The 45,824-nt window shown below is 70.8% G+C and carries 43 protein-coding genes, 1 tRNA gene and 1 riboswitch; of the genes, 19 read left to right on the top strand and 25 right to left on the bottom strand.

The window, feature by feature from the left end; all coding sequences use genetic code 11:
• The 3 genes from VLF38_RS00815 to VLF38_RS00805 form a co-directional block, all read left to right on the top strand.
• The coding region (locus VLF38_RS00815; RefSeq protein ID WP_325269393.1) for a helicase-associated domain-containing protein at positions 1-1,000 on the top strand (1,000 nt) is incomplete at its 5' end.
• A gap of 141 nt (positions 1,001-1,141) precedes the next feature.
• Positions 1,142-2,812 carry a DNA repair helicase XPB gene (locus tag VLF38_RS00810; RefSeq protein ID WP_325269392.1) on the top strand — a complete coding sequence of 557 codons (1,671 nt, stop codon included), beginning with the start codon at positions 1,142-1,144 and terminating at the stop codon, positions 2,810-2,812.
• A 46-nt stretch (positions 2,813-2,858) separates the two neighbouring features.
• Positions 2,859-4,268 carry a hypothetical protein gene (locus VLF38_RS00805; RefSeq protein WP_325269391.1) on the top strand — a complete coding sequence of 470 codons (1,410 nt, stop codon included), beginning with the start codon at positions 2,859-2,861 and terminating at the stop codon, positions 4,266-4,268.
• A gap of 44 nt (positions 4,269-4,312) precedes the next feature.
• Here the strand turns inward: VLF38_RS00805 and VLF38_RS00800 are convergent, their stop codons facing one another.
• Entirely contained in the window at positions 4,313-5,014 is a 702-nt protein-coding gene (locus tag VLF38_RS00800) for a GntR family transcriptional regulator (protein ID WP_325269390.1), read from the bottom strand.
• A gap of 145 nt (positions 5,015-5,159) precedes the next feature.
• Here VLF38_RS00800 and VLF38_RS00795 point away from each other — a divergent pair, with 145 nt between their 5' ends.
• Entirely contained in the window at positions 5,160-5,786 is a 627-nt protein-coding gene (locus tag VLF38_RS00795) for an alpha-ketoglutarate-dependent dioxygenase AlkB (protein WP_325269389.1), read from the top strand.
• On the opposite strand, the gene VLF38_RS00790 is transcribed toward VLF38_RS00795, so the two are convergent.
• The 3 genes from VLF38_RS00790 to groL all read right to left on the bottom strand — a co-directional run bounded on the left by VLF38_RS00790 (position 5,783) and on the right by groL (position 8,876).
• Complete coding sequence (locus tag VLF38_RS00790; RefSeq protein ID WP_325269388.1) at positions 5,783-6,355, bottom strand: hypothetical protein; 573 nt, start codon at positions 6,353-6,355, stop codon at positions 5,783-5,785. The two genes, VLF38_RS00795 and VLF38_RS00790, sit on opposite strands and share 4 nt — an antisense overlap.
• On the bottom strand, positions 6,355-6,897 hold the full coding sequence (locus tag VLF38_RS00785) for a sigma-70 family RNA polymerase sigma factor (RefSeq protein ID WP_325269387.1): 543 nt from the start codon (positions 6,895-6,897) through the stop codon (positions 6,355-6,357). The genes VLF38_RS00790 and VLF38_RS00785 overlap by 1 nt, the downstream gene beginning before the upstream one ends.
• Before the next feature lie 347 nt (positions 6,898-7,244).
• Positions 7,245-8,876, bottom strand: a complete 1,632-nt coding sequence (groL, locus tag VLF38_RS00780) for a chaperonin GroEL (protein ID WP_325269386.1) — start codon at positions 8,874-8,876, stop codon at positions 7,245-7,247.
• A 289-nt stretch (positions 8,877-9,165) separates the two neighbouring features.
• On the opposite strand from groL, the gene VLF38_RS00775 reads away from it, so the two are divergent.
• Positions 9,166-11,391, top strand: coding sequence for a calcium-binding protein (locus tag VLF38_RS00775; protein WP_325269385.1), 2,226 nt, complete (start codon positions 9,166-9,168; stop codon positions 11,389-11,391).
• Here VLF38_RS00775 and VLF38_RS00770 read toward each other — a convergent pair.
• From VLF38_RS00770 to VLF38_RS00755, 4 genes are all read right to left on the bottom strand, one after another.
• Complete coding sequence (locus tag VLF38_RS00770) at positions 11,388-12,218, bottom strand: SGNH/GDSL hydrolase family protein (RefSeq protein WP_325269384.1); 831 nt, start codon at positions 12,216-12,218, stop codon at positions 11,388-11,390. The genes VLF38_RS00775 and VLF38_RS00770 overlap by 4 nt on opposite strands.
• 64 nt (positions 12,219-12,282) lie before the next feature.
• Positions 12,283-12,597 (bottom strand): hypothetical protein, encoded by a 315-nt coding sequence (locus VLF38_RS00765; RefSeq protein ID WP_325269383.1) that lies wholly within the window; start codon positions 12,595-12,597, stop codon positions 12,283-12,285.
• 73 nt (positions 12,598-12,670) lie between these two features.
• Complete coding sequence (locus VLF38_RS00760; protein WP_325269382.1) at positions 12,671-13,672, bottom strand: cytochrome d ubiquinol oxidase subunit II; 1,002 nt, start codon at positions 13,670-13,672, stop codon at positions 12,671-12,673.
• The gene (locus VLF38_RS00755; RefSeq protein ID WP_325269381.1) at positions 13,672-15,090 is read right to left on the bottom strand and encodes a cytochrome ubiquinol oxidase subunit I; all 1,419 of its coding nucleotides are present in this window, start codon (positions 15,088-15,090) and stop codon (positions 13,672-13,674) included. The genes VLF38_RS00760 and VLF38_RS00755 overlap by 1 nt, the downstream gene beginning before the upstream one ends.
• 106 nt (positions 15,091-15,196) lie before the next feature.
• On the opposite strand from VLF38_RS00755, the gene VLF38_RS00750 reads away from it, so the two are divergent.
• Together VLF38_RS00750 and VLF38_RS00745 are read left to right on the top strand one after the other, a co-directional pair.
• The gene (locus VLF38_RS00750; protein ID WP_325269380.1) at positions 15,197-16,405 is read left to right on the top strand and encodes a DUF2157 domain-containing protein; all 1,209 of its coding nucleotides are present in this window, start codon (positions 15,197-15,199) and stop codon (positions 16,403-16,405) included.
• Entirely contained in the window at positions 16,402-16,956 is a 555-nt protein-coding gene (locus VLF38_RS00745; protein WP_325269379.1) for a GDYXXLXY domain-containing protein, read from the top strand. Before VLF38_RS00750 ends, VLF38_RS00745 begins: the two co-directional genes overlap by 4 nt.
• 135 nt (positions 16,957-17,091) lie before the next feature.
• Here the strand turns inward: VLF38_RS00745 and VLF38_RS00740 are convergent, their stop codons facing one another.
• From VLF38_RS00740 to VLF38_RS00720, 5 genes are all read right to left on the bottom strand, one after another.
• Complete coding sequence (locus VLF38_RS00740; protein ID WP_107698723.1) at positions 17,092-17,370, bottom strand: MoaD/ThiS family protein; 279 nt, start codon at positions 17,368-17,370, stop codon at positions 17,092-17,094.
• Positions 17,371-17,423: 53 nt separating this feature from the next.
• A complete protein-coding gene (thrC, locus tag VLF38_RS00735) occupies positions 17,424-18,689 on the bottom strand; it encodes a threonine synthase (protein ID WP_325269378.1) in 1,266 nt (421 codons plus the stop codon).
• An 11-nt stretch (positions 18,690-18,700) separates the two neighbouring features.
• Positions 18,701-18,841: riboswitch (SAM riboswitch) on the bottom strand.
• 43 nt (positions 18,842-18,884) lie between these two features.
• Positions 18,885-19,724, bottom strand: coding sequence for a trehalose-phosphatase (locus VLF38_RS00730; RefSeq protein ID WP_325269377.1), 840 nt, complete (start codon positions 19,722-19,724; stop codon positions 18,885-18,887).
• A gap of 44 nt (positions 19,725-19,768) precedes the next feature.
• On the bottom strand, positions 19,769-20,281 hold the full coding sequence (locus tag VLF38_RS00725) for a LytR C-terminal domain-containing protein (RefSeq protein WP_325269376.1): 513 nt from the start codon (positions 20,279-20,281) through the stop codon (positions 19,769-19,771).
• A gap of 2 nt (positions 20,282-20,283) precedes the next feature.
• A complete protein-coding gene (locus tag VLF38_RS00720) occupies positions 20,284-20,580 on the bottom strand; it encodes a DUF3263 domain-containing protein (protein WP_325269375.1) in 297 nt (98 codons plus the stop codon).
• A gap of 229 nt (positions 20,581-20,809) precedes the next feature.
• Here VLF38_RS00720 and VLF38_RS00715 point away from each other — a divergent pair, with 229 nt between their 5' ends.
• Genes VLF38_RS00715 through VLF38_RS00705 form a run of 3 tightly spaced genes read left to right on the top strand, consistent with a single transcriptional unit; the run spans position 20,810 to position 23,713 of the window.
• Positions 20,810-21,214 (top strand): cyclic nucleotide-binding domain-containing protein, encoded by a 405-nt coding sequence (locus VLF38_RS00715; RefSeq protein ID WP_325269374.1) that lies wholly within the window; start codon positions 20,810-20,812, stop codon positions 21,212-21,214.
• Between the two features lie 3 nt (positions 21,215-21,217).
• Entirely contained in the window at positions 21,218-22,213 is a 996-nt protein-coding gene (locus VLF38_RS00710) for an adenylate/guanylate cyclase domain-containing protein (RefSeq protein ID WP_325269373.1), read from the top strand.
• Between the two features lie 51 nt (positions 22,214-22,264).
• Positions 22,265-23,713, top strand: coding sequence for a trehalose-6-phosphate synthase (locus VLF38_RS00705; RefSeq protein WP_325269372.1), 1,449 nt, complete (start codon positions 22,265-22,267; stop codon positions 23,711-23,713).
• 15 nt (positions 23,714-23,728) lie between these two features.
• Here the strand turns inward: VLF38_RS00705 and VLF38_RS00700 are convergent, their stop codons facing one another.
• Positions 23,729-25,282, bottom strand: coding sequence for an FMN-binding glutamate synthase family protein (locus VLF38_RS00700; RefSeq protein WP_325269371.1), 1,554 nt, complete (start codon positions 25,280-25,282; stop codon positions 23,729-23,731).
• Positions 25,283-25,330: 48 nt separating this feature from the next.
• On the opposite strand from VLF38_RS00700, the gene VLF38_RS00695 reads away from it, so the two are divergent.
• The 6 genes from VLF38_RS00695 to VLF38_RS00670 all read left to right on the top strand — a co-directional run bounded on the left by VLF38_RS00695 (position 25,331) and on the right by VLF38_RS00670 (position 29,900).
• A complete protein-coding gene (locus tag VLF38_RS00695) occupies positions 25,331-26,479 on the top strand; it encodes an alpha/beta fold hydrolase (protein WP_325269370.1) in 1,149 nt (382 codons plus the stop codon).
• Complete coding sequence (locus tag VLF38_RS00690; protein ID WP_325269369.1) at positions 26,476-27,039, top strand: hypothetical protein; 564 nt, start codon at positions 26,476-26,478, stop codon at positions 27,037-27,039. Before VLF38_RS00695 ends, VLF38_RS00690 begins: the two co-directional genes overlap by 4 nt.
• A gap of 17 nt (positions 27,040-27,056) precedes the next feature.
• On the top strand, positions 27,057-27,728 hold the full coding sequence (locus VLF38_RS00685; protein WP_325269394.1) for a uracil-DNA glycosylase: 672 nt from the start codon (positions 27,057-27,059) through the stop codon (positions 27,726-27,728).
• 98 nt (positions 27,729-27,826) lie between these two features.
• Complete coding sequence (locus VLF38_RS00680) at positions 27,827-28,213, top strand: hypothetical protein (RefSeq protein ID WP_325269368.1); 387 nt, start codon at positions 27,827-27,829, stop codon at positions 28,211-28,213.
• 139 nt (positions 28,214-28,352) lie between these two features.
• Complete coding sequence (locus VLF38_RS00675) at positions 28,353-29,129, top strand: class III extradiol ring-cleavage dioxygenase (RefSeq protein WP_325269367.1); 777 nt, start codon at positions 28,353-28,355, stop codon at positions 29,127-29,129.
• A gap of 102 nt (positions 29,130-29,231) precedes the next feature.
• On the top strand, positions 29,232-29,900 hold the full coding sequence (locus VLF38_RS00670) for a thermonuclease family protein (RefSeq protein WP_325269366.1): 669 nt from the start codon (positions 29,232-29,234) through the stop codon (positions 29,898-29,900).
• A 4-nt stretch (positions 29,901-29,904) separates the two neighbouring features.
• On the opposite strand, the gene VLF38_RS00665 is transcribed toward VLF38_RS00670, so the two are convergent.
• The 5 genes from VLF38_RS00665 to VLF38_RS00645 form a co-directional block, all read right to left on the bottom strand.
• A complete protein-coding gene (locus tag VLF38_RS00665; RefSeq protein WP_325269365.1) occupies positions 29,905-30,309 on the bottom strand; it encodes an HNH endonuclease in 405 nt (134 codons plus the stop codon).
• Positions 30,310-30,339: 30 nt separating this feature from the next.
• Positions 30,340-30,416: transfer RNA gene (locus tag VLF38_RS00660), tRNA-Thr, on the bottom strand.
• Positions 30,417-30,470: 54 nt separating this feature from the next.
• Positions 30,471-32,144 carry an AMP-dependent synthetase/ligase gene (locus VLF38_RS00655; RefSeq protein WP_325269364.1) on the bottom strand — a complete coding sequence of 558 codons (1,674 nt, stop codon included), beginning with the start codon at positions 32,142-32,144 and terminating at the stop codon, positions 30,471-30,473.
• 58 nt (positions 32,145-32,202) lie between these two features.
• On the bottom strand, positions 32,203-33,684 hold the full coding sequence (locus VLF38_RS00650; protein ID WP_325269363.1) for a metallophosphoesterase: 1,482 nt from the start codon (positions 33,682-33,684) through the stop codon (positions 32,203-32,205).
• Between the two features lie 16 nt (positions 33,685-33,700).
• Entirely contained in the window at positions 33,701-34,732 is a 1,032-nt protein-coding gene (locus VLF38_RS00645) for a hypothetical protein (protein WP_325269362.1), read from the bottom strand.
• Positions 34,733-34,831: 99 nt separating this feature from the next.
• Here VLF38_RS00645 and cysS point away from each other — a divergent pair, with 99 nt between their 5' ends.
• Complete coding sequence (cysS, locus tag VLF38_RS00640; RefSeq protein WP_325269361.1) at positions 34,832-36,235, top strand: cysteine--tRNA ligase; 1,404 nt, start codon at positions 34,832-34,834, stop codon at positions 36,233-36,235.
• On the top strand, positions 36,235-37,185 hold the full coding sequence (gene rlmB, locus VLF38_RS00635; RefSeq protein ID WP_325269360.1) for a 23S rRNA (guanosine(2251)-2'-O)-methyltransferase RlmB: 951 nt from the start codon (positions 36,235-36,237) through the stop codon (positions 37,183-37,185). Before cysS ends, rlmB begins: the two co-directional genes overlap by 1 nt.
• Before the next feature lie 181 nt (positions 37,186-37,366).
• Here the strand turns inward: rlmB and VLF38_RS00630 are convergent, their stop codons facing one another.
• Both VLF38_RS00630 and VLF38_RS00625 read right to left on the bottom strand, forming a co-directional pair.
• Entirely contained in the window at positions 37,367-38,731 is a 1,365-nt protein-coding gene (locus VLF38_RS00630; RefSeq protein WP_325269359.1) for a C39 family peptidase, read from the bottom strand.
• Between the two features lie 26 nt (positions 38,732-38,757).
• The gene (locus VLF38_RS00625) at positions 38,758-40,329 is read right to left on the bottom strand and encodes a molybdopterin-dependent oxidoreductase (protein WP_325269358.1); all 1,572 of its coding nucleotides are present in this window, start codon (positions 40,327-40,329) and stop codon (positions 38,758-38,760) included.
• A gap of 41 nt (positions 40,330-40,370) precedes the next feature.
• On the opposite strand from VLF38_RS00625, the gene ispF reads away from it, so the two are divergent.
• Complete coding sequence (gene ispF / locus VLF38_RS00620) at positions 40,371-40,835, top strand: 2-C-methyl-D-erythritol 2,4-cyclodiphosphate synthase (protein WP_414689343.1); 465 nt, start codon at positions 40,371-40,373, stop codon at positions 40,833-40,835.
• Positions 40,836-40,851: 16 nt separating this feature from the next.
• On the opposite strand, the gene VLF38_RS00615 is transcribed toward ispF, so the two are convergent.
• The 4 genes from VLF38_RS00615 to nirB are packed head-to-tail and all read right to left on the bottom strand — an operon-like array spanning position 40,852 to position 45,624.
• Positions 40,852-41,544: a sirohydrochlorin chelatase gene (locus VLF38_RS00615; protein ID WP_325269356.1), complete on the bottom strand. Its 693-nt coding sequence runs from the start codon at positions 41,542-41,544 to the stop codon at positions 40,852-40,854.
• Positions 41,541-42,677 (bottom strand): uroporphyrinogen-III synthase, encoded by a 1,137-nt coding sequence (locus tag VLF38_RS00610; protein ID WP_325269355.1) that lies wholly within the window; start codon positions 42,675-42,677, stop codon positions 41,541-41,543. The genes VLF38_RS00615 and VLF38_RS00610 overlap by 4 nt, the downstream gene beginning before the upstream one ends.
• 5 nt (positions 42,678-42,682) lie before the next feature.
• Complete coding sequence (gene nirD / locus VLF38_RS00605; protein WP_325269354.1) at positions 42,683-43,051, bottom strand: nitrite reductase small subunit NirD; 369 nt, start codon at positions 43,049-43,051, stop codon at positions 42,683-42,685.
• A complete protein-coding gene (nirB, locus tag VLF38_RS00600) occupies positions 43,048-45,624 on the bottom strand; it encodes a nitrite reductase large subunit NirB (RefSeq protein WP_325269353.1) in 2,577 nt (858 codons plus the stop codon). The genes nirD and nirB overlap by 4 nt, the downstream gene beginning before the upstream one ends.
• Between the last annotated feature and the right edge of the window lie 200 nt (positions 45,625-45,824).

Raw genomic sequence — 45,824 nt, 5'->3', positions numbered from 1 at the left:
CCCCGCCGACCAGCCGTCGCTGGTCGCGTCCACCGTCGAGGAGGCCACCACTCTCGGCGTCGTGTCGATGGGTGTGCTCGCCCCCTCCGGCCGGGCACTGCTCGCCGACGAGGACGCAGCGTCGGTGCTGGCCCCCCTCCTGCCCGAGCCGCTCGACCACGTGCTGATCCAGGGCGACCTCACCGCGATCGCACCCGGGCCCCTGCTGCCCTCGCTCGCGGCCCAGCTGCAGCAGGTCGCCGACGTCGAGTCACGCGGCGGCGCCACCGTCTACCGGTTCAACGCCGGCTCGATCCGTCGCGGGCTCGATGCCGGCTGGTCGGCGGCGGAGATCCACAGCTTCCTCGCATCGACCTCGCGGACTCCGGTTCCCCAGCCGCTGAGCTACCTCGTCGACGACACCGCGCGCACCTACGGCACCGTCCGTGTCGGCTACGCGGAGGCGTTCCTCCGCTCCGATGACGAGGCAGCGCTCGCCCACCTGGTCGCCGACCCGAAGGCGGCCTCGCTCGGCCTCCGGCTGCTGGCGCCGACCGTGGTGATCAGCACCGCCCCCATCGACGTCCTCCTCGCCCGCCTGCGCGAGCTCGGCCTGGCGCCAGTTGTCGAGGCGTCCGACGGCACGGTCCACGTCGCGCGCCCCGACACCCTGCGCTCACGCACCCCGAAGTCGGCTCCGGCCGGCCGCGACTCCGCCCGTGAGGCCGTCCAGGTCAACGCCGCCGTCTCCGCGATCCGCACCGGCGACCGCGTCGCGACCTCCCGCGGCCGCGACGTCATCGCCAACACCCCCGCCGGCGCCCTGGCCGCGCTGCGGGCCGCCATCGAGGGCGGCACCAGCGTCGTCATCGAGTACCTCGACAACCACGGCACCCGCTCCGAGCGAATCGTCGACCCGCAGCGGGTCGAGGGCGGACAGCTCACGGCGTACGACCACCGCAGCGAGGACCAGCGCGCCTTCGCCGTCCACCGCATCGGCTCGGTCCGCCCCACGGATTGAGGCGCAGCGCGGGGCTGGCGGCCGCGCGCACGCCGGCGTCGCCCGGCACGTGAGGGTGCCAGCGAGCGCGCCCGAAGCCGGGTGGGGCCGGCGCGGAGTGCAGCCGGCAGGCCGCCCCCAGACCGCAAGTAGACTCGCGCGGTGAACGACGGCCCCCTCATCGTCCAGTCGGACAAGACCCTCCTCCTCGAGGTCGACCACCCGAAGGCGGCCGAGGCCCGGCGGGCGATCGCCCCCTTCGCGGAGCTCGAACGGTCACCGGAGCACATCCACACCTACCGGCTGACCAACCTCGGCCTCTGGAACGCCCGCGCCGCCGGCCACGACGCCGAGCAGGTGGTCGACGCGCTCCTCGCGCACAGCCGGTACGCCGTTCCCCACGCGCTGCTCGTCGACGTCGCCGAGACGATGGCGCGCTACGGCCGCCTCACGCTCGAGAAGGACCCGGTCCACGGCCTCGTCCTGCGCAGCAACGACCGGCCGGTCCTGGAGGAGGTCCTCCGGGCGAAGAAGGTCGCCGGCATGATCGGCGAGCGCGTGGACGACGACACGGTCATCGTCCACGGCTCCGAGCGCGGCAACCTCAAGCAGGCGCTCCTCAAGCTCGGCTGGCCGGCGGAGGACTTCGCCGGGTACGTGGACGGCGAGGCGCACCCGATCGAGCTCGACCAGTCCGGGTGGGAGCTGCGGCAGTACCAGTCCGAGGCCGCGGACTCCTTCTGGCACGGCGGCTCCGGCGTCGTGGTGCTCCCCTGCGGTGCCGGCAAGACGCTGGTGGGCGCGGCCGCGATGGCGCACGCCAAGGCCACCACCCTGATCCTCGTCACCAACACCGTCAGCGCGCGCCAGTGGAAGGACGAGCTGGTCAAGCGGACGAGCCTCACCGAGGACGAGATCGGCGAGTACTCCGGCTCGGTCAAGGAGATCCGGCCGGTGACCATCGCGACGTACCAGGTGCTGACGCTCCGCCGGAAGGGCGCCTATCCCCACCTCGAGCTGCTCGACGCCCGCGACTGGGGCCTGATCGTGTACGACGAGGTGCACCTGCTGCCTGCGCCGATCTTCCGGATGACCGCCGACCTGCAGGCGCGCCGCCGCATCGGCCTGACCGCGACGCTGGTGCGCGAGGACGGCCGCGAGGGCGACGTCTTCTCGCTGATCGGCCCGAAGCGGTACGACGCACCGTGGAAGGACATCGAGGCGCAGGGCTACATCGCGCCCGCCGACTGCGTCGAGGTCCGCGTGACGCTGCCGCAGGGCGAGCGGATCGCGTACGCGACCGCGGAGCCCGAGGAGCGCTACCGGCTCGCGGCCTGCACCCACCACAAGATCGATGTCGTACGCCGCCTCGTCGCGCAGCACGCGGGCCAGCCGACCCTGGTGATCGCGCAGTATCTCGACCAGATCGAGGAGATCGCCGCCGCGCTCGGCACAGCCAACGAGCCGGCGCCGACGATCACGGGCGAGACGACGGTGAAGGAGCGGCAGCGGCTCTTCGACGCGTTCCGCTCCGGCGAGATCGGCATGCTGGTCGTCAGCAAGGTCGCGAACTTCTCGATCGACCTGCCGTCCGCGGAGGTGGCGATCCAGGTCTCCGGCTCCTACGGCTCTCGTCAGGAGGAGGCCCAGCGCCTCGGCCGCCTGCTGCGCCCGGGCGACCCCGGCCCCGATGGCGAGCGCAAGGTCGCGCACTTCTACACGATCGTGTCGCGCGACACCGTCGACGCGGACTTCGCGCAGAACCGCCAGCGCTTCCTGGCCGAGCAGGGCTACGCCTATCGGATCGTCGATGCGGACGACATCGGAGCGTGAGCAGGTTCGCGGGACGCGCCACCCCTGCGCCGTCTAGCCTCCGGCTGTGAAGAACGTCCTCCGACCCGGCATCGCCGGACTGGCCTGCGCCGCCTTGCTGCTCCCGACCGGCTGCCTGCCGTTCGGGGAAGACGAGCCGAAGGGCCCGACGTACCCGAAGGCGTGGGATGACCGCGTCGTGCCGTACGTGAAGCTCGCCGAGAAGCTGCGCGACCTCGAGTTCGAGCATCCCGTGCGGGTCGAGTTCCAGGAGCCGAAGGCGTTCGAGAAGGGGCTCGCGGCCGACGAGAGCGACCTCGACGACGAGGAGCGCGAGGAGATCGAGCAGTTCACCGGCATGCTGCGCGCACTGGGCCTGGTGCACGGCGAGGTGGACCTCTTCAAGGAGCAGGACAAGCTGAGGCAGGGCGGGACGCTCGCCTACTACTCCTTCGACGACGAGCTGGTCCGGGTCCGCGGCACGCGGATCACGCCTGCGGTGAAGTCGACGCTGGTCCACGAGCTCGTCCACGTCCTCCAGGACCAGAACTTCGACGCCGGCAAGCGGAGCCGCAAGCTCGCCGACGCCGACGACAGCTCCGGCATGGCCTACGACGCACTCGTCGAGGGCGACGCCCGCCGCATCGAGGCTGCGTACGCCGAGCAGCTCGGGCCGAAGGCCCGTCGGGCGCTGCGTCGTGACGAGGCACGCCAGGCCGGCGACGCAGAGGCCTCCACGAAGGGCGTGCCCGAGGTCTTGCAGACGATGATGGGCGTGCCGTACGCCCTGGGTGAGGCACTGCTCGCCGTCGCGGTCCTCGACGGCGACGACGAGGTCGACAAGCTCTTCCGGGAGCCACCGACGACCGAGGAGAACCTTCTCGATCCCTTCACCGTCACCTGGGACGACGAGCGCGCCCGGAAGGTCCGCAAGCCGGAGCTGGAGAAGGGCCAGAAGGAGGTCGACAGCAACACCTTCGAGTCGACGGGGTGGCTCTTCACCCTTGCTGCACGGCTGCCGCTGCCCGAGGCGCTGCGGGCCACCGACGGCTGGGGTGGCGACCGGTACGTCGCCTACACGGAGGAGGAGCGGACCTGCGTGAAGGTGAGGTACGTCGGCGACAGCGAGCGCGACGCGGACGAGCTCCATGCCGCTCTGCTTCGGTGGATCGACCGCGGCCCAGCCGGGACGGCGAGCGTCGAGCGCGAGGGCGATGACGGCCTCCTCTTCCGCTCCTGCGACCCGGGCACGCGCGTCAAGGGGTCGGGCGAGCACTCGCAGGAGGCACTCGAGCTGGCCCTCAGCCGCACGTACATCACCCGCGGCCTCCTCGAGGACGGCTGGCCCCACAAGGAGGGCCGCTGCTTCGCCACCGAGCTGGTGAGTGGGTTCACCCCCGAGGAGATCGGCGCCGAGACGGCCTCGCCCGAGCTGACCGCGCGCTTCCGGCGCGCCGCACAACGCTGCGCGGACTGAGCGCCAGGGCGTCCTCAAGCACCCTCCGGCGCGCTCAGGTGCCCTCAGGTGTCGGTGTACTGCACGTGCGCCGAGTGGAGGGCGGCGACGTACACGCACCGTGAGACCGCGATCGGGCGGTTTCGGTGGAGCGCACGACGACTGATCTGCAGCACCGGGTCACCAGGCTCGATGCCGAGCAGAGCGGCCTCATCGGATGTCGCGACGGCCGCGGTGAACACGTCCTCGGCCCACGTCGGTCGCAGCGCGCGCCGGTCGAGGACGGCGTACAGGCTGGCCGGCATCGCGGGCTGGAGGAAGCCGGGGAGCATCACCTCGTTGAGGAACGTGTCCTCGATGCAGATCGCCACGCCGTCGCCGCGCCGGATCCGCCGCCAGCGGATGACCGGATCGCCGGGCGTCAGGCCGAGGGCCCGTGCGATGCCGGCGCCCGCCTTCTCGACGCGCGCGAGCAGGGTGGTCGAGTCGGTCTCGATGCCGCGCCTTCGCATGTCTTCGGTAAAGCCCTGGATGCCGGTGGCGGGCAGCTGCGGCTCGGCGACGAAGGTGCCGCGTCCGGGACTGCGCTCGAGCAGGCCCTCAGCCACGAGCGCGTCGACCGCTTGCCGCACGGTCATGCGTGCCACGCCGAACTGCTGCACCAGCTCACGCTCGGACGGGAGCACGGTGCCCGGGTCGGCGTCTGCGAGGAGTGACCTCAGGTGGTCACGGACCAGGACGTACTTCAACTTGGGCGTACTCGTCATCCGCACCCCCGACCTGGTCGCCACCCGCCGATTCTGGGTGACTGGCAAGTGATTGTGCCTGCCTGAGCGCCCAAATGACTCGATTGGACTATCAACACACCGGGGGTCATCGAATGTCTGTTCGACCAACTGCTAGCCTCCTGCCATGCGCGTCGAGTTCCAGGGCGATCTCTTCGACCTCGCCCCCGAGGCGTCGCTCGGCCGCCTCCGCGGATCGGTGCACCGCACCGTGCTCGGCGACGGCGCATGGGTCGACGTCCGCCGGTCCTGGGTCCGCGGGGCCTCGGAGGTGTTCCGTGCCCTGGTGCGCGAGGTTCCCTGGCGCGCTGAGCAGCGCGAGATGTACGACCGCGTCGTCGACGTTCCCCGTCTGGTGCACACCTACGCCGCCGACGACCGGCTCCCCCACCGACTCCTCACCAGTGCGCGCCAGGCGCTCACCAACCACTACCTGCCCGAGCTGGGCGAGGCGTTCGAGACGGCAGGCTGCTGCTACTACCGCGACGGGCGCGACTCGGTCGCCTGGCACGGCGATCGCATCGGCCGCGGTTCCAGTGAGGACACGATGGTCGCGATCCTCTCCTTCGGGGATCCGCGGCGCCTCCTGCTGCGCCCGGAGGCCGGCGGCGCCTCGGTCGCCTTCACGATGGGCCACGGAGACCTGCTGGTCATGGGCGGCTCCTGCCAGCGCACCTGGCAGCACGCTGTTCCGAAGGTGGCCGCCGCCGGCCCGCGGATCAGCGTCCAGTTCCGCCCCGCCGGCGTTGCCTAGTAGGCCTCGTCGAACGCGTGGGCCATCGCGGAGGTCCACTGTCCGCTGAAGCCGCAGCCGTTGACGGTCCCGTCCGTCGCGGTCACCAGGTAGCGCTCGCCCTCGGCGAAGGTGATGCCACCCTCGAGCAGCACCGCCTCGCTGCTGGCGTGCAGCCGCACGCGGTCAGCCTGGTCTGCGCCGCGGTACCAACGGTCCACGTCGAGCAGGACCTCGTCGCCGATCACGTCGACGGCCGTGGCTGCGAACGCGGTCTCCATCGGACGGAGTCCGTCGACCGAGAACTCCATGCACATCATCATCGGGTCCGGAGCCGGCAGGTCCAGGGCGAGCTCACGCAGCGGCTGCACGCGTGGCGCGTCGTCCAGCAGGAGCACCGATGCGGCTGCTCCGATCATCACGGCGGCCACGGCCGCCACTCCTGCCAGCACCCAGGTCCGGCGGCGGGGCACCCGCTCCTGCACGTCGTTCATCGTCGCCTCCACGAGGTCCTCGATCCACGAGTCAGCCGGCACGTCATCGCGTGCGGGATCAGCAGCCTTCAGCCTGCGGCGCAGCTCGTCGTCCATCACGGCCTCCTCCCTTCACCTTGTTGCTGTCCGGCGACCCCCGGTTCCTTTCCCAGCACGGCGGCGAGCTTCGCCTTCGCCCGGTGCAGCCGGATGCTGACGGCATTGGCGGTCAACCCCGTCACCACGGCGATCTCGCGCGGCGGCAGTCCCTCCCAGGCCCAGAGCATGACCACCTCCCGGTCCAGCTCGCCCAAGGCCAGCAGCGCGTGACGCACCTCCGCCCCAGCCTCCGGATCCACCTGGCCGGGCACCGGCTGCGCCCCGAGCCGTTCCAGCAACCGCAGCCGTCGCACGCGCGCACGCGCGGCATTGGCCAGGCAGCCCCGCGCGACGGCGTACGTCCAGGGCAATGGATCGTCCTCGGGCAGGTCGCGACGCCGGCGCCAGAGCACCAGGAAGACCTCCGCGAGCAGGTCGTCGACGGCATCCCCCGGTGCCCGGCGGACCAGGTAGCGCCGCACGGGCGGCCCGACCAGACGGGCCAGGTCGGCGAACTGCGCCTGCTCGTCGGCGGCAGGCAGCGGGGGCACGGTCGCCACACTGCCACCTGTCCGGCAGACGCCGGATCCTTTCGCCGGACGACCAGCGAAAAGGCGAAGGGCCCGGGAAGACACCCGGGCCCTTCTTCCCGCTTGCAGGGTGGAAGCCCCGTTCAGCGGAATACGCCAAGCATCCCACGCCGTGGCCGGAGACCCAAAAGCCCACCGCAACCACAGCAGGCCACGCGCTGGCTGTGCGCCCCTGGAGCCGGTGCGTCGGCTGGCGGAGACGCGAAGAGGCCCCCTTCCCTGCGTGCTCCCACGGAGTGGGGCTGGGGTGCGCGCAGGGACGGGGGCCTCGAAGCGTCGCCGTCAGGCGACGCCACAGTGCGTCAGGAAGACACGGATCAGAAGTCCATGCCGCCCATGCCGCCGTCGCCACCCGGCATGGCAGCGCCAGCCTTCTCCGGCTTGTCGGCGACGACAGCCTCGGTGGTGAGGAAGAGCGCAGCGATCGACGCGGCGTTCTGCAGCGCGGAGCGCGTGACCTTGGCCGGGTCGATGATGCCGGCGGCCAGCAGGTCGACGTACTCGCCGGTGGCTGCGTTGAGCCCGAAGCCCGGCTCCAGGTTGGCGACCTTCTCCGCAACGACGCCGCCCTCGAGGCCGGCGTTGATCGCGATCTGCTTCAGCGGAGCCGAGATGCCGACCTTGACGATGTTGGCACCGGTGGCCTCGTCGCCCTCGAGCTCGAGCTTCTCGAACGCCGACGCGCCGGCCTGGACGAGCGCGACACCACCACCGGGGAGGATGCCCTCCTCGACAGCAGCCTTGGCGTTGCGGACGGCGTCCTCGATGCGGTGCTTGCGCTCCTTGAGCTCGACCTCGGTGGCCGCGCCGACCTTGATGACGGCGACGCCGCCGGCCAGCTTGGCGAGGCGCTCCTGGAGCTTCTCGCGGTCGTAGTCGGAGTCCGACTTCTCGATCTCGGCACGGATCTGGTTGACGCGACCCTCGATCTGGGCGGCGTCGCCGGCGCCCTCGACGATCGTGGTCTCGTCCTTCGTGATGACGACCTTGCGGGCCTGGCCGAGCAGCTCCAGGCCGGTCGACTCGAGCTTGAGGCCGACCTCCTCGGAGATGACCTGGCCACCGGTCAGGATCGCGATGTCCTGAAGCATGGCCTTGCGGCGGTCACCGAAGCCCGGGGCCTTGACGGCGACGGACTTGAAGGTGCCACGGATCTTGTTGACGACCAGGGTCGACAGCGCCTCGCCGTCCACGTCCTCGGCGAGGATGAGGAGCGGCTTGCCCGACTGCATGACCTTCTCGAGGATCGGCAGCAGGTCCTTGACGTTGGAGACCTTCTGGTTGGCGATGAGGACGTAGGGGTCCTCGAGGACCGTCTCCATGCGCTCCGGGTCGGTCACGAAGTACGCCGAGATGTAGCCCTTGTCGAACCGCATGCCCTCGGTGAGCTCCAGGTCGATCCCGAACGTGTTCGACTCCTCGACCGTGATGACGCCCTCCTTGCCGACCTTGTCCATCGCCTCGGCGATGGCGTCACCGACGGTGGTGTCACCACCGGCGGAGATGGTCGCGGTGGCCGCGATCTGCTCGCGGGTCTCGACGTCCTTGGCCTGCGCGAGCAGCTGCTCGGAGATGGCGGACACGGCCGCCTCGATGCCCCGCTTGAGGCCCATCGGGTTGGCACCCGCAGCCACGTTGCGGAGACCCTCGCGGACGAGCGCCTGCGCGAGGACGGTGGCCGTCGTCGTGCCGTCACCGGCGACGTCGTCGGTCTTCTTCGCGACCTCCTTGACGAGCTCGGCACCGATCTTCTCGTAGGGGTCCTCGAGCTCGATCTCCTTGGCGATCGAGACACCGTCGTTGGTGATCGTGGGGGCGCCCCACTTCTTCTCCAGAACGACGTTGCGGCCCTTGGGACCGAGGGTGACCTTGACCGCGTCGGCGAGGGTGTTCATACCCCGCTCGAGGCCGCGGCGGGCCTCCTCGTTGAATGCAATCAGCTTCGCCATGACTCTGCGATTCCTTCGCCATGAGTTGGTGTGTGGGGACCGTGGCGGGCTGCCCGCGACGGACGATCCTCGCTGCCGACAGACCCTTCCCGCCGACCACGAAGACCTCAGCTGGCGCCGGGTCCGGTTGTCACTCTCCAGATGAGAGTGCCAGCCTCATGTTTAGCACTCGACCCCAACGAGTGCAAAGCGTCTGCACAGCGCTGACACGCACACGCGGAGGCGCCTAGGCTGCTGTTGGTCGACTCGGCGACTGGAAGTCACCCGTCCAGCACCGCCGGAGGCACCCATGACCACCCGACGCCCTCTCCGCCTCATCGGCGTGCTGACCACCGGAGCCCTCGGGCTCGTGCCGGTGTTGCTCGCGGCTCCCGCCCACGCCGCGCCCGTCAGCTGCAGCGCGAGCGGCACCACGTTGACGGTGGAGGCCGATGACTACTTCTACGACCAGCGCTGGTCGATCGAGAGTGGCCTACTGACCATGCACGACGGAGCCGCCGCCTCCGGCGGGGTCCAATGCAGCGTGCCGCTCAGCGGCATAGACGTCATCAACGTCAACGCTGGCTCCGCGTTCGCCGATGACTGGGTCGTGGACCTCAGCTCCGACTGGAGCGGGCTGCTGCTCAACCTGCCGGCCGGACAGTACGACACGGTCAGGCTCGACGGATCCTCCTCCACGGTGCCGGTGGCCGTCGACTTCGTGGGCGACGGCACGCCGTACGAGTTCTCCACCGACGGCGACCTCGGCGCCAACGTCGCCTTCGACGGCCAGTGGGGCGGCTTCCGCTCGGCCAGGGGCGGCAGCAGCACCGACACCATCGACCTCTCCGGCCTCCCCTCCCAGACCGCCGCGATCTCGATCCTGGGAAACGACGGCAACGACGCGCTCACCGGCTCCAACAGCCACGACACCATCAGCGGCGGCAACGGCGACGACGTGATTCACGGCGGCGGCCAGACGGACGTCATCGACGGCAACACGGGCGACGACGAGCTGTACGGCGGGGACGGCAGCGACGTCGTCCACGACGCCGAGGGCTCGGACACGCTCGACGGTGACTCCCCGGATGCGGAGGACGGCTACGGCGATGTCCTCAACGTCTTCTACGACTACGTCCCCGACCTGATCGGCGACGCGACGGCCAGCTTCGACAAGATCGTCTTCTACAGCGACGGCCAGACGGTCGAGGCGAGCCTCGACGGTGCCCAGAACGACGGCGTCCTCGGCGAGGACAACCTGCTGGGCGCCCATGCCATCCAGACCTTCCAGGGCGACGACCAGGTCACGGCGGACGGCTTCACCACGGTCGACACCGGCGCCGGTGACGACCGGCTGATCCTCGGCCAGCACTACCGCGACCCGATCGGCTGGGGTGCCGGTGCCGGCACGGACACGATCGATGCCTCCGGCTTCAGCGGCTTCCTCGCCGGCCAGTTCGGTCCCGGCGGTGCCCAGCTCTTCACCCAGGGCACCGACGGTTTCGGCGGCAACATCGACGGCACCGGCTGGGAGGTCGTCCTCGGCGGCCTCGGCAACGACGACCTCGTCGCCGATTGTGCGTGCACGATGAAGCCCGGGCCCGGCAACGACACGATCACCTTCGGCGGCGCCGGCACCTTCCTCGCCAGCGCCGCGAGCGACGGCGCCGACACGGTGCTCGTGCAGGAGGGCGTGACCGGCGTGACCGCGAGTTACGCCGCGCGCTCCGCAGCCGTCTCGCTCACGATCGACGGCGACGCCAACGACGGCCAGCCCGGCGAGGGCGACCTCCTCGACTTCGGCATCACCACGCTGACCGGCGGCACCGGCAACGACACCCTGGCGGGCTCGACCGCGGCCGACACGCTCGACGGCTTCGCCGGCGACGACCGGCTCCTCGGCCGGGGCGGCTCCGACCGCCTCGTCGGGGACGTGGGCGCGGACGTGCTCGACGGCGGCTCCGGTGCCGACATCCTGCTCGGCCAGGTGGGAGCGGACAAGCTCTATGGCCGCGACGGGGACGACGTGCTCCGTGGTGACGAGCGCACCGGCCCCGCCGGCAACGACACGCTCGACGGCGGGGCTGGCGACGACGACCTCTTCGGCTACGCCGGCAACGACACCTTCACCGAGGGTTCGTCGGCCAACGGCTCGGACCTGATCGCGGGCGGCAGCGGCACCGACACCGCGTCGTACTCCTCGCGGAGCTCGGCGGTGAGGCTCTCGATCAACGGCTCGTACGACGACGGCGCCTCGGGCGAAGGCGACCGCATCGGCACGGACGTCGAGAACCTGACCGGAGGCCGGGGCGCGGACGTGCTCACCGGCAACAGCGCGGTCAACCTCCTCACCGGCGGCGCCGGGAACGACCTGCTGACGGGAGGGTCGGGCAAGGACAAGCTCAACGGGCTCGACGGCAACGACACGTTCCAGACCGTCGACAGCCTCGCCGACGCCCTCAGCGGCGGCAGCGGCACCGACAGGGCCCACCGCGACTCCATCGACACGACCACCTCGGTGGAGCAGCGCTTCTAGCGGATGAGCGGCACGTGATGCCCGTGCGGCACGTCGACCTCTCCCCCGAGCGCCGCGACGACGGAGGCAAGCATCGCCTTCGCCGTACGCCGGTAGCCGAGCGACGACGGATGGAAACGGTCGATGCTGAACATCTCGTCGGGGTTGGTCACGAAGAACGGTCCCGCCACCTGGCGCAGGTCCACCACGCGGGCACCGAGGGCCAGGGCGGCCTCCCGTTGCGCGGTCGCGAGCTGACGGGAGGCGAGCGAGCCCAGAGTGCGCAGGGGCTGCGGGACAGCGCGGAGCATCCCCAGGTCCGGGCAGGTGCCGACCACGACCGCGGCTCCCCGCGCCTGGAGCGTGCGGATCGCGTCCTGGAGGTGCGCGACGCTCGACGGCACGGGGTGACGGTGCGTGACGTCGTTGCCGCCGACGATGATCACCGCGACGTCGGGCCGGTACCCCCGCGGCAAGCTCTCGATCTGTCCGGCGAGATCGCTCGCGTGATCGCCCACACGGGCAGCCGTGGTGAGCCGGATCGACCGGTGGATCCGCTTGGCGGCCCCCTTGGCCAGGCGCGCGCCGAGCGTCTCCGACGGCAGGTCGGCACCCAGCCCCGCCGCGAGCGAGTCGCCCAGCATGAGCAGGTCGAGCCGGTCGCCGAGTCGCTTCTTGTAGACCTTGTCAGCCTGGGGCGCCTGCTCTCCCAGCGGCTTGCCGATGACGCCACGCGCCACCGCTGCCTGACGGTGGAGCAACTCACGCCCGCCGTACGTCAGTCCACCGACAGCAGCACCCACTGCGCCGACGACCACACCAGCCCCGATCCAGCCCTCGCGCCTCATGCGTGCAGTTGAACCACAGCCGCGTGAACCGGCGTCCAACACGTCGTGGACGCAGGCAGAAGCCTCAGGCGAGGCGCTCGAGCACCTGGTCCAGCTTGACCTCGATCGCGTCGACCTTGGCGTCGAGCCCGTCGAACCGGGCATCGGCCGCATCGAACCGGGCGTCGAGCGCGTCGAACCGGGCGTCATGGGCGTCGAACCTGGCATCGTGGGCGTCGAGCTTCGCCTCCACGCCCTCGAGACGGGTGTCGATCCGGTCCAGCCGGTTGCCGTGGCGCTTCAGCGTGCCCTGCACGTCGGCGAGCATGCTGTAGATCGCGTCCACGTCGTTGTCCAACTGCCGCACCTTGCGTGTGATCTCCGCGGGGCTCATCGTCATGGCCCCACCTTGCGTTCGTGCCACCGTACGCCGCCAGCGGCGCCCCCGCACCCTGTGGACAGAGCAGACGAGGTCAGTGCTTCGTCCAGCGCTCCGTCTGGGTCAGGTAGAGCAGGTAGCCCAGGGCGGGGAGCACGATGACGCCCGCGATCGCGACGGCGACCGTCAGGGCCGTCAGCGTCGCCGGTGCCCCCGCGGCGTCGGCGAACGTCAACTCGTCGACGAGGATCCAGGGGTACTGCGCCACGCCCCAACCGAGCACCACGGTCGCCACCGCCGTCACGGCCGTGAACCGGGCAACGCCGTAGCGTCGGCGGGCGATCAGTACCAGCGTGGCGACGCCGGCGATGGCGGAGAGGATCACCAACGGCAGTGCCCGGCCGATGAGGCCCTTGAAGAGGGTCGGCGCGTCGTGCATGAGCGGGACGAGGCCTGCGAAGACGACCAGTCCGGTCACCACGCCGACACCGAGCGTGCGGATCCGCAGCACGTCGGCCAGGTCGTGCTGGCCGGACCGGGCCGCGTCAGCCACGAGGAACGAGCCGGCGAGGAAGGCACAGGTGCCGCCCGCGACCAGACCACCGACGACTCCCGTCGGGTTGAGCCACGAGGTGACCAGGTCCCCGCCGCCCTCGGCGGGCACGCGCCCCGAGGCGATCGCACCCGCGGCCGCGCCCAGGAAGAACGGGGCCACCAGCGACGAGACGCCGAAGACCACGCCGAAGAGGCGCGCCTGCCCCAGCGTCGCGGCGTACTTGCGGAAGGCGAAGCTCGCTCCGCGCAGCACGATGCCCAGCAGGCCGAGCATGAGTGGCAGCCACAGGGTCGTCATGGCCGCCGCGAACGCCGTCGGGAACGCCGTCCACCACGTGACGAGGACGAAGATCAGCCAGACGTGGTTGGCCTCCCACACGGGTCCGATGCTGTGGTCGACCAGCGTGCGCAGCCGGGCACCGCCCTTGGCGCTGCCGGCGGTGAGGTCGAAGAACCCGGAGCCGAAGTCGGCGCCGCCGAAGACGGCATACGCGAGGACACCGACGAAGAGCGCAGCAGCGACGACCGTCTCGATGCCCATCAGTGCACCTCGGCCGCGTCGTCGAGATGCGCAGGACCGTACGGCGAGGGGAGGTCCTTCTCTCCTTCGCGCCAGCGGCGGGTCATGCCGCGGATGACCACGACCGCGCCGACGGTCAGCAAGGCGTAGAGGAGGGTGACACCCCCCAGCGACCACCACAGCCACGGGTTGTCGGTGGCAGCCTCTTCGGTGCGCATGATCCCGTAGACGATCCAGGGCTGGCGGCCGACCTCGGTGGCGATCCACCCGGTCTCCATGGCGATGACCGCGAGGGGACCGGCGGCGGCGGCGAAGCGGAGGAACCAGCGGTTGCCGAGCAGGTCACGGCGACGCCACCGCATCAGCCAGAAGAAGGCGACGGCTGCGGCCAGCAGCGAGCCGATGCCGACCATGATCTGGAAGGACCAGCGTGTGAGGTTGACCGGCGGTCGCTCGTCCTCCGGCACGGAGTCGAGACCAGGCACGTCCTTGTCGAAGGAGTTGCGCGCGATCAGCGAGCCCAGCTTGGGAATCTCGATCGCGCCGTGCACCTCTCCGTCAGAGCCGAGCCAGCCGCCGATCTTGAGAGGCGCGGGCGCCTCCTCGGTCTCGGTCGCCAACTCGAACGCGGCGAGCTTCGCCGGCTGCGCCTCCGCCAGCCTCAGCCCCAACACGTGACCGACCATCGGCTGCGCCAGGGCGAAGACGGTCGCAAAGACGAACGGCACGATGAAGCCGAGGCGGTGGTGCTCGTCGCGGCGGCCGCGCAGCATGCCCACGGCGTACACACCGGCGACGCTGAAGCCGACGACGACGAACGCGGCGACCCACATGTGGGCGAACATCAGGAAGACGCCGTCGTTGAACATGGCCTTCCACGGCTCGATGTCGACGACTTCACCAGCCGCGTTGATGCGGAAGCCGGTCGGGTTGTTCATCCAGGCGTTGACCGCCAGGACGCAGAACGTGCCGACCACACCCGCGACGGCCATCGGCACCAGGGTGAAGAGGTGCACGCGGGCAGGTAGTCGGCCCCAGCCGTAGAGGTAGATGCCCATGAAGATCGCCTCGACGAAGAAGGCCAGGCCCTCGAAGGCGAAGGGCAGGCCGAGGACGTCGCCGAAGCGGCCCATCAGGCCGGGCCAGAGCAGCCCCATCTCGAAGCTGAGCACGGTGCCCGAGACGGCGCCGATCGCGAAGAGCACGGCGGAGACCTTGGACCACCGCTTCGCCAGCTCGAGGGCGGTCGCGTTGCCACGCAGCCCCAGCCAGTGCATCACGAAGATGATCGAGGGGAAAGCGACCCCGAAGCAGGCGATGGCGATGTGCCAGCCCAGCGAGATCGCCATCTGGTTGCGGGCGGGGAGCAACCCCGACGGGACGGCGTCGGCACCGGCCAGCGCTGCGGGGAGGAGGTCTGCCAGGAGGTGTGTGGCCACGATGCTGAGGCTACGGGGCGCGCCCGCCGGGGACACTGTGACAACAGCCACGGCGTGAGTACCCGAACGCATGCGGACAAGGGCTGCGCGGGTGGACAGTGGCGGCATGGACACCTCCGCTCCGGCCGCGGCGACACCCCGCCCGGCCTCCCCCGGCCAGCTCGCCTGGCTCACCCGCGAGGCCGGCCGCTGGGCCTCCACTGGCGTGGTGACGGACGAGCAGGCCGCCGCGATCGTCTCGGGCTACCGCGCCGAACGCCGCTGGTCCCTCGCCGCCCTCGGCCTCTGGCTCGGCGCCGGCTTCGTCGGCGTCGGCGTCATCTGGCTGGTGGCAGCCAACCTCGACCGGTTCCCGCCGCTGGGACGGTTCATCACCGTGACGCTGCTCTGGCTGACTGCCGTCGCCGCAGCCGAGCTGCTCGCCCGTCAGGTCCGGACCCGCCGCTCACCGATCGTCGGCGGCGTACGCGGACTCGCAGCACTGCTCTACGGCGCCGTGGTCATGCAGGCGGCGCAGAGCCTCCAGGTGCCGGCGTTCGACGCCACGCTCATCGGCATCTGGGGCCTGGGCGCGCTGCTCTACGCCTACGCCGTCCGCGGACTCGCGCCGCTCGTCGTCGGCATCCTGCTCGGATCGACGTGGCTGCTCTGGTCGCTCGGTGAGCGCACGGAGAGCCCGTTCGGCGTACTCCTTGCCTTCGGCTCGCTCGGGGCAGCGGGCTTCGCACTTGCCCGGCTGCACAACGGTCAGCCCACGGGCTTCGCTGCGACGTGGCGGATCACCGGCGCGCTCGGCGCCCTCGTCGCCCTCTTCATCGCCGCGCTGCCGTGGGAGTACGAGATGACGGACGCCGGCTGGCTGGGATGGACCGCCGTCGCCGTGGGCGTCGCCCTCACGGCACTCGCCGCGGTGAAGGCTCGTGGGCTCGACCTGCTCGAGGCCACGGCGGGCACCTTGATCCTGCTGCCCGCGATGGCAATCGGCGCCTGGTCGAGCAGTGCCTCCGACGGCGTGGACGGTGGCGACGTCAGCCGGGCAGTCGTCGCGGTGCTCGTCTTCGTCGGCGCCGCTGCGGCCGTCGCCGCGGTCGGTGTGCTCCGCGACGAACCGCACCTGACCTGGCTCGCCGTGCTCGCGCTGGCCGTCTTCACGACCGTGCAGGCGTTCGCGGTCTTCGCCGAGATCATCACCGGCGCCTGGCTCTTCGTCGCCCTCGGCGTCGTCTTCGCCGCCACCGGGTGGGTCGCCGACCGCGGGCGCCGCGAGATGGCCACCGCACTCGACGGCACCTCCCAGGAAGGAACGGACCGATGAAGACCCTCCCCCGCCGTACGACGTGGGTCGTCGTCGCCACGATCGCCCAGCTGCTGCTCGTGCCCGTGGCCGTCTACGGCCAGCTCTCGGCCCGTCTGACGGGCGAGGAGCTCCTGCTCCGAGTCGGCCCGGTCGACCCGATCGACCCGTTCCGGGGCGCGTACGTGGCGCTCGCCTACCCCGACCTTCAGCCCACCGAGCTGGAGCGCAAGGGGTTCGAGGAGGGGGACGAGGGCGAGCTCTACGTCGTGCTCGAGGAGGACGACGGGGTGATGGTGGCCGAGCGGTTCAGCCGGACCCGGCCCGACCGTGGCACCTACCTGGCCTGCGACGACGGCGACTGGCGGCTGCGGTGCGGCATCGAGTCGCTCTTCCTGCCGCAGGACGAGGCCGCCCGGGTGCAGCGCGACATCGACCAGAGCGGCCTCGCACCGGAGGGATCCGACGAGAACGGCAACCCGATCCAGGACGACCGCGACTCGGGCTACGTCGCGCGCATCAAGGTCGACGGCCGGGGCCACGCCGCCGTCGTAGCCCTCGTCAAGCGCTGACCGGCGCGGACCCTGCACGGGAGCCCCGCCCAAGCGGCGCGCGCCTGCATGCAAAGAGCGTCGAGGCGGCGTGAATTCACGCCGCCTCGACGCTCTCGTCGTGCAGGTTCGCGCCGCGTCGGCGTACGGACGGGGTCAGCAGCCGCCGGCGACAGCCGGGATGACCGAGATCTGGGTGTTGTCCGGGGTGGCCGTCGCGAGGTTCTCCAGGAAGCGCACGTCCTCGTTGCCGACGTAGACGTTGACGAAGCGGCGCAGGTCGCCGTTGTCGTCGAGGATCCGCGCCTTGATCCCGGTGTGGTTGGCCTCGAGGTCGTCGAGGACCTCGGCCAGCGTCGCGCCCTGGGCGGTGACCTCGGAGGCTCCGCCGGTGTAGGTGCGCAGGATGGTGGGGATGCGGACGGAAACGCTCATGTGTGCTGCTCCTGGAGAAGGCGGTCGCAGACGTGCTCGACCAGCGCGGGTTGTCAGATGATGCCCGAGGCCTTGAAGGCGTCGTAGGACGGGTCGATGGTCGCCGCAGCGCCCACCTGGTCGGCGATGGCGTCGAGGGTCTTGAGGCCGTGGCCGGTGTTGATGACCACGGTCTCCAGGGACGTGTCGAGCTGACCGGTCTCGACGAGCTTCTTCAGCACACCGACCGTGGTGCCGCCGGCGGTCTCCGTGAAGATGCCCTCGGTGCGGGCCAGCAGGACGATCGCGGCGCGGACCTCGTCGTCGCTGATGTCCTCGATGGCACCGCCGGTCTCGCGGCAGATGTCGAGTACATAGATGCCGTCGGCCGGGTTGCCGATGGCGAGCGACTTGGCGATGGTGTCCGGCTTCACCGGGCGGATCGCGTCGACGCCTGCCTTGTAGGCGACCGAGACGGGAGAGCAGCCCGTGGCCTGCGCACCGTAGATCTTGTAGGGCTTCTCCTCGACCAGGCCGAGCTTGATCAGCTCCTGGAACGACTTGTGGACCTTGGTCAGCTGGGAGCCGGAGGCGACCGGGATGACGACCTGGTCGGGCAGGCGCCAGCCCAGCTGCTCGGCGATCTCGTAGCCCAGGGTCTTGGAGCCCTCGGCGTAGTAGGGCCGGACGTTGACGTTGACGAACGCCCAGCCGTCCTCCTCACCGGCGATCTCCGAGGCGAGCTTGTTGACGTCGTCGTAGTTGCCGTTCACGGCGACGAGCGAGTCGGTGTAGATCGCGGAGTTGACCTGCTTCGGCTTCTCCAGGTTCGCCGGGATGAAGACCACGGTCTTGATGCCCGCGCGCGCACCGGCGGCAGCGACGGCGTTCGCGAGGTTGCCGGTCGAGGGGCACGCGAAGACCTTCGCCTGGAGCTCCGTCGCGGCGCTGAGCGCACAGGCAACGACGCGGTCCTTGAAGGAGTTGGTGGGGTTGGTCGAGTCGTCCTTCACCCACAGGTTGTCGATGCCGAGCTCACGGCCGAGGTTGCGGGCCTTGAGCAGGCGGGTGAAACCGGGCTCCATGTTGGGGCTCTGCTCGATGTCCGACGGGACCGGCAGGAGCGCCTTGTAGCGCCAGATGTTGGCCGGGCCGGCCTCGATCTCCTCGCGCGTGATCGCGGGGAAGTCGTAGGTGATCTCCATCGGACCGAAGCACTCCGGACACGCATAGAACGGGCCGAGCTCGATCTTGTGGCCGCACTCGCGACACGACAGGTTGGTCGCGTGTCCGAACGCGCCCTCGCGCAGGACCTTGCCGGCAGTCTCTACAACGCTCATGAGGAACCTCCCTCTCATCTTCCCCACGCCGTCTCTCGTCGCGGGCCGGAATTAGCACCGTTTCCACGACTGCTTCGCCTAGGCGTTGCAGGGGGTACGTGGCGGTTGCCGGGACTTCTTCGGGCCGTTCCCTCAGTCCCTCTCGATGAGCAGGCACAAGACTACGGGTACGCCGAAGCCGCACGCCAATCCGTTTCAGGATGCGGCTGCATCGGCCGCCAGCTTCCTCAGGAACGTCAGGACGCCATCGGGCCCGGAGACGACGACGTCACTCAGTGGCACGAGCGCGCTCTCCTCGTCGGAGGCCGAGCAGACCAGCAGCGTCGGCAGCCCCTCGTCTCGTAGCTCTGCCACGGCGTGGAACGCATCGAGGTCGCCGAGGTCGTCACCGACGAAGCAGAAGCCGCCGGCCCCCAGGTCGCGGGCGAGCTTGCGGACCACGTCACCCTTGTCGGCACCGGGAGCGCGGACTTCGATGACGTGGCGACCCGGCTCCACCTTCATGCCGTGGCGCTGGGCCGCGACGGCGAGCTCGGGCAGGAGCAGCTGGAACGCCGTATCGGCGTTCGGCAGGCGGCGGGTGTGCACCGCGACAGCCAGTCCCTTGTCCTCGATGTAGGCATCGCTCGCGTCGCACCGCCGCAGGATGCGCGGCAGCTCGCCGAGGAACGATGCGAGGCCGTGCGGCGGACGGGGGCCGATGACCCGGCGGTCGCGCGAGCTCCAGCGCTCGTTGCCGTACTGGCCGTACACCTGCAGCTCGCGGTCCTGGTCGGAGAACGCGGTGCCGAGCTCGTCGAGTGAGCCGAGCGCGACGACCTGGCGCGCCGGGCGGCCGGTCACGACGACAACCCCCCGGACCTGCGCCGCGATCGTGAGCAGGACGCCGGGACCACGTGGGTGGATCCGTGCCTTCTCGGGGTTTTCGACGATGGGGGCGAGGGTGCCGTCGAAGTCGAGACCGATGACGGTCTGCGCCGCCACCCGGGCCAGGGCGGTGTACCGCTGCATGGCGTCCGGCGAGGTGAAGCGCATGGACCTACTCAACCACGGGACGCGTCACGCATCCGTGGCAGCCGTCACCCGTCGACGTACGTCCGGTCGAGAATGACCGTGATCCGGTCGGGCTTCATCGGAGCGACTGAGGGACGGATCCGGCGGATGCCGAGGTCCTTGCCGAGCAGCTTCGCCGCCTCCTCGAGGCGCGGGCCGTAGTAGACGGTCGGGGCAGGGACGCTGCCCGGCCAGTTGTCGGTGCCGAGGACCTGCCAGCCGAGGGTCGCGGCGTCGGCCGCGGTGCGCGCGGCGAGCTTCTTGATGCTCGAGGTGTTGTAGACCTCGACGTTGACCTCGTTGCGCTGGACCGGCTTCGGGGCGACCGACGCGGTCGGGGAGACCGAAGCCGTCGGCGTCGCCGAGGCCGAGGCGGTCGTGTCGGGCGCGGCGACCGGCTCCAGGCCGGTGCCGGAGTCGTGCTTGGCGATCAGGGCGATGCCGGCCATCGCGACGGCCACGACGCTGAGGACGACGACGAACGACGGGGCCGCGGCGCCCTGCTCGTCGCGGGTCCTGCCGGAACGGGGGCGAGCCATGCTCAGAGCTCGAAACCGAGGCGGCGGGCGGAGCGCTGGCGCTGGCGGGCAGCGCGGAGGCGACGGAGGCGGCGGACCAGCAGCGGGTCGGCCTCGAGGGCCTCCGGCTTGTCGATGAGCGCGTTGAGGACCTGGTAGTACCGCGTCGACGACATGTCGAACTTCTCGCGGACAGCCTGCTCCTTGGCTCCCGCGAACTTCCACCACTGGCGCTCGAACTCGAGGATCGCGCGATCACGCTCGGTGAGTGTCGCGCCCTCGGCGCCTTCTTCGTGGTTGACCGACTCGGCGGCGTCCATGCGTCTCGACCCCTTCGCGCTTGGAACGTGCTTCTACCCGATTGACCGGGCACGGCCCATCCTGACACGTAATCACAGGCGTGTCATTCGCTTCTGCGGCGTGCCCGGAGGTAGCCCGAAACACGTGTGAACCGATGTGACCAATGGGACGCATTCGCTGGACAGGACCCCCGCGGACAGGGAAGATCACCGTGGGAGGTACGTCACATTCCGCGAGAGGACCCTGCCCGTGACCGACAAGAACACGGTTGCCGCACTGCGCGCACTCGACCGTTTCTCCAACCTTTCCGACGATGAGCTCGCGATGCTGGCTGACGCCGGCACCGCCGTGCACATCCCGGCCCACTGGGGCCTGATCTGGGAGAAGACCCCGGCGGACAAGGCCTACATCATCCTGTCCGGCGAGGTCTCGGTCCGGAAGGGTCGTGACGAGATCGCTCGCCTCGGCCCGGGCGACACCGTCGGCGAGTCGGCGATCGTGGGCCACCGCCTCCGGAGCGCCTCCGTCGTCTCCGTGACCGACCTCGAAGTCCTCCACTTCACCAGCGAGGCCGTGGCCGACCTGATGCAGCGGTCGGCTACCTTCAAGGCTGCCCTGGAGACCACCACCGCTGAGCGTCTTGGAGACTCCTGACTCTTGAGCACTGACTTCGACGAGGCCGGGGGCGATCAGCCCCCGGCCTCGTCCGTTTCTGCAGCACACGACCTCGCCGCGACGTACGACGCGGTCGAGGCCGTGCTCCTCGGCGACGGCCCGCGCTACACCCGCCTCGAGGTTGCCGAGAAGACCGGCGTACCCATCGAACGCCTCTCAGAGCTCTGGCGGGCGCTCGGGTTCCCCGGCACGCGCGACGACGAACGCCACTTCACCGATGACGACCTCGCCGCGCTGCGCGAGATCCAGTTCCTGCTCGACTCGGGCGTGGTGTCCAGCAACGACGACATCGCGGTGATCCGCACCCTCGGGCGGACCTTCTCGCGCCTCGCCGACTGGGAGGCCGGCCTCTCCCCCGAGATCGCGACCCTCCCTCCCGAGCAGGCCGCGGAAGCGACCCGCGCCCTGATCCCGGTCGTGCGGCGGCTCCACGACTACGCCTGGCGTCGGCACCTCGCCCGCGCCACGGCCCGCGAGCTCCTCGGGGCACCCGCCGAGGGTGCCGAGCTCTGCGTGGGGTTCGTCGACATCGTCGGCTTCACCAGCACCAGCCGGAAGCTCAGCCAGACCGAGCTGGGTGCGCTCATCGAGCACTTCGAGCACACCGCCAGCCAGGTCGTCACCGCGCACCGCGGGCGGGTGGTGAAGACGATCGGCGACGAGATCCTCTTCATCGCCGACGAGCCCGCTGACGCGATCGCCATCGGTCGTGAGCTCACCGCGCGCCACGAGCGCGACGCGGCCTTCCCGCAGGTGCGGGCCGGGCTGGCGCACGGCCCCGTGCTCGCCCGGCTCGGGGACGTCTTCGGCGAGACCGTCAACATCGCGGCCCGGCTGACCTCGCTCGCACGACCCGCGACGGTGCTCGTCAACGACACCCTGCGCGCCCGGCTCGCCGAGGACGTCGTCGTACGCCGGGTCCCGCCGACGTCGGTGCGCGGCTACCACCACCTCGAGGCCTGGGTGCTCCGCGACTGAGACCCGTCGCCGCCGGGCCGCCGGGTTCCGGCCGTCCGCTAGGTTCGTGTCGTGACCGCCAACGGAAGTGCCGACCTGGTCATCGTCGCCAACCGACTGCCTGTCGACCGGGTCATCGACCCTGACGGCACGCCGCGCTGGCGGCGTTCTCCCGGTGGCCTCGTCTCCGCACTCGAGCCCGTGATGCGCGTCCACGACGGCGCCTGGATCGGCTGGCCCGGCGGTGCCCAGGAGGAGGGCGAGGAGGACCTCGAGCCCTTCGTCGAGGACGGCATGCAGCTGGTCCCGGTGCCGCTGAGCGCGCAGGAGGTCGAGGAGTTCTACGAGGGCTTCTCCAACGGCACGCTCTGGCCGCTCTACCACGACGTCGTCGCCAAGCCGCTCTTCAAGCGTGAGTGGTGGGAGGCGTACAAGCGGGTCAACCAGCGCTTCGCGGAGCGCGCAGCCGCGGTCGCCGCGCGGGGCGCGATGGTGTGGGTCCACGACTACCAGCTGCAGCTGGTGCCGCAGCTGCTGCGTGAGCTCCGCCCCGACCTGCGCATCGGGTTCTTCCTCCACATTCCCTTCCCGCCGGCCGAGCTCTTCTCCCAGCTGCCGTGGCGCCGTGCGGTCCTCGAGGGGCTGCTCGGAGCCGACATCGTCGGCTTCCACCTCCCCGGGGGTGCGCAGAACTTCGTCCGCCTCGTGCGCCAGCGCGTCGGCCACAAGACCCACCGCGACCTCGTGACGCTGCCCGACGGCCGCCAGGTCCGCGCCGCGGCCTACCCGATCTCGATCGATGCCGCCGACTTCGAGGAGCTCGCCCGCTCCCCCGAGGTGACCCGGCGCGCCGAAGCGATCCGCGGAGCGCTCGGCCACCCGAAGCGGGTCCTCCTCGGCGTCGACCGCCTCGACTACACCAAGGGCATCTATCCCCGCCTGCGCGCCTACGCCGAGCTGGTCGCCGACGGCACGTTCGACGTGGAGGACACCGTCTTCGTGCAGGTCGCGACGCCGTCGCGCGAGCGCGTCGACGAGTACCGCAAGATGCGCGACGAGATCGACATGCTCGTCGGTCGCGTCAACGGCAACCTGGGCCGGATCGGGCACCCGGCCATCTCCTACCTGCACTCCTCGTACCCGCGCGAGGAGATGGCGGCGCTCTACCGGGCCGCCGACATCATGGTGGTCACGCCCTACCGCGACGGCATGAACCTCGTCTGCAAGGAGTACGTCGCCTGCCGCTACGACAACGACGGCGCCCTCGTGCTGTCGGAGTTCGCCGGTGCGGCGCACGAGCTCAGCCAGGCCTGGCTGGTCAACCCGTATGACATCAACGGCATGAAGGCCGCGATCGTCGAAGCCGCCAACGCCGAGCCGAAGGAGGTCACGCGCCGGATGAAGGCGATGCGCAAGACCGTCAGGGAGCACGACGTCGACCGCTGGGCGACCGGCTTCCTCGACGAGCTCGATGCGGTGCGGCCCCCGGGCCGGCGCCGCGTCCGGCGGCCTGCTGGCTGAGTCAGCAGCCAGCGCCTACTTCCCCGGCGGCTTCTGGTCCTCCGGCGACCGCGGGCGCATGATCTCGGTGATCTCGCGGCAGATCGCCTCCGACGGCAGGCCCCAGCCGGACTTGTAGCCGTAGACCTCGTGCAGGGTCCGCTTGGCGTGGGTGCCGTCGACGAGGTCGATGTCGTGCACGGAGAGCAGTCCCGGGTGCGCGACACCGCACGCCTCGCCGACCTTGAGCAGGTCGCGACGCATCGTCTTGAGGTAGTTGGCGACGCGCACCGACTTGTCGGTGGGGTCGAGGCCGTGCGCGAGCCAGGGATTCTGGGTGGCGACCCCGGTGGGACAGTGGTCGGTGTGGCACTTCTGCGCCTGGATGCAGCCGAGCGCCAGCATGGCGCCGCGCGCGGTGTTGACCATGTCCGCACCGAGCGCGAAGGCGACGATGGCGTTCTCGGGGATACCGAGCTTCGCCGAGCCGATGAACGTCACGTCGTCGGTGCGGCCGGCCTCGGCGTACAGCTTGTAGACGTCGGTGAAGCCGAGCCGGTACGGCAGCGAGACCGAGTCGGTGAAGACGAGCGGTGCGGCGCCGGTGCCACCCTCGCCGCCGTCGATGGTGATGAAGTCGACGTTGCGGTCGGGTCCGGTCTTGTCGAGCAGCTCGTGCCAGAAGTCCATGTGGCCGACGGCGGACTTGATGCCCACCGGCAGGCCGGTCTCCTGGGCGATCAGCTCCACGAAGTCGAGCATCGAGTCGACGTCGGAGAACGCCGAGTGCCGCGACGGGCTGGAGCAGTCCTTGCCCATCGGGATCCCGCGGATCGCCGCAATCTCCTCGCTGATCTTCGCCGCCGGCAGCATGCCGCCGAGGCCGGGCTTCGCGCCCTGCGAGAGCTTGATCTCGATCGACTTCACGGGGGCCGTCTGGACGACCTCCTTGAGGCGCTCGATGTCGAAGCGGCCCTGCTCGTCGCGGCAGCCGAAGTACGACGTACCGATCTGGAACGTGATGTCGCCGCCGTGCCGGTGGTGCGGCGAGAGCGCGCCCTCGCCGGTGTTGTGCAGGACGCCGGCGATCTTGGCGCCCTTGTTGAGCGCTTCGACCGCGGCTCCGGAGAGCGAGCCGAAGCTCATCGCCGAGATGTTGACGATCGAGGCCGGCCGGAAGGCGTGCTTGCGGTCACGAGGACCGCCGAGCACCTTCGCGGACGGCACCATGACCTCCTCGCCGGCGTGGATCGCCGTCGACGGGGCGACGTCGGAGAACGTGCGGTGCTTGATGCTGGTGTAGCCGAGGGTGTTCTCGACGTCGTTGCCGGTGCCGAACCCGAAGTAGTTGTTCTGCAGCTTGGCCGACGAGTAGACCCAGCGGCGCTGGTCGCGACTGAAGGGCCGCTCCTCGTCGTCGCCGCTGATGATGTACTGCCTCAGCTCGGGGCCGATCGACTCGATCCAGTAGCGCGCATGGGCGAGCACCGGGAAGTTGCGCTGGAGCGCGTGCGACTTCTGGTTCAGGTCCTTGGCGGCGATCGCGCCGACACCCGCGGCACCGGCCGCAAGCAATGCTTTCCAGATCATGCACCGTGTCTAGCGTCACACCCGCGCAATGTCGATAGTCTTCCGCGCATGGATCTGATCCCCAAGCCCGATCAGGTCGCCTCGGCGGCGAGCAACGTGGCACAGAAGGTCCTCAAGGGCGGCCTGGCCGACCTCCGCCCGATGCCCCGCACCCTGATCGACGAGGGCCCGCTCCGCTACGTCTTCCGGTACGACGCGGCCGAGGGCGTCGACCCGTTCGGCGACCCCGTGCTGCTGGTGATGCCGCTGGCCGCACCCTCGAGCTGCTACGACCTGCGCCGCGGCTGCTCCCTCGTCGAGCACCTCGTCTCGCGTGGCCGTCCGACGTACGTCGTGGAGTACGGCGAGGTGAAGTTCAAGGACCGTGCGCTCGGATTCGAGCACTGGGTCGACGAGGTGCTGCCCGCGGCGATCGACGCCGTGCACCGCGACACCGGCCGTCGCCCGGTGCACCTGGTCGCATGGAGCCTGGGCGGCATCTTCTCGGTGCTGACGCTCGCTGCACACCCCGAGCTGCCGGTCGCGTCGCTGACCACCCTCGGCTCACCGTGGGACATCAGCAAGGTCCCGCTCATCGCGCCCCTGCGACCACTGCTCAACGCCAACATGCCCGAGGCCCTGCGGGTGATCACCAAGGGCTACCAGCTCGCCGGTGGAGCACCGAAGGCGCTGGTCCGCTGGGGCTTCCAGCTCTCTGCCGTCGACAAGTTGGTCACGAAGCCGCTGGTCACTGCGCAGAAGCTCGACGACGCCGACTTCCTCGCGCAGCTCGAGGCGGTCGACGCCTTCGGTCGCGCGATGATCGCCTACCCCGGCCGCACGTTCGGACAGCTCTACCACCGCGTGGTGCGCAACAACGAGCTCCGCACGGGGCGCCTCGACCTCGGCGACCGCACGATCGACGTACGCGAGGTGAAGGTGCCCGTGCTCGTCATCGGCGGCGAGACCGACGGCATCGCACCGCTGGGCGCCGTGCGGCCGATCGTCGCGATGCTCAAGGGCGCTCCCGCCGTGCGCTGGGAGGCCGTCCCGGGCGGCCACCTCGGCATGCTCACCGGACGCGGCGCACGCACGAAGACCTGGCCGCTCATCGACGCATGGGTCGACCAGTGGGCCTCGGCAGGCACCTCCCGCATGGGCATTGGTGCCAACCCCCGGCGCCGGCACTCGTCTGCCAACTCGCGGGCACTGAAGTGAACCCCCGCACCGCGCCGCTGCTCCTCGCCGTCGGCGTGGTGCTCGGCTCCGCCTTCACCCTGTACGCCGGTGTCCCCGCCGCCGCGCTCGGCGGATGGCTGCTGGTGCTGGCCGGCGCGACGATCCTGGCGAAGGCAGCCGACGAGGGGCTGACCGGGGGCGGAGCCGAAGCCCGCGACGGCTTCCGGCTCGCGCAGACCGGCTCAGTCCTCGGCGGTGCGACGAGTGCGCTGCTGATCGGCGGCGTGGACCATCCGTCGTTCGCCGTCCTCGGAGTGGTCGCGACCGGGCTGGTGCTCCGCGGGGCCGCGGCTGGTCTCGCGGCTGCCACCCCGGAGGCCTGGCGCTCGGCGGCCGGTTCGCGCATCTCCCGCTTCGCCCTGGTCGCCGTCCTGCTCCTCGGACTGGCGGTGGTCCTCGACCTCGCAGGCTCCGGGCCGTCCTGGACGCCCGACGTCGTGCTCGTGCTGCGGGGGGTCGTGATGGCTGCCGCGGCCTGGCTCGCGGCGTACGCCGTCGCCACGCGCACGACGCTCCAGACGACGCGGCTGCCCGCCTAGTGGGCACGCTCGACGCACTGGTGGAGAAGGGCCTGGTCGCGCGCGACTGGGCTGACGCGCTGGCACCCGTGGAGCCGCAGATCGCGGCGATGGGCGCCTTCCTGCGCGCAGAGCTGGCGGCCGGGCGGCGCTACCAACCCGCCGGCGACCGGGTGCTCCGGGCGTTCCAGCGGCCACTCGCCGAGGTCCGCGTGCTCATCGTCGGGCAGGACCCCTACCCGAACCCCGACCACCCCGTCGGACTCTCCTTCTCGGTGCCGCGAGAGGTGCGGCCACTGCCGCCGAGCCTGGCCAACATCTACGCCGAGCTCCAGACGGACCTCGGACTCGCGCCCGCGCCGCACGGTGACCTGTCGGCCTGGGCGGACCGTGGCGTCATGCTGCTCAACCGGGTGCTGACCGTGGAGCCCGGGCGCTCCAACAGCCACAAGGGGAAGGGCTGGGAGGCGGTCACCGAGCACGCGATCCGGGTCCTCGCCCACCGCGGCGGGCCCCTGGTGGCGATCCTCTGGGGCAACGACGCCCGGCGCCTGCGCCCCTGGCTCGGGGACGTGCCGGCCATCGAGTCGGCGCACCCGTCGCCCCTGTCGGCGTACCGCGGCTTCTTCGGCTCGAAGCCGTTCAGCACCACCAACGCCCTGCTCGAGCAGCAGGGTGCAGCACCCGTGGACTGGACCGTCGACAACTGACCGATCGGGGGATATCGGGCACCCGACGACCCGGCGTACTTTGCGGCTCGACGCCGTCGGGAGCGGTGTCAGTCCACGAATCCCCGGAGGATCGGATGATGCTCAAGCACGCCCTGACCACGACAGCAGCCACCGTCAGCATGGCCGCCGGCGGCCTGCTCGCCAGCGCCCCTGCGGCCGACGCCGCGACGTACGCGGCAGGCACCAGCCGGGCAAGCCTGACCTGCTCCTACGACCTCGACGAGACCGCCGGAACTCTTGCTGGCGAGTGCGTCGGTCGTACGCCTCTCGGGACTGCGACGGCGACGTTCGACGGCACGTGGGACGGCACCGTCGCGAGCGGCTCGATCGTGGTGGACACCTGGTTCGGCGACTTCGGCGGCACCTTCACCGGCACAGGGTGGGAGACCGGCGTCGCGACCGGCACCTACCGCCTCGCCACACCGTTCGGCACCGTGTCGGGTCGTTTCGGCGCCACCGCCTGACCCCCGCAGACCCCGGGACGCGACCCCATGCGTGTCCCGGCCTTCGCGGCGCGGACCCCGCTGCCTTCCCCCGCAGCAGGGTCCGCGCTGTCGTTCAGGACACTGGAATAAAGGTGAAGTATCAACCATTGTGGTGGGCATGACGATCGAACGCATGCCCGCGCTCTACATCGGCCACGGCTCGCCGATGCTCTTCGAGGACCCGGTCTGGCACGGAGAGCTGCAGGCGTGGGCGCGCGACCTGCCGCGACCGAAGGCGATCCTGATCGTCTCGGCGCACTGGGAGAAGGCGCCGCTCTCGCTGACGGCGAACCAGGCACCGCTCGTCTACGACTTCGGAGGCTTCGCACAGAAGTACTACGAGATGACCTACGCGACGCCCGACTCCTCGTGGCTCGCGCAGCGGATCACGTCGGCGATGCCGGACGGCATGGAGGTGCACCAGCACCGGACGCGCGGCCTCGACCACGGCGCCTGGGTGCCGCTCAAGATCATGTATCCCGAGGCCGACATCCCGGTCCTCCAGATGTCGATGCCGACCCGCGACCCCTTCCAGCTGCTCGGCCTCGGCCAGCGCCTGCGCGAGCTGCGCGACGAGGGCGTCCTGGTCATCGGCTCCGGCTTCATGACCCACGGGCTGCCGTTCCTCCGCGACTGGTCGATCGAGGCGAAGGCCCCGGGGTGGTCCTCCGACTTCGACCTCTGGGCCAAGGAGGCGCTCGAGCGTGGCGACCTCGACGAGCTCGCGGCGTACCAGTCGAAGGCGCCGGGGATGCCCTACGCGCACCCGACCGTCGAGCACTTCACCCCGCTCTTCCTCGCGCTCGGCGCGGCGACGGACCCGACCGCGGCGCCCGACCAGCGCATCGACGGCTTCCACGTGGGCCTCTCGAAGCGGAGCTTCCAGGTCGCCTGAGCCACGGGGCACCCGGCCAGTTGGGCACCCGGCCTGGTCCGTTCGGGTCATTCCGCCGGGAAGTCCCTGCATCGGCCAACCTTCCTCCCTAGCGTCACGGGCATGAAGCGTCCGCTGCTGCTCACCGTCCTGCTCGCCCTCGTCGCACCGCTCCTGATCGCGCTCGCCGCTCCGGCGAACGCCCTCATCGACAAGGACTGCAGCGACTTCAGCACGCAGCAGGAGGCGCAGACCTTCTACAACCAGGCGGGCCCGGGCGATCCGCACCGCCTCGACGGCAGCGACGGGGACGGCCGCGCCTGCGAGTCGCTGCCCTGCCCGTGCGCCACGTCCGGCGGCAGCACGGGTGGTACGACGACCACCACGCTGCGGCAGCGGGCGAGGATCGTGAAGATCGTCGATGGCGACACCGTGGACGCACGGATCAGCTCGTCCGGCCTGGTGAAGCGGGTCCGGCTGCTCGGCATCAACACCCCGGAGGTGGGCCGCTGCGGCTACACCACCGCTACGAACTCGATGAAGCGACTGACTCCCGTCGGCACGACCGTCACCCTGGTCTCCGACCCCACCCAGTCACTGAAGGACCGCTACGGCAGGCTGCTCCGCTACGTGATGAAGGACGGCTACGACATGAACCGTGCGCAGGTCCGCCGCGGCATGGCCCGGCTCTACGTCGTGAGCGGTGACCCCTTCCAGCGGGTCGCGTCCTACCGGAACGCGCTGTACGACGCCCGCAGCCACGACCGCGGACTCTGGCGCACCTGCTGGTGACGCTTCAGTAGGACTGGCCATTGGCGTAGCGCTCGCGCCGCCAGTGGCGTCCCTTCCCCTTGTTGCGTGCCTTGAACGTCGGTAGCTGCGAGTCGCAGTTCGGGCAGACCAGGCGGAGGTTCTCGCGGCGGTTGTTGGTCGCGTCGCCGTCGATGTGATCGAGAACGAAAGCCAGCGGGAGGCCCTGCCACTCGGCCGCTCCACCGCAGATCGCACAGACGTCGCACTGCTCGGCGAGGACGTGCGCGCGGATGTAGTGACCCGGACTGGCGTGGTGCACGCCCTCGCCCGTGGCGAGCCACCGCTCAAGAAGCAGGCGCCTCTCGTGGACCTGTTGGCAGGAGTTGCTACAGAACTTCTTCTGGTGGCTCTTGGTCAGAGGACCGCCGCACCCGAGGCATGTGGTCATGGTCCGCACGCTAGGCACGACCACTGACAATGGAGCCGCGTGTCGGAATCGAACCGACGGCATCCGCTTTACAAGAGCGGCACTCTGACCAACTGAGTTAACGCGGCGTGCGCTCCCCGGAGGCAGCGGACGCCATCGTAGCCATGCTCGTTGGGCGACGCTCAGTCGGCGTACAGCTCCTCGATCACGTCAGCGTACTTCGCGTCGATGGGCTTCCGCTTCAGCTTCATCGTCGGCGTCAGCTCCTCACCGCCGGGCAGCCAGTCGACGTCGAGGATCCGGTACCGCTTGACCTGCTCGACGCGGGAGAGCCGGGCGTTGGCCGCCTCGACGGCACCGGCGACCGCCACGAGCACGCCGGCGTCCTGCGCCAGCGCGGCGGGTGAGGCGTCCTCGAGCCCCGCCTTCTCGGCGTACGCCGCAGACGCGTCGGGGTCGAGGACCAGCAACGCGACGTTGTAGGGACGCCGGTCGCCGATGACGACCGCCTGCCCGATCAGCGGGTGCGCGGCCTTCACCACCTGCTCGATGTTCGCCGGTGACATGTTCTTGCCGGCCGCGTTGATGATCAGCTCCTTCTTGCGGTCGATGATCGTGACGTAGCCGTCGGGGTCGATCGTCGCCACGTCACCGGTGTGCAGCCAACCGTCGGCGTCGATCGTCTCGGCCGTCTTCTCGGGCTGGTTGCGGTAGCCGTGCATCAGGGTCGGGCCGCGGAAGAGCAGCTCCCCGTCGTCGGCGAGCCTCACCTCGCAGCCCGGGATGACCCGGCCGACGGTGCCGATCCGGATGTCGTCGCGCGGGTTGATCGTGCCGCAGCAGGAGATCTCCGACATGCCCCAGAGCTCACAGATCGGCAGTCCGAGGTCCAGGAAGTACTGCAGCACCTCGGGGGCGATCGGCGCCGCACCCGAGACCGACCAGCGCACGTCGTCGAGGCCGAGCAGCTGGCGGACCACCTGCCGGGTCGGCTCGTCCAGGCCGGCCGGGTCGGCGATGCCCTTGGCCTCGAGCGCAGCCTTGATCTTCTCCCAGACGCGCGGCACGCCGCCCCAGAGCGTCGGCTTCGCATCCGCGAGCGAGGCGACGATGTTCTTCGGGTCGTCAACGTAGGTGACCTGCACGCCGTGGACGAGGTGGGTGTAGTGCGAGGCCCAGCGGTCCGCCACGTGCGCCGCCGGCAGGTACGACGTCACCCGGTCCTCCGGCAGCACGGGCAGCACCTCCTGTACGCCGCGCAGCTGCGCCATCACGCTGCCGTGCGTGAGCTCGACGCCCTTCGGCGGACCCGTCGTGCCCGAGGTGTAGATCAGGGTGCAGACGTCGTCGGGTGTCACTGCACGCCAAGAAGCCTCGAAGTCGAACCCGACCTGCCCCTTCTCCTCGAGGTCGGCGAGCGAGATCGTCCCGTCACCTCCGTCGACCGAGACGATCGTGGAGAGCTCCGCCCCCGACCCCCGGACCGACCCGAGGAAGGCCTGCTGGGTCACGACCACCGTGTTGCCGGCGTCGCCGAAGAGGTAGGCGAGCTGCTCGGCGGAGGAGGTGTTGTACACCGAGAACGGGATCGCCCCGAGGTGGAGGGCGGCCGTGTCGACCAAGGCCATCTCCGGGCGGTTCAGCAGCATGATGCCGACCGTGTCCCCGGGGCCGACACCACAGGCGGCCAGGCCGGCCGCGAGGCGGCGGACGCGCTCGCCGTACTCGAACCAGGTGATCTCGACGGCACCGCCGGGGATCCGGAGCGCGACGTCGTCGGGACGCTCGAGGATCGTGTGCTGGAAGGCCTCGCAGAGGCTGGCGGCGTCGAGCGCCGTGCTGGTCGTGTGGTCCATGCCGCATGGTCGACCCGGCTCCCACCCCCTGACAAGGGCTTCGTCCGGATTTTCCTCGCTACCTCAGCGGCGTGAACGCACCGACCTGGAACCTCCCCGTCGTCTCCAGCGTCACGACCTGGATGCCCGTCGGCCTTCCCTCGGCATAGGTCACCAGGCTCACCGACGCAGCGCGCCGTAGCTTGCTGCCGACAGCGATCGCGTACGCCGCCCCGCCGGTGGTCCCGCTGGTGTGGGTCCAGCCGACCTCGCCGTTCTCGCCGACGACCCGGGTGGGACCGGAGGGCACGTGGACGTGGCCGGCGAGGACCAGGTCGACGCAGCCGCGCCGGAGTGCCTCTCCACCCAGGTCCTCGTCGTGGACCAGCAGCGTGGCGACCCGCCGTTCGCTGGCGCAGGCGACCTCGGCGATCGTCTCGGCACGGCCCGCCACGGTGCCCTCCTTCGGGTCGCGCCACCGCCCGAGTCCGCTCGAGCGCGGGTCGTCGAAGGCGAGCAGCGCACCCCCGCCCGGTCCGTCGACCACCTCCTCCTCGGCGACCCGCCAGCCGCGGTCGGCGAGGTGGTCGCGGACGAACCCGCCGTGGTCGTGGTTGCCGGCGACCGCCCAGCGGTCGAGGTCCTCGAACGTCGCCGCGAGCGAGTCGAGGCTGAACGCCTCCCACGGCTGCCCGGTCGACGTGTCGTCGCCGGCGTCGAGCACCGCGGTCGCCCCGGCCGCATCGGCGATCGCGCGCGCCACGCGGTCCATGCCGATGTTGTCGTGGCGGTCGCTGACGAGCAGGGCGACGGTCTCGTCCTCACCCGGGGCCCGTAGCGTCAGGTCGGCAGCGGCGTCGGCAGCACGCTCGTAGAACCCGTGCGCGAAGCGGTAGCTGTCGAGGGCACTGAGCAGCAGCCGCCGGGTCGCGTCGGTGAGCGAGCCGGTCGTCATCTGGGCGCGCGCGAACTCCCGCGGGATCTCGACCTCGTCCCCGACGTACGCCGCGATGCCGGTCCAGTCGTCCTCGTCGACGAAGCGCGGCCCGTCGTCGTGCCAGGGCTGCCAGACCAGCAGGCCGACGACCGCGGCGATCGCGATGCCCGCCGTCGTCCCGCGGCGGTGCCCGGGTGCCGGGTGTGCGAGCTCGCGCCGCCGGCGGCGACCGATCAGGGTCCACAGCCCGACGGCGACCGTGGCGGCCGCGGCCCCGCGGAGGGCCGCGTCACGAGCAAGGTCCTGCACGGCCTCCCGCACCCGCGTGACCTGTGCCTCCGGATCGGCGGCCAGCAGGGCGTAACGGTCCAGCAGCTCCTCGACGGAGCCGACCCTGGTCTTGCCGAAGACGATCTCGACGCCGATCCGGCCGTCGACGGGCATCCGCGCGTCGGGAAGGACCGCCCCGGTGCGGACCGTCACCCAGCCGTCCAGCGTCGGGCGCACCTCGGCGTCGTGCCCGGCGACGGTCGTGTGCGCCGAGCTGGTCAGAAAGACGAGGAAGCCGAGGAGCACCGTCAGCGCGAGCCAGGCGAGCACCCGGAGCAGGACCGTGCGGAGCATGCCTCCACCGTAGGGCTCAGGGGGTGAGGTACTCCGCGGCGACGGCGTTCCACAGCGGCTTGGGGTGCACCTTGCCCCCGCGGGAGAGCTCGACCAGCCAGAGGTAACGGCCCGCACCACCCTCGGGGGCGTGGCCCCACTCGAGGGCCACCGACAGGCTCGATCCCGGCGGCAGCGTCCGGAGCAGGTCGAGTTGGGCCTCGACCACCGGCCAGCGCGGATCGCTCCTCGGGTCGGCGGCGAGCGCCTTTGGACCGACCATGCCGGGAAGCCGCAGGGCCATCCGCACCGTGATCGCTCCCGGGTGCCGGTCCGTGACCGCCGGGGACACCCCGGTCTCACTGCCCACGAAGTCGACGTGCACCCGTCCCTCGCGGACCAGCCGGGCGTTGGCCACCGCCCGGTCGTACGCCGCGACGTGCTGTGCCGTCAGGGGCTCGGTGCTCGAGAAGGACGGCGGCCGGCTCCAGTAGTCGACACCGGGCGCCTCGAACGCCTGGGCGAGGGAGAGGCCCGGGGCGGCCGCGAGCTCCGGGTCGCGCGCCACCTCCCCGAGCGTCTCGCGTGGATCGTCGGTGGTGACGGCCCACTCGTGGCCTCGGTCGGTCACCGGCTTCTCCAGGAGGTCCGTCGCCCGGAGCAGGAGGTCCGCGTTGGCGAGGTTCTTCCCGTGCCCCGCAGCGGTCGCGATCACGGCACTCGGACCGTCGTGGTGCGCGCCGTCGCCCCACCCCTCGTCGTCGAGCGCGAGCGTGCCGGCGCCGAGGTAGAGGCGGACCCCGTCGTCGCCCCCGGTGCCCTCCGAGCGCTTCCAGTCGGCGAGGAGGTCCAGGGCACCGGTGATCTGCTCGCGGGTCGCATCGGGCTCCATGTCGACGATCGCCGTGTAGCCGTAGTAGTCGGTGTCGAGAGCGCGCTTGTCGACCCGCGCATCCCGCACGCCGGGCAGGTCCCGCGCGTCCGCGGAGAAGCCGCCGCCCGTGCCGCACGCGACCAGCCCGGACCCGGCTGCCAGCAGCAGCCCCACCATCGACAGCCTGATTCTCATCGCTCTCCCCTGACTCGATCCACGCAGCGTACGACGAGCACGGGCAACGCGATCGTTCCGCGAATCGTGAGCGGGCGGCCGTCGCCCTAGACTTCCCGGGTGGCACTCCGGATCTATGACACTGCTCAGCGCGACGTCGTCGACTTCGTCCCCCTCGTGGAGGGGCAGGTCGGCATCTACGTCTGCGGCCTGACCGTGCAGTCCGAGCCCCACGTCGGCCACATCCGCTCGGGGGTCAACTTCGACGTGCTCCGCCGCTGGCTGTCGGCGTCGGGTCACGACGTGACCTTCATCCGCAACATCACCGACATCGACGACAAGATCCTCACCAAGGCCGCCGAGCAGGGCCGCCCGTGGTGGAACCTCGCCTACGACATGCACCGCGAGCTCACCCGGGCGTACGCCGCCCTCAATGTCGCGCCGCCGACGTACGAGCCCGCGGCGACCGGCCATGTGCCGGAGATGGTCGAGCTGATCGAGCTGCTGATCGAGCGCGGCCACGCCTACGCCGCCCCTGACGGCTCCGGGGACGTCTACTTCGACGTCCAGAGCTTCGAGGCCTACGGCGCGCTGACACACCAGAAGACCGCCGACATGGAGCCGGCTGCCGACGCCGACCCTCGCGGCAAGCGCGACCCTCGTGACTTCGCCCTCTGGAAGGGCCGCAAGGACTCCGAGCCGGAGACCGCGTCGTGGCCCTCCCCGTGGGGCCGCGGCCGCCCGGGCTGGCACATCGAGTGCTCCGCGATGGCCGGCAAGTACCTCGGGCAGGCGTTCGACATCCACGGCGGCGGCGTGGACCTGCGCTTCCCTCACCACGAGAACGAGCAGGCCCAGTCTAAGGCGGCCGGGCACGCGTTCGCGACGTACTGGATGCACAACGCCTGGATCACCACCGCCGGCGAGAAGATGAGCAAGTCCCTCGGCAACTCGCTGGTCGTGCCCGAGGTGCTGAAGCGGGTCCGCCCGATCGAGCTGCGCTTCTACATGGTGGCCGCGCACTACCGCTCGAACGTCGAGTTCAGCTTCGAGGCGCTCGACGAGGCAGCTCAGGGCTTCCGTCGGATCGAGGGCTTCCTCGAGCGCGCCGGTCTGCCGGAGGCGAGCGACGAGCTGCGCGCGGCGTTCGTCGACGCGATGGACGACGACCTCGGCACCCCCGCGGCCGTCGCCGTCATCTACGACGCGGTGCGTGACGGCAACAAGCTGCTGGGCGAGGGCGAGACCGAGGGCGCCACGGGCATTGCGGCCGACGTCCGCGCGATGCTCGACGTCCTGGGCCTCGACCCGCTCGACCCCGCCTGGGGTGGGGCCGCTGCCTCAGGCGCCAACGACAAGCTGACCAACGCCGTCGACGCCCTCGTCGCCGGCCTCCTCGAGCAGCGCGCCGAGGCGCGCGCCGCCAAGGACTTCGCCACCGCCGATGCGATCCGCGACCGGATCAAGACGGCTGGCATCACCCTCGAAGACACCCCTGCGGGTGCGAAGTGGAGCATTGACTGATGGCCGGTAACTCCCAGCGCAAGGGCGCGATCAAGAAGAGCGGCAAGGGAAACCCCACTGCCGGCTCCGGTGGCCGCGTGCGTCGTGGCCTCGAGGCCAAGGGCCCGACCCCCAAGGCGTCCGAGCGCGAGTACCACAAGCAGTACAAGATCAAGCAGGCCAAGGAGAAGTCCGAGGCCCGTCGCCCGCAGCGCAAGCGCAGCGCCGGTGACGCCGAGTGGATCATCGGGCGCAACCCCGTCGTCGAGGCCCTGCGCGAGGGCGTGCCGGTCAACGGCCTGTACGTCGCCGAGGGCGCCGAGCGCGATGCCCGCCTGCGCGAGGCGTTCCAGCTCTCCGCCGAGCTCGGCATCCCGCTGCTCGAGGTCACCAAGCCCGAGCTCGACCGCATGTGCGGCTTCGGCGGCAACCAGGGCCTCGCAGCCCGCGTGCCGGCGTACCAGTACGCCCACGCCGACGACCTGCTCGACGTGGCGCGCGAGGCGCAGGAGCCCGCGCTCATCGTCATCCTCGACCACATCACCGACCCGCGGAACCTCGGCGCCATCGTGCGCTCCGCCGCGGCGTTCGGCGCCCACGGTGTCGTCATCCCCGAGCGTCGCTCGGCCAGTATGACCGCGGCCGCCTGGAAGACGTCGGCCGGCGCTGCCGCGCGGTTGAAGGTCGCGCAGACCGTCAACCTCACCCGCCAGATCAAGGCCTACCAGGACGCAGGCTGCACCGTCATCGGCCTCGACATGGACGGCGACCTCACCACCGCCGACGTCCACGAGGTCGCCGACGGCCCGCTCGTGATCGTCGTCGGCGCCGAGGGCGACGGCCTCTCCCGCCTGGTGTCGGAGAACTGCGACCGGATCATCTCGATCCCGATGGCCAACTCCGTGGAGTCGCTCAACGCCGGTGTCGCCGCCTCCGTCGTCCTGTACGCCGTGGCGCAGCACCGCGCCTGAGTCGCCGCCGAGCGCCTGCGGCTCGCCCGGAGCGAGGGGGTAGCCCCCGACCGCGCGGCTGGCGCGGCCGGAAGGGGCGGACAGCCCCGAGCGTCGAGCCGGAGCGAGGAACGAGCGCAGGCGAGCTGCAGGGAGGGGCTGTGCGCTCCTGCAGGCGGCGCCAGCCGCGCGGCCGGCCGTGTCAGCTGAGGCCGTAGCCGGTCGGGAACGTGTGGGCGGAGTCGCGGATCGCGTAGACGAGTCCGCGCGACTTGCGCTGCCACACGGCCTCGAACTCGCTCCGCTTGTAGGTGCGGCGCACCGTTGCGTTGGACGAGGCCGCCGGGTCGTTGACGATGACGTTGCCGGCGGACGTGAAGCCAGAGATCACGACGAGGTGCCCCGCGGTGCTGCTGATCGGCGCGCCGGTGAGCTGGCCGGACGAGAACGAGATCGACGCGATGAGCGGGATCCCCCTGGCGATGAACCGCTCGGCGTCACGCAGCGACGCCAGCCGGGTCACCGCCGCCCGCGGGAGCCGCGTGCCGGCGTACGCGGTGTTGAAGGGCCAGTTGCCGGCGCCGTCGTACTCGAAGTCGTAGACGCGGCGGGCGACCTCGTCGACCCAGGGGTCGGCGTAGGCATCGTTGACCCAGGCGTACTCCGCAGGGGTCGGGCGCGCGCCGTAGTAGGCGAGCACCATCGACAGCGACGTGGGCGAGCACCACGCCTGTCCCCCGCCGCCGTACTGGGGGTACTGGCCGCGGTGGATCATCTGGGAGTACGCCGGCACGGGGAGCGACTTCGCTCCCAGCAGGGGCTTCGAGGTGGCCGGGACCGCAGAGGCGAGCTGCGAGGCGACCGCGCCGAGTGAGCGGACAGACGGTGTGACCGTCGTGCCGGCCCGGCGGGCGACCCGCACCTTCAGCGTGTACGACGCGAACGTCACGCCCGGCGCTGCCCGCAGCGTGTCGGTGGCGACCGTCGAGAGACCGTCCGCCTGGCTGCCCGCCACGCTGCTGCGAAACGCGCTGAAGTTGAGGTTGGTCCAGCGGCCGAAGCTCTGCCACGTGGTGAGCCGGCCGTCGGTGGTGCGGGCACGGACCTGCACGGAGAGGAAGGTGCTCATCGGGGTGCGGGCGTTCCACGAGGGCACGAGCTCGGTGAAGCCATGGGCCGGCGTCACCCACGGCGCCTGCCATGCGCCGAAGTCGAAGTCCTTGTCGTTGACGACGACCGTGCCGGCAGGAGCCCCGATGCGGAGCTGGCCGTCGGTGGCGCGGGCGCCGTTGAAGGTACCCGCGGCCCACCCGGTCTGGCTCGCGGTGGCTCGATAGCTGTTGCGTGCGGGGGTGGTCGCCGCGAGCGCGCCCTTGGCGGGGCCCTCCTGCTGCGTGGCGGCAGCCGGGTCCGCGGAGCGACTGGCCTCGGAGGCAGCGCGGCGCGCCGCGACCCCATCGAGCATCGCGACGTAGGCGACGAGCGCGGCCATGACGGTGATCACGAGGGCGAAGCGCAGCCGCATCCCGTCGAGGCGCGGGTCCAGCAGGAGGCGTCGCAGTCGCACATCCCGACGATAGCGACGCACGGGCCTCATCCGACGCTGAATCGCCGTGTGTGCCAGCCGGTCGCCCCGGCAGGCACCACGTCACGCTCCACCCCGGTCTGCACGGTGCCGTCGACCCCGATGGCCCGGACCCGGACGACGTGGTCTCCCTCGGCGAGCCGTTCCGTCGCCGTCCACTGCACCCAGGTGTCGCGGTTGGGAGCCCCGCCGGGGCGGACGGCCGCTCCCCCGGTCTCGGCACGCACCCAGGGTCCGCCATCGACGGCGTACTCCACGCTGGCGATGCCGGTGTGCTGTGCCCACGCCACGCCGGCCAGCCGGACGGTCGCGTCGGCCAGGTCCTCTCCGTCGCGCGGCACGTCGACGCGTGAGCTGATCTGCAGGGGTGCGCGCTCGGCCCACCCCAGCTCGGTCCAGTACGCCGAGATGCGGTCGAAGCGGGTCACTTCGAGGTCGACGACCCACTTCGTCGCCGAGACGTAGCCGTAGAGGCCGGGGACGATCACCCGCGCCGGGAAGCCGTGCTCGATCGGCAGCGCCTCGCCGTTCATCGCGAAGGCGATCATCGCCTGCCGCCCGTCGGTCAGCGCGTCGAGCGGCGTGCCGCAGGTCCAGCCGTCCTCGGACGTCTGGAGCACTGCGTCGGCGCCCGGTCGGACACCGGCCTCGGCCAGCAGCGGGGCGAGGCGTACGCCGCTCCACCAGGCGTTGCCGATCAGGTCACCGCCGACGGGGTTGGAGACGCAGTTCAGGGTGATCCAGTCCTCGGTGACCTCGCGGTCGAGGAGGTCCTGGTAGGTCAGCACCACCTCGCGCTCGACCATGCCGTGGATCCGCAGCGTCCACGTCGCCGGGTCGATCGCCGGCTTCGTGAACGCGGTGTCGATCAGGTAGAAGTCGCCGTTCGGGGTCTGCCAGGGCGTGATGCCCTCGACGGGCAGCGCGACACCTCGAGGTACCGCCGGTGAGGTGACCGGCAGGTTGAGCAGTCGGCGTGCCTGCTCCACCCGGCGACGACCATGGCCGATGAGGGGCCCGAGGACGGCCGCGCCCCCAGCCACGAGGGCGATGATCCCGGTGCGCACGAGCACGGACCGCCGCGTGACGGGATCGACGTCGTCCAGGGTCGCCTCGTCACCCGGGTGCGCACGGGCAGCAGCCTCCTGCGCGCGGGCCAGGGGCCCGGTGAGGAGGTCCAGGACGACGATCCAGGTCACGACACCCAGAGCGACCGGCAGTGCATCGTCGAGCGCGGAGTCCTCGCGGGTGAGGGCCGCGACGGCGGCGATGCCGCCCAGCACGGCGTACACCGGGAGCGGCGCCCACCACGAGCTCGCCGCGAGCCTGCCGGCCGTGAAGAGGAGCCCCACCGTGAACGCCGCGATGATCAAGCCCAGCACGAACTTGTCGGAGGTGCCGAAGCGCTCGATGAACCAGTGCGAGAACGAGCCCGGCGTCAGCGCGATGACCAGCTCGGCCACCGCATCGAACGGCGTCAGTCGCCGGCCGAGGAACTGTGCAGCCCCGTAGGCGACTGCGAACCCCGCGATGCCTGCAACGAGGCCGGCGGTGCCCCAGGGCAGACGGACGGTTCTCACGCCCCCATCGTTGCATCCGCCATGATCATCCCGTGAGCAGCATTCCCCGCATCGGCATCGGCACCGACGTCCACCGTTTCGCCGAGGGCGTCCCGATGATGCTGGCCGGCCTGCACTGGCCCGACGAGACCTCCGGTCTGGAGGGTCACTCCGATGCCGACGTCGCCTGTCACGCCGCCTGCGACGCGCTGCTCTCCGCCGCGGGCCTCGGCGACCTGGGCAGCAACTTCGGGACGGCCGAGCCGGAGTGGGCGGGTGCCGCCGGGACCGCTCTCCTCGCCGAGACCGTACGCCGTGTCGGTGCGGCCGGCTTCACCATCGGCAACGTCGCGGTCCAGGTCATCGGCAACCGTCCGCGCATGGGCGCACGGAAGGCGGAGGCCGAGCAGGTGCTCGGCGAGGTGGTGGGCGCGCCGGTGTCGATCTCGGCGACCACCACCGACGGTCTCGGCCTGACCGGCCGCAGCGAGGGCCTGGCCGCGATCGCCACCGCCCTCGTCTACTGAGCCGCCACCGGCGGCGTCAGGCCGCGATGCGTAGTGCGGAGACAGCCTCGCGGTACCGGTCGGCGACGAGCGCGGCGATCGCCGGGTCGGCGCCCAGCACCTCGGAGACCCAGCGCGCACCGGCGTCCGTCGCGAGCGTGGCGACCTTGCGGGAGAAGAAGCCCGGCGAGAGCAGGTACGTCGAGACCGCGACGTCGCCGTAGAGCGAGGCCTCGGCCACGGCGTCCTCGACGGATCGGCCCGCTCCCGAGACGGTCGCGACGAGCACAGGACCGCCCCAGACCGCAGCGAGGTGGCGCTGCGCGAGCGCGAGGTCTGGCACGGCATCGGGGTCGTTGGAGCCCGCTGCCACCATCACGACCGGGCCACCGGGGCGGGCGCCGGCCGCCAGCAGGCGACGCTTCTGCACGGCGGCCAGCACCGGGTCTGGCCCCAGGGGACGCGTGAGCGCGGCCGGGCCGCGCGAGCCCCGCAGCGCCTCAGGGATGTCGACCTTCACGTGGAAGCCGGTCGACAGCAGCAGGGGGACGACGACGGTGGGCACCGGGGAAGACGCGAGGACGTCCGCCACCAGCGGCGAGCAGAGCTCGACGTACGACGTGGTGGCCGGGATCCCGAGCAGCGCCGAGGCCTGCGCGGTCAGGTCGGCTGCGATCTGGTTGCCGGCGACCACACGCGTGCCGTGGGCGACGGTCACGAGCCGGCTCATGAGTCGACCACCAGGCGGTAGCCACGCTTGACGACCGTCTGCACGAGGCGGGTGCCGATCGCGGCGCGGAGCCGCGCGACCGCCATCTCGACAGCGTGCTCCGAGGAGGCCTGGCCCGTCGGGAGGCACGCGAGCAGGTCGCGGCGGGAGACGACGTGGCCCGGGTTGACCACGAGCGCGTGGAGGACGGCGAGCGGAGCCGGCGAGAGCCGGACGTCGATCCCGTCGACGAGGATCACGTCGCCGTGCAGGAGCAGGGTGTGGCCGGCCACCTCGAGGGCCGTGCCCTCGCGGCGCGACGGCAGCTCGGTCTCGAGCAGCTTCACCATCGCCGCGAGCCGGTTGCGATCGGGCTGCACCGTGGGGACCCCCCACATCTCGAACGCGGCAGCGGTGACCGGGCCGACGCAGGTGGCGACGACGTCGGCCTGGAAGGCGGCCAGGACCTCCTCGCGACGGCCGACGACGCCGGCCATCTCCATGAACGCGGCGACGGCGGGAGCGGAGGTGAAGGTCACCGCGTCGAGCTTGCGGTCGGCGACGTGCTCGACCATCCGGAAGACGGGCTCGGGGTCGCCGGCACCCTCGATCCGGTAGATCGTGACGACGTGGACGTTGGCGCCCTGGCGGCGCAGGGCGTGGGCGACGTTGTTGAGCGACTGGCCGTGCTCCTGGACCACGATCCGCTTGCCGGTGAGGTCGCGCCCGCGCAGGTGTGCCAGCACGTCCTCGAAGGTCTCCGACTCCGGCGACCAGAGCTCACGCAGGCCGTGGGCGCGCAGCGCGCCGACGGACTTGGGTCCGCGGGCGAGGATCTCGGCGTCGCCGAGAGCGGAGAGCAGCAGGTCCAGCAGCCCCCACGACTCCGCAGCGGTGAACCACGAGCGCAGGCCGATGCCGGTGGTCGCGACGAAGATGTCGACAGGTCCACCGAGGACCTCGAGGGTGGCGCGACGCAGCGCCTCCTCGTCGATCTCGTAGGGCTCGATCGAGAGGACCGGAGCCGTCTCGACCACGGCCCCACGGCGCTCGAGCAGCGCCACCTGCTCCTCGATCTTGCGGGCAGCGGTGACGCCGATGCGGTAGCCGTCGAGCGGGCGCAGGCCCTCCTCGGTCGGCGCTTCGGCGAGCATGGTGTTCATCCCCTCTTCGGGTGCGTCAGCCTCGGACCCACCAGCACGACTCCATCCTCCACCTTCACCTCGTACGCCGGGATGCTGACGCCCGGGTCGTCGAGGCAGGCGCCGGTGCGGAGGTCGAAGGCCTGCTTGTAGACCGGCGAGGCGACGAACGGCGTCTCGCCACGCGTACCCACGATCCCACGGGCGATCACGCTCGACTTGGAGAAGGGGTCGTAGTTGCCGAGCGCGAAGACCTGGTCGTCGTACGTCCGGAAGACCGCGACGGCCTGACCGTGGACGAGGGCGGTGGCACCGCGCTCGACCTCGAGCTGCTCGAGGCGGCAGACGGGGACGAAGCCACCGGAGAGGGTCGTGGTGCTGGTCACTGGGGCGCTCCAACCGGGATGGACGACCCGAGCGAGACGGGCTCGTCGAAGTTGACGGGGCGGATCTGGCCGCGGTCCTCGGTGAACGAGATGTTCGGGTCCGGGGTGCCCGGGGCGTTGATGAAGGAGACGAAGCGGGAGAGCTTCTCCGGGTCCTCCAGGGTCGCCTTCCACTCGTCGAAGTAGGAGCCGATGTGGCGCTCCATCTCCGCCTCGAGCTCGGCGCCCAGGCCGAGCGCATCGTCGACCACGATCTCCTTGACGCGGTCGAGGCCGCCGTCGAGCGACTCCATCCAGGTCGAGGTGCGCTGCAGGCGGTCCGCGGTCCGCACGTAGTACATGAGGAACCGGTCGAGGTACTTCAGCAGGTCCTCGCGCGACAGGTCGGAGGCGAGCAGCTGCGCGTGCGCCGGGATGGCGCCACCGTTGCCGCCGACGTACAGGTTCCAGCCCTTCTCCGTCGCGATGACACCGAAGTCCTTGCCACGGGCCTCGGCGCACTCACGGGCGCAGCCGGAGACGCCGCCCTTGAGCTTGTGAGGGGAGCGCAGGCCGCGGTAGCGCAGCTCGAGCTCGATCGCCATCGCGACGGACTCCTGGACGCCGTAGCGGCACCACTCGGAGCCGACGCAGGACTTCACCGTGCGCAGCGACTTGCCGTAGGCGTGGCCGGACTCGAAGCCGGCGTCGACGAGGCGCTTCCAGATGTCGGGGAGCTGCTCCACGCGGGCACCGAACATGTCGATGCGCTGGCCACCGGTGATCTTCGTGTAGAGGCCGAAGTCGCGGGCGACCTCGCCGATGACGATCAGCTTCTCAGGCGTGATCTCCCCGCCGGGGATCCGAGGGACGACGGAGTACGTCCCGTTCTTCTGCAGGTTGGCGAGGAACGCGTCGTTGGTGTCCTGGAGCGCACCGACGGTCTTCTTGTCGAGGACGTGGCCGTTGAACTGCGAGGCCAGGATCGAGGCGATGGCCGGCTTGCAGATGTCGCAGCCCCGGCCGGTGCCGTGGGCGGCGACGACCGCGTCGAAGCTGTTGAGCTGGCCGATCTTGATCAGGTCGAAGAGTTCCTGGCGCGAGTGGTCGAAGTGCTCGCAGATCGCCTTGGAGACGGCCTTGCCGGCCTTCTCCATCTCCTCGGTGAGGAGGTTCTTCAGGATGTTGGTGCAGGAGCCGCAGACGGTGCCGGCCTTGGTGCACGCCTTGATCGCCGGGACGTCGGCGAGCTCCTCGTCGTGGATCGCCTTGCAGATCTCGCCCTTGGTGACGTTCATGCAGGAGCAGACCTGCGCTTCGTCGGGCATGCCGATCTGGGCCGTGCCCCGCGACGCGGGAAGGATCAGGTCCTCGGGGTTCTCCGGCAGCGCCATGCCGCTGGAGACCATCGGCCGCAGGATGCCGTACGACGAGGCGTCGCCGACGAGGATGCCGCCGAGGAGCTGCGTGCAGTCCTCGGAGATGACCAGCTTCTTGTAGATGCCGGCGACGGCGTCGGAGTAGACCAGCTCGAGCGAGCCCTCGGTGGTGGCGAACGCGTCACCGAAGGAAGCGACGTCGACACCGAGGAGCTTCAGCTTCGTGGACATGTCGGCGCCGAGGAACTCGCCGGCACCACCGAGCAGGTGGTCGGCAGCGACCTCGGCCATCGAGTAGCCGGGAGCGACCAGGCCGTACATCCGGCCGCCGGGGGCGGCACACTCGCCGATCGCGTAGATCGAGTCGTCGGAGGTCTGCATGTTCGGGGAGACCAGGATGCCGCCGCGCTCGGCGACCTCGAGGCCGCAGTCGCGTGCCAGCTGGTCGCGCGGCCGGATACCGGCCGAGAAGATGACGATGTCGGCAGGGAGGACCTCGTCGTTGTCCTTGAACTTGAGGCCCGAGACCTTGCCGTCGGTGTTGCCCTCGGCGTCCTCGTCGATCAGGGCACCATCGATGTACTCGGTCATCACGCCCGTGTGCACCTTCAGGCCGAGCTTCTCGATGTGGCGCTTCAGCGTCGCGCCACCGGCGTCGTCCACCTGGACGGCCATGAGACGCGGGGCGAGCTCGACGACGTGGGTCTCGACGTCGAGCTGGTGCAGGGCGTTGGCAGCCTCGAGGCCGAGGAGACCACCACCGATGACGACACCGGCCTTGGCGGTCTTCGCCGCCTCCTCGATCGCCTGGAGGTCCTCGATCGTGCGGTAGACGAAGACGTTCTGCAGGTCCTTGCCCGGCACGGGCGGCACGAACGGGGCCGCGCCCGTGGCGAGCACGAGCACGTCGTACGCCTGGGTCGTGCCGTCGGAGAGCGCGACCGTCTTGGCCCCGCGGTCGATGCCGGTCACCTCGGTGTTGAGCACGACGCGGGCCCGCGGGTCCTCGTACTGCCCACCGGGCAGGAAGGAGAGCGCGTCGGCACCGACCTCGTAGTACGACGTGAGCGCGACGCGGTCGTAGGCCTCGCGCGGCTCCTCGCCGTACACGATGACGTCGTGCGTCTCGGTGAGGCCACGCTCGATGGCGGCCTGGACGAAACGGTGACCGACCATGCCGTGACCGGCGACAACAAGGGTCTTGCGAGTGCTCATGGGGACCTGCCTTTCAGCTCGTCCCCCACGCTAGGCAGCCCGTGTGGCCCCGGAGTTTCCCAATGTTTCGGTGAGGAAACAGATGCCTCACCCCCGGGCTCGAATGTTGCATCGGCGCTCCCGGGCCCGCCCTTCGGTGACTCAGGTCACCGCCCACTCGCTGTAACGCGGTGTTCCCGTGGCTTCTGCGCCTTCACAGA

This window comes from Nocardioides sp. (assembly GCF_035481145.1).
Taxonomy (GTDB): domain Bacteria; phylum Actinomycetota; class Actinomycetes; order Propionibacteriales; family Nocardioidaceae; genus Nocardioides.
Note: the sequence above shows the minus strand (reverse complement) of the source record. Positions and strands in the feature narration are given on the sequence as shown.

Coding starts and splice junctions, on each gene's coding strand:
- VLF38_RS00800 (WP_325269390.1), bottom strand. CDS start 5,014: ATGACGAGTACGCCCAAGTTGAAGTACGTCCTGGTCCGTGACCACCTG.
- VLF38_RS00795 (WP_325269389.1), top strand. CDS start 5,160: ATGCGCGTCGAGTTCCAGGGCGATCTCTTCGACCTCGCCCCCGAGGCG.
- VLF38_RS00790 (WP_325269388.1), bottom strand. CDS start 6,355: ATGGACGACGAGCTGCGCCGCAGGCTGAAGGCTGCTGATCCCGCACGC.
- groL (WP_325269386.1), bottom strand. CDS start 8,876: ATGGCGAAGCTGATTGCATTCAACGAGGAGGCCCGCCGCGGCCTCGAG.
- VLF38_RS00775 (WP_325269385.1), top strand. CDS start 9,166: ATGACCACCCGACGCCCTCTCCGCCTCATCGGCGTGCTGACCACCGGA.
- VLF38_RS00770 (WP_325269384.1), bottom strand. CDS start 12,218: ATGAGGCGCGAGGGCTGGATCGGGGCTGGTGTGGTCGTCGGCGCAGTG.
- VLF38_RS00765 (WP_325269383.1), bottom strand. CDS start 12,597: ATGACGATGAGCCCCGCGGAGATCACACGCAAGGTGCGGCAGTTGGAC.
- VLF38_RS00760 (WP_325269382.1), bottom strand. CDS start 13,672: ATGGGCATCGAGACGGTCGTCGCTGCTGCGCTCTTCGTCGGTGTCCTC.
- VLF38_RS00750 (WP_325269380.1), top strand. CDS start 15,197: ATGGACACCTCCGCTCCGGCCGCGGCGACACCCCGCCCGGCCTCCCCC.
- VLF38_RS00745 (WP_325269379.1), top strand. CDS start 16,402: ATGAAGACCCTCCCCCGCCGTACGACGTGGGTCGTCGTCGCCACGATC.
- VLF38_RS00740 (WP_107698723.1), bottom strand. CDS start 17,370: ATGAGCGTTTCCGTCCGCATCCCCACCATCCTGCGCACCTACACCGGC.
- thrC (WP_325269378.1), bottom strand. CDS start 18,689: ATGAGCGTTGTAGAGACTGCCGGCAAGGTCCTGCGCGAGGGCGCGTTC.
- VLF38_RS00730 (WP_325269377.1), bottom strand. CDS start 19,724: ATGCGCTTCACCTCGCCGGACGCCATGCAGCGGTACACCGCCCTGGCC.
- VLF38_RS00725 (WP_325269376.1), bottom strand. CDS start 20,281: ATGGCTCGCCCCCGTTCCGGCAGGACCCGCGACGAGCAGGGCGCCGCG.
- VLF38_RS00720 (WP_325269375.1), bottom strand. CDS start 20,580: ATGGACGCCGCCGAGTCGGTCAACCACGAAGAAGGCGCCGAGGGCGCG.
- VLF38_RS00700 (WP_325269371.1), bottom strand. CDS start 25,282: ATGATCTGGAAAGCATTGCTTGCGGCCGGTGCCGCGGGTGTCGGCGCG.
- VLF38_RS00695 (WP_325269370.1), top strand. CDS start 25,331: ATGGATCTGATCCCCAAGCCCGATCAGGTCGCCTCGGCGGCGAGCAAC.
- VLF38_RS00680 (WP_325269368.1), top strand. CDS start 27,827: ATGCTCAAGCACGCCCTGACCACGACAGCAGCCACCGTCAGCATGGCC.
- VLF38_RS00675 (WP_325269367.1), top strand. CDS start 28,353: ATGACGATCGAACGCATGCCCGCGCTCTACATCGGCCACGGCTCGCCG.
- VLF38_RS00670 (WP_325269366.1), top strand. CDS start 29,232: ATGAAGCGTCCGCTGCTGCTCACCGTCCTGCTCGCCCTCGTCGCACCG.
- VLF38_RS00665 (WP_325269365.1), bottom strand. CDS start 30,309: ATGACCACATGCCTCGGGTGCGGCGGTCCTCTGACCAAGAGCCACCAG.
- VLF38_RS00655 (WP_325269364.1), bottom strand. CDS start 32,144: ATGGACCACACGACCAGCACGGCGCTCGACGCCGCCAGCCTCTGCGAG.
- VLF38_RS00650 (WP_325269363.1), bottom strand. CDS start 33,684: ATGCTCCGCACGGTCCTGCTCCGGGTGCTCGCCTGGCTCGCGCTGACG.
- VLF38_RS00645 (WP_325269362.1), bottom strand. CDS start 34,732: ATGAGAATCAGGCTGTCGATGGTGGGGCTGCTGCTGGCAGCCGGGTCC.
- rlmB (WP_325269360.1), top strand. CDS start 36,235: ATGGCCGGTAACTCCCAGCGCAAGGGCGCGATCAAGAAGAGCGGCAAG.
- VLF38_RS00615 (WP_325269356.1), bottom strand. CDS start 41,544: ATGAGCCGGCTCGTGACCGTCGCCCACGGCACGCGTGTGGTCGCCGGC.
- VLF38_RS00610 (WP_325269355.1), bottom strand. CDS start 42,677: ATGCTCGCCGAAGCGCCGACCGAGGAGGGCCTGCGCCCGCTCGACGGC.
- nirB (WP_325269353.1), bottom strand. CDS start 45,624: ATGAGCACTCGCAAGACCCTTGTTGTCGCCGGTCACGGCATGGTCGGT.